This window comes from Type-A symbiont of Plautia stali (assembly GCF_059731155.1).
In genome coordinates this window covers 576,388-633,088 of the sequence record NZ_AP035891.1, presented here as the reverse complement: position 1 = coordinate 633,088, position 56,701 = coordinate 576,388, and the positions used below count along the sequence as shown (strand labels likewise).

Below are 56,701 nucleotides of genomic sequence, written 5' to 3'. Positions count from 1 at the left end.
GGATGTTCTGCACTGTCCAGCCATAGCAGCGGCTCGGGCCGGGCGGCCAGCGGGCGATCGCCGCCCGGCTGCTTGATCAGCATCAGATCCAGCTCTTCGCGCTGCCATGCGCGATGCAGATCGACGTACATGCCGCTCATCACGTCAAGACGCAGCTGCGGATGCTGTCGGCTGAATCCGGCCAGCAGGCTGGCGGTCGGGGCGGCAAAATCCTCCGGCATGCCAATGCGCACAATGCCGTCGCGCCACTTATCGCTCAGCACATCGTGCGCTTCACCGTTGAGGGCGATGATGCGCCGCGCGTAGCCGAGCAATTTTTCTCCCTCTTCGGTCAGCGCCACCTGATGCGAGGTGCGCTGTAACAGCGCTTTACCCACCATCTCTTCCAGTCGCCGCACCTGCTGACTGACCGTCGACTGCGACAGATGCACGCGCTCGGCGGCGCGGGTAAAGCTGGCGGTGTCGCACACCGCCACAAAGCTCAATAGCTGCTGCGGCGTAAACATTGGCTGACGATTCATTTATCCACTGCCCATAATGGTGTTATTTCATTTCCAAATAGTACTGTCTGCTGCGATGCTGACAACTTTTCACTGCAGGATGGGTTATGAACCGACATGCCAATACGTTAACGCTGGCTGCGCTGGTGCTGGCCGGGCTGAACATGCGCCCGCTGCTGACCTCGGTCAGTCCACTGCTGAGCCAGCTGCGCCACAGCCTGCATCTGTCAGGGCTGGCCGCCTCGCTGCTACCGGCGGTGCCGATGGTGATGATGGGCGCGGTGGCGCTGTTCAGCGCCACGCTGATGCAGCGCGTCGCCTTAAAGCCCTTACTGCTGGCTGGGCTGACGCTGTTGCTGCTGGCGGCGCGCGGCGTGATCGACAGCGGCAGCGGGCTGGTGCTCAGCGCGCTGTTTGCCGGAATCGGCGTCGGCGTGGTGCAGATGGCGATGCCGGGACTGATTCGTCAGCGTTTTAGCCGGCGCAGCGCTGCGGTTACCAGGCTGTGGGCGGGCGCGCAGCTTGGCGTACCGCTGGCGCTCAGCAGCTGGGCGCTGCCGGTGCTGCTGGCTATCCTGCTGTGGCTACTGGTGCGCGTGCCTGCCGCGCCGGATGCCGCGCAGGTAACGCTGCCGCCGCTGTGGCGTAAGCCGCGCGCCTGGTCGCTGGCGCTGAGCTTTGGCTTGGTCAACGGCGGCTATGCCACCTGCGTTGCCTGGCTGCCGGATGCGTATCACCGGCTGGGCTGGTCGGCGCAGGCCGGCGGCTCGCTGCTGGGCGTGATGATTCTGAGCCAGGTTGCCGGCGCGCTGCTGATGCCGCTGCTGGCGCGCCGTGCCGATCGCCGTCCGCAGCTGATTGTCAATCTGCTGTGTCAGCTGGCCGGGATGAGCGGGTTTCTTTTTGCGCCGCTGCTGGCTCCGTGGCTGTGGGCGGCTATCGCCGGTTTCGGTCTCGGTGCCGCGTTCCCGCTGGCGATGGTGCTGGCGCTCGATCATCTGCCGCAGCCGCAGGCAGGCGCGCGGCTGGTGGCCTTCATGCAGGGCGCAGGATTCATCATCGCTGGCTGCATGCCGTTTATTGCCGGTCAGTTGCAGGTGCTTACCCACAGCTTTGTCAGCGTATGGCTGATGCAGGGCATCGTGACGCTGGGGCTGATCGGGCTCAATCTGCGTTTTCATCCGCGCAGCTATGCGCGCGCCTTTAGTGCGGCAGCACGCTGATTGGTCCTACCAATGTTGCAGAAATGTAGCCACATGGTCACATAACACGAAAAATCACGCCTGCCGCGTTGCTTTGGGTTAACAATGCATTAACTATCTGGAGCCAGAAAGCCCGTCAGCCGCAATGTGGTCCTACTAATTGTGGTCCGGAACCGGGCAACAATCTGCGGCGCACTCCTGCTTTTGCCGATGCGCCGCATCCCTCTGGTGACCTCTGGAGAAACGGCATGCAGGTGTGGCAACAAAACTACGATCCGCTCAACAATTTGTGGCTATCCAGCCTGGTGGCGGTTCCCGATTGTTTTTTTCTTCTTCGCGCTGATTAAGCTCAAGCTGAAGGGCTATCAGGCCGGTACGATCACCGTGGTGCTGGCGCTGTTGGTAGCGCTGTTGCTGTACGGCATGCCGGTGCCCCAATCGCTGGCGTCGGTGGCGTATGGTTTTTTATACGGCCTGTGGCCGATTGCCTGAATCATCGTGGCGGCGGTATTTGTCTACAAGATCTCGGAGGAAACCGGCCAGTTCGATATCATTCGCGCCTCCATTCTCTCCATCACGCCAGACCAGCGTTTGCAGATGCTGATCGTTGGCTTCTCGTTTGGCGCGTTTTTAGAGGGTGCGGCAGGCTTTGGGGCACCGGTGGCGATCACCGCAGCGCTACTGGTCGGGCTGGGCTTTAATCCGCTCTATGCCGCAGGCCTGTGCCTGATCGTCAACACTGCGCCGGTGGCGTTCGGCGCGATGGGGATTCCGATCATCGTCGCCGGTCAGGTCACCGGGCTGGACAGCTTCCAGATTGGCCAGATGGCGGGACGCCAGCTGCCGTTTCTCACCCTCATCGTGCTGTTCTGGATCATGGCGATCATGGATGACTGGCGCGGCATCAAAGAGACCTGGCCAGCGGTGATGGTGGCCGGCGGTTCGTTTGCCATCGCCCAGTACCTCAGCTCTAACTTCCTTGGCCCGGAGCTGCCGGACATCATTTCGTCGCTGGCTTCGCTGATCTGCCTGACACTGTTTCTGCGCCGCTGGCAGCCGGTGCGCATCTTCCGCTTTGAACAGCCCGCGCCAGAGGCTGCGCCCTCAGGGACGCAACGCTACACGCTGGCGCAGATTGTGCGTGCCTGGATGCTGTTCCTTACCGCGACCGTTACGCTGTGGAGTATTCCGCCCTTTAAAGCGCTGTTCGCTAAAGGCGGCGCGCTGTATGACTGGGTGTTTAGCGTACCAGTGCCGCTGCTGCACGAGCTGGTGGCACGCATGCCGCCGGTGGTGAGCGCAGCAACGCCGTATGCGGCGCTGTTCAAATTTGACTTGGTCTCCGCCACCGGCACTGCGATTCTGCTGGCGGCGGTGATCTCGGTGCTCTTCCTGCGCATGAAGCCGGCGGCAGCGCTGCGCACCTTTGGCGAAACCCTGAAGGAGCTGGCGCTGCCGATCTATTCCATCGGCATGGTGCTGGCCTTTGCGTTTATCTCTAACTACTCCGTGCTGTCGGCCACGCTGGCCCTGGCGCTGGCGCACACCGGCCAGGCCTTCACCTTCTTCTCGCCGTTCCTCGGCTGGCTGGGCGTCTTTCTGACCGGCTCCGATACCTCTTCCAACGCGCTGTTCGCCGCACTGCAGGCGACCACCGCGCAGCAGATTGGTGTGTCGGATGTGCTGCTGGTGGCCGCCAATACCACCGGTGGCGTCACCGGTAAAATGATTTCGCCCAGTCGATCGCCATCGCCTGCGCCGCCGTGGGGCTGGTGGGGCGCGAGTCCGATCTGTTCCGGTTTACCGTTAAACACAGCCTGATTTTTACCTGTATGGTCGGCGTGATCACCACGCTGCAGGCGTATGTCTTTACTTGGATGATTCCATGACTGAACCCACACCGCGGCTGGCGGATACGCTGCGCGCGCGTCTTAGCGCCTAGATTGAAGAGCATCAGCTGAAACCCGGCATGCGTTTACCCTCGGAGCGTGCGCTGGCCGCCCGCTTCGGCGCTTCGCGCTCGTCGGTGCGTGAGGCCATCCAGCAGCTGATCAGCAGTGGCGTGCTGATCAGTAAACGCGGCGGCGGCACTTGGCTGTGCGAGCCATAGGAGCCGTGGTCAGAACAGCGCATCGTCGAGCCGATTCGCCAGCTGCTGGCCGCCGATTCTGACTACCGCTGGGATATTCTTGAAGCGCGCCACGCGATTGAGGCCAGCACCGCCTGGCACGCCGCGCAGCGCGCCACCGAGGCGTATAAAGAGCGGCTGCGCTATGCCTTTGACGCGCTGATACAAATGAACGACTGCGACGATCCCGAACTGGCCGCGCAGGCGGATCTGCGCTTCCACCTCGCCATTGCCGAAGCCTCGCATAATCTGGTGCTGCTGCAGACCATGCGCGGATTTTTCGATCTGCTGCAATCCTCCGTGCTGCACAGCCGCCAGCGTATGTACACCCAGCCGGTGATCTTTAACCAGCTCAACGCCCAGCATCAGGCGATGTTCGATGCGGTGATGGCGGGCGACGCCGACGCGGTGAAGGGCGACATCACCATTCTGGCCGACAGCGGCATTCGTAACGGGCTGGATGTGGTGCGCATGATCGCGCTGGGGGCTGACAGCGTGCTGCTGGGACGCGCGTTTATCTATGCGCTGGCGACGCACGGCCAGCGCGGCGTGGAGAATCTGCTGAGTCTGGTTGAGAAAGAGATGAGGGTGGCGATGACGCTGACCGGCGCGAAAACCATTGCGGACATCACCCAGGATTCGCTGGTGCAGGCGAATGCGCTGCTGAGCGAAGCCGGACGCAGCCCGGCGCGCCCGCACGCGGTGCGCTAAGCCAGGCAAAGCGCCAAGCCTTGTCTATACTGAATAGCTGTCTGACTAACAGGAGGAATGACATGACCATTCATAAAAAAGGATCGGCCCATTGGGAAGGCGACATCAAAGGCAAAGGCACGGTAAGCACTGAAAGCGGGGTGCTCAACAACCAGCCATACGGTTTTAACACCCGTTTTGAAGGCGAAAAGGGCATCAATCCGGAAGAGCTGATTGGCGCGGCACACGCCGCCTGCTTCTCAATGGCGCTGTCGCTGATGCTGGGCTAGGCCGGTCATCCACCGAAAAGCATCGACACCACCGCCGATGTTTCACTGGACAAAAAGGGCGACGGCTTCGCCATCACTAAAATTGCCCTCAACAGCACCATTGCGCTGCTGGGCATCGATGATGCCAAATTCGATGAAATCATTCAGAAAGCCAAAGCCGGCTGCCCGGTGTCTCAGGTGCTGAATGCCGAAATCACCCTCGACTCTATACGCTGAATAATTAATCGCCCTGACGGGTGACCAGCGGTAGACTATGCGATGCGCCTGCGGGCGCATCGTTGCTTTCTGCTGTCTGGAGGAAACGTGGCAAAAAACTGGCTGCGACAAAACACTGGAAGATGATTGTGGTGTTGCTGTGCATCTGCGGCGCGCTGATGCTGATTCGCTGGGCGGCGATGATATGGGGCTAAAGGATTGGGTATGCCGCCACAAGCTCGGGGTGCTGGTGATGATTATTCTGGTGCTGGAACTGGTGCACTACCTGCTGACGGCCTCGTGGCTGCCGTGGCAGTTCTGACGCCTCAGGCATATTCGCCGTCATGCTCATGCTGGCGCAGATTGCGCACGCTGCTGCGCGCAATGCGGTAGGCCTTGCGCGGATCGCCCGCGACAAATTCAAAGGTGGGCGAATAGTAAAACGGCAGCCAGCCGCCGAAGCCGCTCTCCCACTCCCAGCGCATCGGACAGGGCCAGAGAATGCCGTCATACAAAATGTAATAAACCCAGCGTCCGTTGGGACGACGGGGGCGAGTTTTTTTCATGGGATTCACAACTGTAATAGTGTAAAGCAGCTTATATTTTGAACGCTGCGGGTCCAGGTTGCAATGCCGTCTGGCTGTTTTTTATGCAATTGATGACGCACTGGCATCGAATTAACGGTGCACTTCCCCACAAAGCAGCACCACGTTCGGCCGGACTTTATGGATGCGATCGGCCATCTGTTCGCAGGCCACTTTCGTGGGATAAATCCGCTCCGACACCGGCAGGGCATCACAGGCATCGTGGCCGCAGGCGCTCACTAACAAGACAAAACCAATCAACATAGCCGACTCCTTCTGCACCATTCCCGTGGTACGGAATGCGTGGCTGTGTGTTCCTTTCTTTGATCCAGTATAGCTAAACGCCTCAGGCGTCAATGAACAGCCTGAGCGGCTTTTTTGTCCGAACAGCATGATGATAACCAGCGCCGCGCCCATTAGCAGCACAATCTGGGCTAAACTGTGCGGCACTGACAACAATAAGGAGTGATATCTGATGTCTCATGAAATTGCCCATCCGGCCAGCAGCCCAAAACAGGCCGCTCTGCAACTGGTCATCGAACTGGTGCGCGCCGGTAAACTGAGCCCGCTGCACGGCGATGCCTCCAATATGATCTCCATCTACGAGCAGTTCAAGGCACACTTCGAAGCCGACAAGCAAAAAGGTTCCGCCATCTCCTGACGTTCGCCCCGGTGGCGCGCTGTGTCTGGCCGCGCCACTGTTCCCCGACTTTCACATAATCTCTTCCGTTTATTATTGCATCCCAATTAAATTTGCAGCGCGCTTTTTTATATTTCTCACAGATCCGTAACGCAAATCTGAAACCGGTTGCAGAAAACCTTTAGCGCGGGTATTCGTTAATTAAACCCCACACTGAGGATTGAATGATGCCAAAGATTCTACTCTGCTGCGCCGCCGGGATGTCCACCAGCATGGTGGTGCAGAAAATGGAGAAGGCCGCCAAAGAGAAGGGCGTCGAGGTTGAGATAAAAGCCGTTGGCATTTGAAGAGTTTAACGATCAGATCGCGAACTTTGACTGTTGCCTGCTTGGGCCGCAGATTAAATACAAACTGGCGGACTTCCAGCCGCTGGCGCAGCAGATAAATAAGCCCATCTCTGTGATAAATAGCATGGATTACGGCATGATGAATGGCGCGAAAATATTAGATGATTCGCTAAAGCTGATTCACGCCTGACGATTGTTCCGAAAATAAAATAATTGTTTACGCCTGTGCGCCATTGCACAGGCTTATTCTGTTGTTGCCTGATGCAAGGAGCTCGCCGATGAGCAGCATAAGCGAATCGTTATTTGGTGTGATTGAAAACCGCATCAGCCCGCTGGCCGGACGCCTCTCCAGCCAGCGCCATGTGATTGCCATCCGCGATGGATTTATCGCCTCGATGCCGTTTCTGATTGTGGGCTCGTTTATGCTGCTGTTTGCCCATCCGCCGTTCTCAGCTGACAGCTCATGGGCGTTTGCCCAGTGGTGGCTCGGTATGGTGCGCGCGCATGAAGCGCAAATCATGATGCCGTATAACATGACCATGGGCATCATGGCGCTGTATATCGCCAGCGCCATCGCCTATAACCTGGCGAACAGCTACAAGATGAACGGCTTTATGGCGGCCAGCCTGGCGCTGATGGCGTTTCTGGTGGTGGCCGCGCCACAGAGCAACGGGCACCCTGCCGGTTGGCTCACTCGGCGGCGAGGGCATTTTCACCGCGATTCTGGTGGCGCTGTTCGCCATTGAGCTGATGCACTTCCTGCAAAAGCACAACATTGGCTTTAAGCTGCCGGAGCAGGTGCCGCCCAAAATTCGTCAGTCGTTCGATCTGCTGATCCCGATCATCGCCATTTTCATCACGCTGTTTCCGCTCAGCCTGTGGGTGCAGGCGCAGTTTGGCCTGCTGCTGCCGCAGGCGATCATGGCGCTGTTCGCACCGATTATCTCCGCCTCGGATTCGTTACCGGCGGTGCTGCTGTGCCACATGCTGTGGTTCGCCGGCATTCACGGAGCGGTGATTTTCGGCGGCATTCTGCAGGCGTTCTGGCTAACTAATCTCGGCCTCAACCAGCAGGCGCTCAACGCCGGTGAGCCGATCACGCATGTGTTTATCGAGCCGTTCTGGCAGTTTTTCATCGTTATTGGCGGCTCCGGTTCCACCATGGGGCTGGTGCTGCTCTATCTGCGCAGCCGCTCGGCGCATCTGCGCTCGATTGGCAAGCTGAGCATTGTGCCCAGCATGTTCAACATCAACGAGCCGGTCATCTTCGGTTCGCCGGTGGTGATGAACCCGATTCTGTTCATTCCGTTTATCTGCGCGCCATTAGTCAACGCCACGCTCGCCTGGACAGCCACCAAAACCCACCTGATTAACCACGTGGTGTCGCTGGCCCCCTGGACCACGCCGGCACCGATCGGGGCGGCCTGGTCGACCGGCTGTGACTGGCGCGTCATCGTGCTGATTGCCGTGCTGGTAACCATCGCCACGCTGATCTACTACCCGTTTTTCAAAATTTATGAGCGGCAACTGCTGCAGCAGGAGCTTGAGCAGGCCGCCGCAGCGCAACCGGCTAAGGAGGCATGATGGAAATTGATGAGAGCACGGTCATGGAACTGATTATTCAGGCGGGAGAAGCGCGCTCCTGCTCGATGGAAGCGCTGCGCGCGGCACGGCGCAAAGAGTGGCCACGCGCCGATGCGTTGCTGAGCGAAGCCAGCGAGGCGGCCAGAGCCGCGCACCGTATCCAGACCGAATTGATCGGTGCCGACGAAGGCTGCGGCAAAATTCCGGTCAATCTGATCATGGTGCATGCGCAGGATCACCTGATGAACGCCATGCTGTGTCGTGAACTGGCGGAAGAGATCATCCAGCTGCGGCGCGAGCTGGCTGCAGACTAACAAGGAGGCAGTATGCAACATCCTAACCCCGGTGCGTTTCCGCACGGCTTTCTGTGGGGCGCTTCAACCTCGGCGTATCAGGTTGAGGGCGCCTGGAACGAAGACGGCAAAGGGCCGTCGGTGATCGATAAAGGCCATTTTCCTGAGGGGATGACGGATTTCACCGTCACCAGCGATCACTATCACCGCTTCCTGGAAGATATCGCGCTGCTGGCGGAGCTTGGCCTGAAAACCTATCGATTCTCCATCGCCTGGAGCAGCATCTATCCGCAGGGAGACGGCGAGCTGAATCCGGCGGGCATTGCGTTTTATCAGCAGCTGATTGATGAAATTTGCCGCCACGGCATTAAGCCGCTGGTCACGCTCTATCACTTCGACCTGCCGTGGGCGCTGCAGCAGGATGGCGGCTGGTAACCGGCGCACCGTGGCCGCCTTTGAGCGCTTCGCCATCACCTGTTTCGAGCGCTATGGCGACCGGGTGAAATACTGGCTAACCATCAATAAACAGAACATGATGCTCCTCAAAGGCGAGGTGATTGGCACGCTGCCGGCCGGCACGGTGGATGCGCAGAAGACGCTGTATCAGCAGAACCACCATATGATGCTGGCGCAGGCCAAAGCGATGATTGCCTGTCACCAGCGCTTGCCGCAGGCCAAAATTGGCCCGGCACCGAACATCTCCTGTATCTATGCCGCCAGCGCCAGACCGGAAGATGTGCTGGCCGCCGATAACTTTTCAGCGATCCGCAACTGGCTCTACCTCGACCTCGCGGTGCATGGCCATTACAACAACGTGGTGTGGGCGTTTCTGCAGCAGCGCGGCTGGCTGCCGCACATTGAGGCGGAGGATATGGCGACGATCGCCGCCGGCCAGCCGGACTTTATTGCCTTCAACTACTGTGCATCGGCCACCGTCAGTGCTGACATGCCTGAGGTCGCGCGCGGTGAGCTGAACAGCAAGCAGCAGGCCGACCAGCAGATGGCCGGCATCGACAAATCGGTGTACGTCGGCTGCAACAATTCGCATCTGCAGCAGAATCAGTTTGGCTGGTATATCGATCCGGTCGGTTTCCGCATTACCGCGCGGGAGATCTACGCGCGCTATCGCCTGCCGCTGATTGTGACAGAAAACGGTCTCGGTGCGTTCGACACGCTGGAGGCGGGCAATAAGGTGTATGACGACTATCGCATCGCCTATCTGCGTGAGCATATCACTCAGCTACGACTGGCAATTGCCGATGGCGTGGAGCTGTTTGGCTACTGTCCGTGGTCGGCCATCGATCTGGTCAGCACCCACCAGGGCATCAGCAAGCGCTACGGCTTTATCTACGTTAACCGCGATGAACACGATCTGCGCGATCTGGCGCGCTATCGCAAGAAGAGCTTTTTCTGGTATCAGCAGTTGATCCGCAATAACGGCGCACAGCCTGATGCGGAGGTGGAATACTAACGCGCGGCGCGGCGGCATCCCGGCTGGGTCGCCGCCGCGCCAGCAGCGTGATTAGCGGTGTTGTCCCGCCATCAGCACATATTTTACCTACATACTCTTCAATACCGTAATGGCCGCCCTCGCGGCCGTAGCCGGAGTGCTTGATACAGCCAAACGGCACTGACGCCGTACCGACCGAGCCGGAATTTAGGATCACCATGCCGGCTTCCAGTTTTTTCGACAGGCGGAAAGCGCGGCCAACGTCACGCGTCCACGCATATGCCACCAAGCCGTATTCGGTGTCGTTAGCGCAGCGAATTACCTGCTCTTCATCACTGAAACGGTACAGGGCAAACACCGGTCCGAAAATCTCAGTGTTGTGCACGGCAAACGAGGCGTCCAGATCGCACAGGATGGTAGGCTCATAGAACAGTCCGCCCTTCGCGTGTGGCTTGCCGCCGAGGCGCAGCGTCGCCCCCTGCGCTACCGCATCATCCACCAGCGCGGTGACTTTATCGAGCGCCATGCGGTTAATCAGCGGGCCAACCACAAATTCCTGCTGCATACCCTGATCGATGCGGATCTCACTGACTGTTTTCACCAGTTGCTCCACAAAGGCATCGTAAATCGCGTCATGCACAAAGATGCGGTTAGGCGAAATACACACTTGGCCGGAGTTACGCAGTTTGGCGCTGACCAGCCCGGCCACGCTCTCTTCCAGTGGACTGTCGGCGAACACGATAAACGGCGCGTTGCCGCCCAGCTCCATGGTCATCTTTTTCAGCGTGGCCCCGCACTGCTGCGCCAGCAGTTTGCCGACGCGGGTAGATCCAGTGAAGGAGATTTTGTGGATGCGCGTATCGCTGGTAAAAGCTTCACCGATGGCTTTCGGATCGCCGGTCACCATCTCAAACACGCCAGCGGGAATACCGGCCTGACGTGCATACTCCAGCAGTTTATACGGGGTAAGCGGCGTCTCTTCTGCCGGTTTGATGATCATTGTGCAGCCCGCGGCCAGCGCGGTAGCGATTTTGCGGGTGATCATCATAAACGGGAAGTTCCACGGCGTGATGGCAGCGGTCGGGCCGACCGGCTCTTTTACCACAAGCACGGAGGCGTTGGCATCGTGCGACGGCAGGGTATCACCGTTGACGCGTTTGGCCTCTTCCGCATACCACTCAATGAAGCCGAGACCGTATTCAATTTCGCCCAGCGCTTCGCTCAGGCATTTGCCGTTCTCCCTGACCATCAGTTCAGCAAACAGGTACTTATCGGCGCGTACCAGATCGTACCAGCTGCGCAGCAGGTCGCTGCGCTGTTTCGCGCTTTTTGCCGCCCATGCCGGAAACGCGGCACAGGTGCGATCGATAGCGGCCGCGACCTCGTCGTGGCTCATGAACGGTGCTTCGCCGACGAGGCTGCCGTCGGCAGGATTGGTGACTTTAATCATTCCAGTGTGCTCCAGTGTCAGAATCAATGCGATAACCTGGCAGTCAGCGTTATCGGGCTGGCTGCCGCTGTGCAGAAATGATGCGCGTCTGGCCTTTTCGCCACAATCGATTAAAATTGCTCCATCATTGAGAAAAACTGAACGGTTAACTGATGCGTGATTTGCCATCCCTAAATGCCTTGCTGGCGTTTGAATATGTCGCCCGTAGCGGCAGCGTCCGGGCGGCGGCTGATGGCCTGTCGGTGACGCCAGGCGCGGTGAGTCGTCAGATTCGTCTGCTGGAAGATTACTTTGGCACAGCGCTGTTTCAGCGTCAGGGGCGCGGGCTGGTACTGACGCTGCCCGGCAATGCCTATTTTCTGCAAATCAGCCAGCACCTCGACGGTATTCGCCAAGCGAGCGCCACGCTGCAGCGCAATGCCGGCCGCACGGTCATCCGGCTCCACTCCTTCACCACGTTCGCCACCCGCTGGCTGATTCCGCGGTTGGCACAGTTTCAGCTGGCGCATCCGGCGATTGACGTGCGCCTGACTACTGCGTCGGAATGGGACGATACGGTGGATTGCGACGCGGCGATTCGGCTTGGTGACGGTACGTGGCCGCAGCAGCACGCCACGCCGCTGGTGAAAAACGTGCTTGTGCCGGTGTGCCGTCCGACGGCTGACCGGCGCGCCAGCATGCATCTGGCCGGGCTGGCGCAGCATACCCTGCTGCTGGTGCGCGGACGCCCTGATGACTGGCAGCGCTGGTGCGAAGCGTTTGGCGTGGAAATGGACGCGCTGCCGCACCGGCGGCAGATGGAAAGTTCGGCGCTGGCCTATCAGGCCGCCATTGAAAGGCATGGGATTGCGCTGGCGCAGCGGGTGCTGGTGGAAGCGGAGCTGAAGGCGGGCACGCTGATCGCCATGGAGGATTATCCGCTGGACTGTGGCCGGCACACCTATTACCTAGTGCGCCCGCAGGAGAGCGTTAAGGCTGCTACGCTACAGCGGCTGGAGCAGTGGCTGGTCAAACAGGATGCCGGCGATCAGGCGTTATGAGCGGCGAAATGGCCCATCGGCCACGGAGGCGCGCTCAATCAGCCGTCCGCTGAACGGCGGTAGGGGCGCAATGGCTTCGCCCTCCAGCATCGCCACCAGCTGCGCCAGCGTGTGCTGAATCATCTCCGCCACCGGCACGTGAACCGTCGTGAGCGGCGGCAGGAAAAATTCGGCCATGCGAATATCGTCAAAGCCCATCAGCGACACATCCTGCGGCAGCCGTTTGCCCGCAGCATTCAGCGCCAGCGCGGCACCAATCGCCATATCGTCATTGCTGGCCATCAGCGCACTGAACGGTACGCCCGCAGTCAGCAGCTGGCGTGCCGCTGCCTGACCACTCTCCGGCGTCCACGTGCCCGGCAATACGCGCGCCGCTTCATACGGCAGCTGATGGTCGGCCAGCGCCTGCTGATAGCCAGCCAGACGCGCGTCGGCGGTGGGCGATCCCGCCAGTCCGGTGATAAACGCGATGTCATGGTGACCGCGCGCAATCAGGTAGTTCAACGCATCACGGGTATTTTGCTGGTGCGAAGCCCAGACGCAGTTCGCCGCGTGCTGCGTCAGACGGCGGTTAACCACCATGATCGGGATATCGTGCTGGTCGATGATCGCTTCCAGTGCGGCGGTGTCGAGAAAACGCGGATAGATAATGATGGCATCGCAGCGCAGATCGAGCAGAAACTCAATCGCCGCGCGCTCATCGTCAGCGCTGGTTTTGCCATCGGCCAGGATCAGCTGGCGGCCATAGTTATTGGTCAGCGTGGCCGTCTGGTACAGCAGCTCGCTGAAATAGGGTCCGTTAAACAGCGAATGGGTGACGATCAGGCCGATATTCTGCGATTTTTGCGTTGCCAGACTGCGCGCCAGCAGATTTGGGCGGTAGCCGGTTTCCTCATCGCCTGAAACACTTTCTGCTGCGTGGATTTGCTGACATCGCGGTTGCCCGCCAGCACGCGCGACACGGTGGCTTTAGAAACGCCCGCTTTGCGGGCCACATCCAGCATAGTAATCATCAGCGCTTAGACCATCATTCCTGCAGGCTAAAAAGCGATAGTACCTGAAAATGCAGGGAAATTAATGGCATCGTTACCAAACAGTGAGGGGGATCAGGCGTAGAACCAAGCGGGCAGGATGGCGATCAGGTTATTCAGGGTATGCAGAAAAATTGGCAGCGCCAGGCTGTTGCTGCGCAGACGCGCGTAGCACAGCAGCAGCGAGAACAGCGTCAGCGCAACGATGGTTTCCCAGTGCACGTACTGCGTGTGTAACGCGGCGAACAGTAGCGATGTGAGCAACATGCAGGCAAAACGGCTTTTGGGCGCCCACAGCAAAAACGCCTGCAGCAGGAAGCCGCGGAACAGCACCTCTTCAAACACCGGCGCCAGCAGCACGGCGGTGAGCAGCAGAATCAGCATTGAGCTGCGTCCCTGCTGGCTCTGTTCAATCAGCCGGCCTTCCGGCTGCAGGAACTGCGTCTGCGCCACCATCAGCACAAACAGCGCGCCGATAAACAGCAGTGCCTGGCCGGGACGCAGAAAGCCCAGTGGAATGTCGCTGCGGCGCTGGCAGTAGAAACGGTACAGGGGATAGATCACGGCAAATTCAAACAGGCACAGCACCGGCACCAGCAAGCCGTTATTGCGCAGCGTCCCGTAATTGGGAAACAGCGTAATCAGCATGGTCACGAGGTAATAAACCACAAAGCTACCCACGTAAAACAGGGTCAACGTAACTTTGTCGGATTGGGTGTCCATAGGCGACTCAGCGGGCAGAGGAAGACGCATAGTAGCAACGGCGATCGGTGCTGTCGAGGTGCGTTTGCGGAGATTTCCGCCGGTTCAGATACGCCACAATCGCGGCGCTATCTGCTGGCTGCCGCGCCGGTAAACGAACACCTCACCGCAGGCGATGCGCGGCATGACGGCTTGCGCTTTAATCTCTGGCGACCAGGCGGAGAGGGAACAGAATGACTTGTCTGGCGCGGAGGATGTCGCTGGCACCGTTTGGTGCGCAACGGCAGAGAGAAAATTAACGAGGCTTAACGTACCCGGACGGCCACGAAAATCATCACGATGGCGAAGCCGATAAAAATAGCCAGTTCCATCATTATCTCCTCAGAAATGTCTTAGATAATTGTAGCGTCTGTCCGGGGGATTTTTAGACACAGCGTGCGATTAATCCGAAAATGTGAGGAGAAAATCGCGCCTTTTATCACGCAATGCGACCAGTCTGCTGGAAAAATTTTCGCATCGGCGGCACGCTTTGTTCCTCTCAGGAACCCGCTTGTTCATTATCCAAGAGGAGAAAATTGTGAACCATTATGGAAAAGCGCTGCTGCTGACGGCGATGCTCGCCTTAACGGCCTGTCAGTCAGCCAGTAAAACTGACAGCAGTTACGCCGTCAGTCACGATCCGGAAACCGACCAGTGCGGTGCCTCGCAGTATCAGAATTACATCGGTCAGCCGCTGAGCGCGCTCGATACCCAGCGCTTTGCCGTACCGGTGCGCGCGATTCCGTGGAACGGTGCCGCCACCATGGACTTCAATCTGCGCCGCCTGAATTTCCTAGGCGATCAGAACGGGAAAATTTCCCGGGTTTACTGCGGGTAACACCAAACGGGCACGGCATTGTCATCGGGCTGTCACGGCGGCGGGCGAGGATAGCTGCGCATTACGGAGATTTCCTCGTCACTCTCGAATATGCAATGCTCGTCTTGTTTCTTCCCGCTACGGCGGGAATTTTTTTCGCTATAACCTGCCTGCTGCGCAATATTGCCCCTGCCATACCGCGCGATTAATCGCGGTTCTGCGGCGCCAGGCGTACAGGCAGCAATAACAGACTGACCTTACAGGAGTGACGATGAAATACCTGACCCGAACGCTGTGTTTGACGCTGCTCCTCAGCCCGCTGGCGCAGGCCTCAAGCGAGGCGGCATGGCAGCAGCACGATAAAAACCTGCAGCAGGCGTGTCTGCAGGCCAGCGGTCTGAAAGCGGTGAAAGTGGTGGGCAAGCCGATCATGTACGACGACAGCGTTGACTACGATGCGCTGTTGCTGGAAGGCAGCTATCCGCAAAAGCACATGAAAAATCAGCTGGGGCGGGAACTGTGCCTGTATCAGCGTCAGAGCGGTAAAGCAGTGGTCAGCGAAGCCGACCAGCTGCGGGTGGTGAAATAATCTCAGGGGCCGCTATTTTTGCGACCCTGCTTCTAACAGCTGCGCCAGCAGGTTGCGGTAACTCTGCAGGCGTTGTTCATCGCCTTCCACTTCCAGCCGGGTAATCACGCGGGCAATCACCGCTTTATTGGTGGCGGGCTGGCCATCATCCATCAGCTCGCGCATGATGGCGGCCAGCAAATCGCTCTCGTGCGGCGCGTGCCAGGCGGGACTGTTGAAATAGTCGGTAATCGCCCGACTGGCGCTGTCATGGTGCGTTCTCATAGCCGACCTCCGCAGAGACAACGAAGCCTGCCACCCACGACGGGCAGCAACTGAAAACCTGAATTAAGCATGCGGACTGTCTAGGACGGGCAGTGCCTCGCCAGTGATAACTGGTGATTTTTTAAATCATAGATGCGGTGTGGAATATTGTCAGTAACAAATCGTCATATTTTTTCACGATTCCCGTTTCTCGCGATGTGCTTATCGGGGCTTATGCCAGGTAACCGCACATAAAGACACTACAAAAGTGAGGCATTGCCCTATTTGCTGTGAGCAGAATCACGCCCGGCAGCGAAAAACTGCGTTTTCATCCTCATGCCATGTTTTGCGGTCCGGCAATGTTACGAGGTTGTTAGACTGAACCCTCGTTTCATTTTTTCTGACATCTGCGCTCATGTTACGCTCCATCGAATCCTGGAAGATCAATCTGATATCCGTCTGGTTTGGTTGCTTTTTTACCGGCTTGGCCATCAGTCAGATAATTCCTTTCCTGCCGCTTTACGTGGAAGAGCTGGTTATCCGTGGCGGCAACGCGCTTAGTATCTGGTCAGGCCTGACCTTCAGTGTCACCTTTATTGTTTCTGCCGTCGTGGCGCCGCTGTGGGGCAGCCTTGCCGATCGCAAAGGGCGCAAGCTGATGCTGCTGCGCGCTTCGTTTGGCATGGGCGCGGTGATTCTGCTGCAGGCGTTTGTCACCCAGGCGTGGCAGCTGTTGCTGTTGCGCGCGCTGATGGGACTGACGTCCGGTTATATTCCCAACGCCATGGCGCTGGTGGCTGCGCAGGTGCCGCGTGAGCGCCGTGGCTGGGCGCTGAGCTGCGTGTCGACCGGACAAATTGGCGGCGTGATCCTCGGGCCGATGATTGGCGGTCTGCTGGCCGACAGGCTGGGCCTGCGCATGGTGTTTATCGTTACCGCGGTCCTGCTGATGGTCAGCTTTATGGTTACGCTGTTTCTGATTAAGGAGACCGGCTACACGCCGGTGAGCAAACAGGACAAACTGAGCGGGCGCGAGGTGATGCGCAGCCTCGATAATCCACGCCTGATGTTCTGCCTGTTCGTCACCACCATGGTGATTCAGATGTGTAACGGCTCGGTGAATCCTATTCTGACGCTGTTCGTGCGTGAGCTGGCGCCGGATGCGCAGAATATCGCGTTTCTCAGTGGCGTGATTGCCGCGCTGCCCGTCGTGTCGGCACTGATCGCCGCACCGCGTCTCGGCAAACTCGGCGATCGCATCGGTACCCAGCGTATTTTACTGGCGACCATGATCGCCTCGCTGCTGCTGCTGATTGCCATGTCGTTTGTCACCAGCGCCACGCAGTTGGGCGTACTGCGCTTTCTGCTCGGCTTTGCCGATGGCGCGATGATGCCGGCGGTGCAAACTCTGCTGGTGCGTCATTCACGCGATAACGTCACCGGCCGTATTTTTGGTTATAACCAGTCGATCATGTACCTCGGTAACGTCGCCGGACCGCTGCTGGGCGCAGCGGTCTCTGCCGCCACCGGTTACCGCAGGGTATTCTTCGCTACCGCGGTCGTCGTCCTGCTCAATGAGCTGTTGCTGCAGCGCTTCTATCGCCGGCCAAAAACCGAGCTGAAACCCCTTAGCCCGGCGGCCGCCACTAAGCCGGCTGACGCAGCGTCAGCGCATAGTGCCAGCGCCGCTGAGAAAGCAAAAACTCCGGGCTGACGCTCGGGCTCCACGAATCGTCGCCGCCGACGCCCATATGGAAGCCGTCGAGATGCTGCCAGCAGCCGGGTTCGTCCTGCAGCAAATGGCGGTGTGAGGTGGCGCGCAGTTGCTCAAGGCTGTGGCGGCTGAGCGAGAAGGCAAAGTCGCCGCTGACCTGCCAGCTGCCGCTATCCAGCTGGCGCGTGCCGCAGCGCAAGCCATTCTCACCCGGAAAGACGTAGCCGGTGCTGAGCGCCGCCAGCGGCAGCTGCCAGCGTGAAAACTGCGCCGCCAGCTGGCGATCCGGATAGTTTTCATGAGGCCCCAGTCCCAGCCAGCTCACCTGGTGCGGGACGTGAGCCAGCTGGCAGCGCATGCCGATGCGCGCGGGCGGCGGCAGACCGGCGGCCTGTTGTACATCGACGCTGACAGTCAGTTCGCCGTTGCCACTGATGCCATAACGCTTATGGCTGGTAAACAGATGCTGGCCATCACTCAGTACGCGATGCAAGGTTTCAATCTGCACGCCGTGCTGCAGGCTGTCGGCCTGCATCGCCAGCAGCTCCGTTTGCAGCCGATCATAGCCCACGCGTTTCCAGCGCTCGACCCAGGCGTTAGGGTCGATATTGGCGGCTTCGCTGGTGCCGATATCATTATCGATCGGTGCGCGAATAAAGCACTCCTCCAGCGGAGTCAGCATGGTTTCACGATCGTTCACCCACCACTGCAGCAGCGCGCCGCTGCGGCGACAGAAGTGCCAGCGCTGCGTGGGCAGCACCACCGCCACCAGATTGTGATTGGTTTCCAGCTGTGGCGCGCAGGCGCTGAGCGGCGGCAACGTAACCGGCAGCGCGGCCGGGAGCGCCCACTGATCCTAGGCCACGCGATGATCGGCCGCGGACCAGGGCGTGGCGGCGATCTGATGCACCGCGAGGTTAAGCCACGCCTCACCCTGCAGCGCTTCAGGCGCGGGCACCGTAAAAGTGTGGCTGCCTTCGGCATCGAGATCCAGCACCCACTCACCGCGCGAGAGGGTCACACCGTCCTGCTCAATCCACCAGCGCAGCCGTTCGTTGTCGCTGCGGCGGAATAAAATTCGCTGGTGACGGTCACGCGATACGCATCGCCGGGATCGCGCGTAAACTGGAAAAACTGCTGGGCGCGCTGTGCTTCAAACAGCGCCGGATGCGGCGTGCGATCGGCAAACACCAGCCCGTTCATGCAGAACTGGCGATCGTTGGGCGTGTCACCGAAATCGCCGCCATACGCCTGCCACGGCTGGCCGTGTTCGTCATAGCGCGTCAGGCTTTGATCGACCCAGTCCCAGACGAAGCCACCCTGCAGCCGCGGAAACTGGCGAAATGCCTGCCAGTATTTGGCAAAGCCACCGAAGCTGTTCCCCATCGCATGGGCGTATTCGCACAGGATCAGCGGACGCGCTTCATCCGGCAGGCTGATCCATTTTTTCAGTGACCACTTCGGCACCGCTGGGAAGGGCTGGTCCTGATCGACGCGCGCATACATCGGGCACACAATATCGGTGGCCGCCGTGTTGGCACCGCCGCCCTCATACTGTACCGGGCGCGTGCTATCGCTGCTTTTCACCCAGCGGTACAGCGCATCGTGCGTGCTGCCGTGGCCGGACTTATTGCCCAGCGACCAGATGATGATGCAGGCATGATTACGATCGCGCTGCACCATGCGCGTTACGCGTTCGCTATAGGCGGCAAACCAGCGCGGGTCGTCGGAGAGGCGGTTCATCGGCTGCATGCCGTGCGTTTCGATATTGGCTTCGTCAACCACGTACAGGCCGTACTCATCGCACAGCCGATACCACAGCGGATGGTTAGGATAGTGGGCGCAGCGCACCGCGTTAAAGTTGTGGCGCTTCATCAGTTCAATGTCCTGACGCATGCTGGCTTCATCCACCACCTGACCGCGCTCGGGATGGTGCTCATGGCGATTAACGCCGCGTATCAGCAGCGGCTTGCCGTTGAGGCACAGCTGGCCGTGCTCAATGCTGACGCGACGGAAACCCACATCATAAGCTTCGGCTTCAATCACCCCGCCGGCATCATCAAGCAGCGTGACTACCGCGCGGTAGAGATCAGGCGTTTCGGCGCTCCACAACAGCGGTTGCAGCACTGGCAACACCAGCAGGGTGCGTTCCGGATAGTGGCCACGTTCATCAATGATGGCGCTGCCCGGCGGCTGTTCGTACTGCGCGATACAGTCGCCGTTGCGCCACAGCGTGACGCGCACCCGACACTGACTGAGCGAGCGCGCGCCGGCATGGATTTTGACTCTCACCCGTAAATCGCCGCGCAGATATTCCGAGCTGAGCGCAGTTTCGATCTGCACATCGCTCAGGCGGGTGTCCGGTTTGTGCAGCAGCGTCACGTCGCGGAAAATGCCGCTCATGCGCCACATGTCCTGATCCTGCCATCGCCCCAGCGCAGCACCATGACCGCCAGACGGTTGTTTCCCGGCTGCAGCACGTGGCTGAGATCAAATTCGGCGGGTAAGCGGCTATCCTGCGAATAGCCAATCCACTGTCCGTTGCACCACAAATAAAAAGGCCAAGCTGACGCCATCGAAGATGATGCTTGTCTGCCCCTGGCTTAACCAGCCGTCATCAACTTTAAATATGAGCGAGTAACATCCGGTGGGGTTCTCGCGTGGCACCAAAGGGGGATTCACCGGAATGGGATACTGAACGTTGGTATAAATGGGCGCGTCGTAGCCGTGCAGCTACCAGTTGGTAGGCACCGGCAGCGTCGCGGCGTCCGGTAAATCCTGTAACAGCCAGCTATTTTACCGCTTCCGGCGCGGTAAAATAGCTGAAAGCCCACTGACCATTCAGCCGCTGCTGCGCAGGTGAGGGATGGCGATCGCGCGCGCTGACTTCATCGCGCCAGCTGGCAAACGGTGGGTGCGCGTCCAGGCGATGCAGGCTGGTGATAACCGGGTTTTCCCAGTCACGGCGTGTCAGCACTTCACTCAGAGAAACAGCCGCTAAGGTCATAGTGATATCTTATTAATTGTATTGCGCTCACATTGCGTGAAATGGCGTTAGCTGTAAAGACGCAGCGCGCAATTTTGTTACTGCGCGCACAGCGAGCAGCAGTGATGTTTGCGGCACAGCGTTCGCTGTAACTTAAGCTGGTGTATTGAGCGGTCTGTGAGGCTTTTTTAGCGGTTTCTTGCCACTAAAACGTTAAGCGTGGTGAGCAGGCATGAATAGCGCCGGGTTGCGGAGCATTCTGTATTGTCGTGTTAACCGCCGCTTCATACACTCAGCGCAATTTCAGCAACCTGAGGTCAATATGATCCGTATCGTTAAGCTCGCTGCCGTTATGGCGCTGGTGTCCGCGTTAAGCGGTTGTCTTTTTCCGCCGCCGGGCGGCGGAGGAGGAGGTTGGGGTGGTCCTGGCGGTGGCGGTCCCGGTCATGGGTATCAGGGACCCCGTTAATTTAGCGCCAGTGCATAATTAACGCAGCGATGCGAAACGTTTTATCTGTGGCGTATTTTGTCAGTGAAACGTTTCGCCGTTATATATTGAATTTCAGCCACTTTTTTTACGCTTCGGCTAACCATTATTTTTCCTCTGGCCGGCAAAAATTCTTGTTGTTTTAATCCTGCCAATGCTAATTTTTGTTTTCCCATTCTGACTGAGTCCATCGCATGAAAAACCTGATTGTGGAACTCCTGCTAAAGCTGGCAGAAAAAGAAGAAGAGTCTAAAGAATTAGTGGTCTAGGTTGAGGCGCTGGAAATCGTGCTTACCGCCATGCTGCGCAGACTGGATGCCGCCCAGGTTAGTGACATCGCGGCGGGTATTGATCGCGCGATGCCGCCCGCTGCGTCAGTGCAGGAAAATCCGGACGCGCTGATGCTGCGTAATTACGTCGAAAAGTTGCTCAACCACCCGCGCGAATAATCCCGCCGTACGCGCATAGATTTTTTTCCGCTTTGCTTATTCCGTGCTATGCTTAACAGGCAATAATCACACGGAGAAACCGGCAATGAAATCGTGTCTTGTGGCAATAATGGCAGCAGGCCTGCTGCTGGCTGGCGGTGCGGGCGCGGCGGAGAAAACCGCCCAGCAGGAAAAAATGACGCTGTGTAATCAGCATGCAGGCGCCCAAAATCTGAAAGGCGATGCGCGTAAAACCTTTATGAGCAGCTGTCTGAAGAAGAGTGCTTAAACCTCTGGCGGCCTGCGGGCCGCTTTTTTGTGTCCGCACTCGCAGGGTTAACGCGCGACGTATTTTTTCTTTCATAAACGGCACGCGTTGCCAAAACTTTACAAAATCCTTACATAAAATTCCAGTTCTCCCAATCCTGTCTCTCTGACGCTTAACCGTGGCCAGAGCGGCTTTACGTGCAACATAAGGAACCAGTTGTATGGTCGCTGCGATCATTATTGGTGTATTTATTATTAGTGTGTTTTACGCCCACTCACGCGGCGTGGAAAAGCAAAAATTTTCCCGTCAGTTATTTGATCACTCCACTTTTATGGCGCCGATCAATATGTTTATGACCGGGCTGTCGCGACTGCCGGCTAAACAGCCCTATTTTCCGGTTGAGGATTTTCCTGAGCTGCGTCAGCTGACCGATAACTGGCAGGTGATTCGCGATGAAGCCATTCGCCTGCAGGATCACATTAAAGCGGCGCAGACGCATAACGATGCCGGATTTAATACCTTCTTCAAGCGTGCCTGGAAGCGCTTCTATTTAAAATGGTATAGCGATGCACACCCGTCAGCGCGCGAACTCTGCCCGGTAACCACCGAACTGGTGAGCAACATTCCCGGCGTTAAAGCGGCCATGTTTGCTGAACTGCCGCCGGGCAGCCATCTGGGTAAACACCGCGATCCTTATGCCGGTTCGGTGCGCTATCACCTCGGGCTGCAAACGCCGAACGACGATCGCTGCTTTATTGAAGTGGATCGTCAGCGCCACAGCTGGCGCGACGGTCAGGCGGTGATCTTCGACGAAACTTACGTGCACTGGGCGCAGAATGAAAGCGAGCAGACGCGTATCATTCTGTTTTGCGATATCGAGCGGCCAATGAAATGGCGCTGGGCGCAGGCGGTCAACCACTGGGTGGGCTCGACCCTGATGTCAGCAGCTGCGTCGCCCAACGACGAGAACGATCGTACCGGCTTCCTCAACCGCATCTTCAAATACGTTTATGCGCTGCGCGATGCCGGTCAGAGTCTGAAGAAACGCAATCGCCGGCTGTATTACTGGGTCAAACATGGACTGATTGTGGCGATTTTCGCGCTGATCATCGTCCCCAGCGTCTTCTTCTGATCCTTTCGTGCCGCTTAAAACGGCGGTTTAACAGTCCGCCGTTCTACCGACTGAACTACAGAGGAATCATTGGAACGAGGCGAATATTAGCGATGCCGATCCCCGTTGTCAAAGCCCGATCGCACACTTCTGGTTTAAGTGCGCGTAAAAGCAGCGGATTGCTGCTTTTCTGCCTTGAATGGGCAGATTTCAAACTGCCAGCAAGATCTCACTTTAAACGCATTTCCTTTGAGATGTTAGATGCGTGTCAAAGTTTTGTTATTTGCCGATTTTAAAACAATCATTTCAGTGCTTTTGTGATGAAAATTTCAAAAGAAGAAAGGATGAAGCAAATGAACTGATTATCATAACGCCCGAAACGAGTTTTGTCCGCTCAACGCTTCTTTCGAAAGTAACGTATTGATAAGGAAGATGTTGAAAAAAGGAGCATCACGGTACCGATAGCGTCAGACCAGAAGTTTTACCTCTACGAACAGAAAAAAAACGCCAGCGACGTTGAGTGAATGTAAAAGATATTTTTCATTCGCGGACTCAGCCAACCTGAGCACGTTAACAAATAAGAAGGGTTACCTATGAAATTCAAAAAAGCGTTAGTGACTTCCCTGTTAGCTTGCATGTTACCTGCCGCTGTGATGGCAAAAGATATCCAGCTGGGCGTTTCTATGGCGCTGTTTGATGACAACTTCCTCACCATCCTGCGCACAGCCATGCAGAAAGAGATGCAAAAAGACAATATCAAAGGCCAGGTTGAAGACGCCAAAGGCGACGTGGCCCAGCAACTGCAGCAGGTGCAGAACTTCATTGGTCAGGGTGTTGACGCCATCATCGTGAACCCGGTCGATACCAACGCGGTAAAACCGCTGGTGGATGCCGCCGCTAAGGCCGGCGTGCCGCTGGTGTTCGTCAACCGCAAACCATCGGGTGAGTTGAAAGACAAAATGGCGTTTGTCGGTTCGGATTCTGAGCTGGCAGGCCGTCTGCAGATGGAAGTGCTGGCGAAAAAGATGAACGGCAAAGGCAACGTGGCTATTCTGCTGGGTGACCTGGCTAACGAATCAACCCGTGAACGCACCAAAGGCGTGGAAGCGGTGGTCGCCAAATATCCGGGCATTAAAGTGGTACAGAAACAGACCGCCAAATTCACCCGTAATGATGCGGTGGACGTGGTGAGTAACTGGCTGACAGCAGGCGATGACATTCAGGCCATTGCCTCTAACAACGATGAAATGGCGATCGGTGCGCTGCAGGCGCTGGGTAAAAACCCGAATCACATTCTGGTCGCGGGTGTGGACGGTACACCGGATGCACTGCAGATGATCAAGAACGACAAAATGGTCGCCACGGTCTTCCAGGATGCGAAAGGTCAGGGTAAAGGCGCGGTACAAACGGCGGTCAAGCTGATTAACGGCGAGAAAGTGCAGAAAGTGGTCGATATCCCGTTCCAGCTGATCACCAAAGATAACTACGAAAAATTCGCCAGTCAGAATCAGAAATAAACCGTAACCGACTTAGCCGTACGGAGGTGATGTATGACCGCTTTTGCGCTTGAAGCCGAAGGCATCAGCAAGTTCTTCTCCGGAGTGAAGGCACTCGACAATGTCTCACTGCGTATTAAGCCGGGGTCGGTACATGCCCTGATGGGTGAAAATGGCGCGGGCAAATCCACTTTAATGAAATGCCTTATCGGGATGTATCGTCCCGATAAGGGCACCATCCGCATTAAAGGGGAGCCAGTGCAGTTTCAGGACACCATGGACGCGCTGCGTTCCGGCATTTCCATGATTCACCAGGAGCTGAATCTGGTGCCTTACATGACCGTGGCGGAGAATATCTGGCTCGGTCGTGAACCGATGAAATACGGCTTTGTCGATCACCGCAAGCTCAATCAGCAGACGCAGGAACTGCTTAACAAGCTTAATATCCGGCTGAAAGCCGATCGGCTGGTCGGCGAGCTCAGCATTGCGTCCCAGCAGATGGTGGAAATTGCCAAAGCGGTGTCGTGGAACTCCGACATCGTGATTATGGATGAACCGACCTCGGCGCTGACGGAAACCGAAGTGGCGCATCTGTTCACCATCATCCGCGACCTGCGTGCCCAGGGCAAAGCCATCATCTATATCAGCCATAAAATGGATGAAATTTTCGCCATCACCGATGAGATCAGTATCTTCCGCGACGGCACCTGGGTCGGCAGCAACAGCACCACCGCCTTCACCCATCAGTCGCTGATCACCCAGATGGTGGGACGCGAACTGACGCAGCTGTTCCCTAAATTCAATAGCGCCATCGGCGAAGAAGTGCTGACGGTGCGCAATCTGACCTGCAAAGACCGCTTTACCGATGTCAGCTTCAGCGTGCGCAAAGGCGAAATCCTCGGCGTGGCCGGGCTGGTGGGTGCCGGACGCAGCGAGGTGATGGAAAGCCTGTTCGGCATGGAGAGCTTTGACAGCGGTGAAGTGCTGATTGATGGTGTGCCGGTGAAAATCGATTCGCCATCGACGGCGATTGAGAAGGGCATGGCGTTTCTCACCGAAGACCGCAAAAAGTCCGGGCTGTTTCTGGTGTTGTCGGTGCTGGAGAACATGAGCATCGTCAACATGCCCGACTACATCGGCAAAAGCGGTTTCGTTAGCCACATGAAGATGGCACAGGACTGCATGGAGCAGATCCGCAAACTCAATATTAAAACGCCGACCATGGATCAGATCATCAACAACCTCAGCGGCGGTAACCAGCAGAAGGTGCTGATTGCGCGCTGGCTGCTGGCGCAACCGAAGATTCTGATCCTCGATCAACCAACCCGCGGCATTGATGTTGGCGCCAAAGCCGAAATCTACCGCCTGATCAGTGAAGTGGCTAACCGTGGCGTGGCCATCATCATGGTGTCCTCTGAGCTGCCGGAGATTCTCGGCATGAGCGACCGGGTGATGGTGATGCACGGCGGACGTATAACCGGCATCCTCGATAAAGAAGAGGCCGACCAGGAAACCATTTTGTCGTTGGCATCCGAGTAAGGCACGAAACCCCTATGAGTAACGTAAAAGTAACGGCCCCGCAGGCCACCGAACAGAGTTCTTTCTTCGGCAATCTGCGCCATAAACTGCCGAAAGACACCGGCATCTTTGTCGTGATGTTAGGCATTGCGCTGATTTTTGAAATGGCCGGCTGGTACGTGCGTGACCAGTCATTTCTGCTCAACACCAACCGTTTAGTGCTCATTGTGCTGCAGGTGGCGATCATCGGTATCATCGCCGTCGGCGTCACCCAAGTCATTATTACTACCGGTATCGACCTGTCGTCCGGTTCGGTTATCGCCCTGACGGCCGTGGTCGCCGCCAGCCTGGCGCAGACGTCTGACAGCCTGTCGCCGATGTATCCGTCGCTGGTCAATCTGCCCGCAGCCATCCCGATCGTCGCGGGCATCGGCGTCGGCCTGCTGTGCGGCGTGGTCAACGGCGTGCTCATCACCAAAACCGGCATTCCGCCGTTTATCGCCACGCTCGGTATGATGGTGTCGGCTCGCGGTCTGGCACAATATTATACCCAGGGCAACCCCATCAGCTTCCTGTCGGACGGTTTCACCTCCATCGGTCAGGGCGCGATGCCGGTGATTATCTTTCTGGTGGTCGCCTTCCTGTTCCACATCGCACTCAAACACACCCGCTACGGCAAATTTGTCTATGCGATTGGCGGCAACATGACCTCCGCCAAAGTGTCGGGCATCAACGTTAATAAATACCTGATCATCGTGTATACCATCGCTGGGGCGCTCTCGGGTCTGGCGGGCGTGGTGCTGGCGGCGCGCGTCAGCAGCGGCCAGTCGAGCATGGGGATGGCGTATGAACTCGACGCCATCGCCGCCGCGGTTATCGGTGGCAGCAGCCTGATGGGCGGCGTCGGGCGGATTACCGGCACGCTGATCGGCGCGGTGATCCTCGGCTTGATTAAAAGTGGCTTCACCTTTGTTGGCGTCGATGCCTACGTGCAGGACATCATTAAAGGGATGATCATCGTCGCGGCGGTTTCAATCGATATGCACCGCAACCGCAAAAAACGCTAACCCGTTCTGCTCCTCTCTCCCGGGAGAGAAGCAGGGTAAAGGCGGTAATAGCACGCTGCCGGGCTGCCGGCATCGTCTGGCACAATAAGTTTTCCCATTGATAGCCACCGCGCAATTTCTCTTTATTCTCCTTTCTGCCCCCCGCAATCCGTGCATTTTCTGCCCGTTTTGCACCACGACAGCACGCGCAGTCATCACTTTTTTGCACATCTGCCTCGCAAATGCTGCACCATCAGGGTGCGTCATCGCCAGTGGATAAACATTATGAGTCATGTGCGGTGCTTATTAACCCATTCGGGGTAATCAGAAACGCTTATTTTCCCGTTCGTTAGGAAAATTCTGGTCAGTGCTCGGCGGGTAAAGATCAAACCTGGCCTGCATATTGCAATTTATTTGTCACAAGCCAGCAGGCTAAGAACTCATCATTTGGGCATTCGGGGATCCGTGACGGAGGCAATATGAACTTAAGACGACTGAAATACTTTGTAAAAATCGTCGATATCGGCAGCCTGACGCAGGCAGCAGAAGTCTTGCATATCGCACAACCTGCACTCAGCCAACAGGTGGCGACGCTGGAGAACGAACTCGACCAGCAGTTGCTGATCCGCACCAAGCGCGGCGTAACGCCAACCGAAGCCAGTAAAATTCTTTATGCCCATGCACGCACCATCCTGCGCCAGTGCGAACAGGCGCAAACGGCGGTGATCAACGCTGGCTAGGCGCTTAATGGTCAGGTATCGATTGGCCTCGCGCCGGGCACGGCGGCCTCTTCGCTCACCATGCCGCTGCTGCAAACGGTGCGCGAGCAATATCCTGATGTGCTGGTTTATCTGCACGAGAACAGCGGCACTTCACTCAATGAGAAAGTGATGAATGGCCAGCTGGATATGGCCGTGCTGTACGATCGCGCGCCGACTGCCGGTATTAACAGCATTCCGCTGATGAAAGAGGAGCTGTATCTGGTAGGGGCGACGGCTTGTCCGGGTGCTACGGTGGATCTGGCTGACGTGGCGCAGATGAACCTGTTTCTGCCGCGTGACTACAGCGCAGTGCGCAAACGCGTGGACGAAGCGTTCTCGCTGCGTCGTCTGAGCGCGAAAATCATCGGTGAAATTGAGTCGATCTCAACCTTAACCGCGGCGGTGTCGAGCGGCATGGGCGTCACCGTACTGCCGGAATCGGCGGCACGCGCGCTGGTAAGTTCAACGCATGCGTGGATGGCACGCATTAACAGTCCATCGCTTAATCTGCCGCTGTCGCTGAACGTCTCAGCGCGCCTGCCGCTGTCGCCATCGGCGCAGGCGGTAAAAAACATCCTGCTGTCGCTGCTGAATAAGCCGATGGTGGAAGAGCGCGAGTTGATGTTAGTGGGGTGATAGGTCGAGGGTTTTGCCCTCACCCTAACCCTCTCCCGCCCGCGGGAGAGGGAACCGTCTGGCGCGGCCATCAATCCCGGCACGCCATCTCAATATCGCTCGATCCACACCCTCTCCCCATGGGAGAGGGTGTACAGTCTTGGGACATCGTGAACACTTGTTCGGGGACATGGTAGACACCTAAAACTAAGGCATAAGAACCCGTTTATAGAGTCGCTTATGCCCTAGGATGCGAGAGATACCATGTCATTACGTACTGAGTTTGTTCTGTTCGCCTCGCAAGACGGGGCGAACATCCACGAGCTGTGCCGCCGCTACGGCATATCTCCCGCCACCGCCTACAAGTGGCTTCGCCGCTGGGAGGAGGAAGGACCGTCCGGCCTTAAGGACCGCTCCCGCGCGCCCCGTCACTCACCCAACCGCTCATCTGACAACATCACTGACCTGCTGCGTATGGCGCACGAGCTTCATCAGCACTGGGGGGCCCGCAAGATTAAGCGCTGGCTCGAAGACCGCGGGCACGGCATGCCGGCCTTCAGCACCGTCCACAACCTGATGGCCCGCCACGGCCTGCTGCCGGGCGCAGCGCCGGGCGTCCCGGCCACCGGCCGGTTTGAGCATGCGGCCCCGAACCGGCTCTGGCAGATGGATTTTAAGGGCCACTTTCCCTTTGGCGGCGGCCGCTGCCACCCGCTCACCCTGCTGGACGACCACTCCCGGTTCTCGCTGTGCTTGGTGCACTGCGCTGACGAACGGCGTGAGACGGTACAGGAGCAGCTGGTCAGCGTCTTTGAGCGCTACGGCCTGCCGGACCGGATGGCGATGGACAACGGCTCACCGTGGAGCGACACCACCGGCACCTGGACGGCGGTGGAGCTGTGGCTGATGCGCCACGGCATCCGGGTGGGGCACTCGCGGCCGTATCATCCGCAGACGCAGGGCAAGCTGGAGCGTTTTCACCGCAGCCTGAAGGCGGAAGTGCTGCAGGGGAAGTGGTTCGCGGACAGCGGTGAGCTGCAGCGCGCCTTCGACCACTGGCGGACGGTCTACAACCTCGAGCGCCCGCATGAGGCGCTGGAGATGGCGGTGCCGGCGTCGCGCTATCAGCCCTCATCGCGGCAGTACAGCGGGCGCGTAGCGCCACCGGAATACGACGAGGGCGTGATGGTCAGGGAGGTGGATATCAGCGGGAAGCTGAGCGTAAAAGGCCTCAGCCTGAAGGCGGGCAAGGCGTTCAGGGGAGAGCGTGTCGGGCTGAAGGAGACGGGGGAAGACGGTTATTACGAGGTGTGGTGGTACAGCACAAAAGTGGGGGTGATCGACCTGAAGAAAAAGTCGATCACCATGGGTAAAGGATGTTAAAAAGTGTTCACCATGTCCCCGAATACCTGTCTGTCATGTCCCCGGACCGTACAGGGAGAAGGCCGGGGTGAGAGCAGCAAAGCGCACTCATCCCCAACCCCACGCTTATTACTATTCCGCATAACACACCGTTTTTTATTATTTGTTGCAATCACACCAACTTCATAACATGGACGAAACAGGGGCAGGAAACAGGAGAAAAGGGTGTGAATTTCCAGCAACTTAAAATTATACGCGAAGCGGCCCGTTGCGAATTCAACCTGACAGAAGTCGCCAATACGTTGTTTACCTCGCAATCCGGGGTGAGCCGGCATATTCGCGATCTGGAAGATGAACTGGGCGTGGAAATCTTCATTCGTCGTGGCAAGCGGCTGTTAGGCATGACCGAACCGGGCAAAACACTGCTGACCATTGCTGAACGCATCCTCGATGAGGCCGGCAAAGTGCGCCGCCTAGCGGATGTATTTACCAATGAAACCAGCGGCGTGCTGACCATTGCCACCACACACACCTAGGCGCGCTATAGCCTGCCGCGCGTCATCAAAGCGTTTCGCCAGCTTTATCCCAACGTGCGGCTGGAACTCAATCAGGGTTCACCGCAGGAGATCGTCGCCATGCTGCTGGCCGGTGAGGCTGATGTCGGCATTGCCTCGGAGCAGCTGGTGAATAACACCAGCCTGGCTGCATTCCCGTGGTTCAGCTGGCACCACTCGCTGCTGGTGCTGCACGATCACGAGCTGCTGGCGAATCAGTCGGTCACGCTCGCCAGCCTCAGCCGCCATCCGCTGATCACCTATCGTCAGGGGATTACCGGTCGCTCGCGCGTGGACCGTGCTTTCCAGGCTGCTGGCCTCCGCCCGGATATCGTGCTCAGTGCGCAGGATTCTGACGTCGTGAAAACCTATGTCGAACTCGGGCTGGGCGTCGGTATCCTCGCCGATCAGGCGTGCGATATTTACGATGGCGAAGACATGGTGAAGATCGATGCTCACCATCTGTTTGATGCCAACACCGTGTGGCTCGGACTGAAGCGCTGCCAGCTCCAGCGCAACTACGTCTGGCAGTTCCTTGAACTGTGTAACGCCAACCTGTCACTGGAAGAGATCAAGCGGCAGGCGCTCTTTTACGAACCCGACGACGAACCCGCCATCGATTTCCAAATCTGAGTTTCCTCTCTGGCCCGGTGCGGGCCTTTTTTATTTGCTTCCCCAAACGGACGTGGCAAGCTGGCGGGCAGAACGCCTCTCAGGGAGAACAGAATGAATTCGATATTGCGCGCCATGACCCTCGCGGACGCCGAAGCGGGTTATCGCCTGACTCAGCAACTGGGCTGGGTGCACCGCCGTGAAGACTGGCAGCAGCTCATCGCCCTGGGTGAAGGCGTGGTGGTTGAGGAGCAGGGCGACTATCTTGGCGGGGCGATCGGCTGGCGCTGGGGGCCGGATGCCGCCACTATTGGTCTGGTGATTGTGAGCGAACAGGCGCGCGGACGCGGTATTGGCCGCCAGGTGATGCAGGCAATGCTGGAAAAATTCTCCGGCTGCAACGTACGGTTGCATGCCACCGATATGGGGCAGGTGCTGTACGAGAAGCTCGGCTTCCAGGCCTGCGATCGCGTGGCGCAGCACCAGACGCGCGCGCTGGCGCAGCAGCCTGCGGTAATCGTACCGGATGGCCTGACGCTGCGGCCGGCCGCTGAAGCGGATGTAGCCGCGGTCGATGCACTGGATTATCGGGCAACCGGGCTGCGGCGAACGCGTCTGCACCAGCAACTGCTGGCGCAAAGCGTGGTGCTGCAGGACGCACAGGGCACGCTGCAGGGGGTTGCCAGTCGCCGCCGCTTTGGACACGGCTGGACCATCGGTCCGGTGATTGCTGACGATGTTGTGGCGGCGCAGGCGCTGGTGTCGCAGCTGATGCAGGATCTGACGCAGCAGTTTGTCCGGCTGGACACGCCCGATGCACAGCTCGGCGCGTGGCTGCTGAACCTTGGGCTGGCGCAGGTCGATGCCTCTTTCGCGATGGTACACGGCACACCGTGGCGGGCGGCACCGAACGGGCCGCAGACCTTCGCGCTGGTCTCGCCTGCGCTGGGTTAACTAAGCGTAACGCGGCGATTTCTAAGCCAGACGCGGCGAACGTCGCCGAACAGACGTTATCTGTCACATTCCATTTCGTCGACTACCCTTAACGTTTATTGCAAACGTCTAAGGGAGAGCCCGTCATGAGCAAGAAAACCAGCGATTTCTTTGTTGAACGCCTGCAGGCATGGGGCGTCACGCGCATTTATGCCTATCCGGGCGATGGCATCAACGGTGTGCTGGGCGCTATCCAGCGTGCCAATGAAGCCGGTGCAGGCATCGAATTTATTCAGGTGCGACATGAAGAGATGGCGGCCTTTATGGCTGCCAGTCACGCCAAATTTACCGGTGAGCTCGGCGTCTGTCTGTCGACCGGCGGACCTGGCGCCACCCATCTGCTTACCGGCCTGTACGATGCCAAGATGAATCACGCGCCGGTGCTGGCGATTGCCGGCCAGGCGGAAACCACCGCACGCGGCGCCAGCTACCAGCAGGAGATGAATTTAGACCGCATCTTCGCCGATGTGGCGAACTTCGTGCAGGAAGCGGCAGTGCCGGCGCAGGTCCAGCATCTGGTCTATCGCGGCGTGCGCATTGCCAAAGCGCAGAACGGCGTCGCGGTGATCATCCTGCCGAAAGATCTGAAGGATGAGAACTGGCAGCCACCGCAGCATGCGCACGGATTTACCCATTCCGGGCCGGGCTATCAGCGGCCTAAGATTGTGCCCTACGACGAGGATTTGCGCCGTGCCGCTGAGGTACTTAACGCCGGCAAAAAAGTTGCGGTACTGATTGGCGCCGGTGCGCGGGGTGCTGTGGTCGAAGTGGTGCAAATCGCCAATGTGCTCGGCGCGGGCGTGGCCAAAGCGCTGCTGGGCAAGGACGTGCTGCAGGACGATGCGCCTTTTGTCACCGGTTCGATCGGCCTGCTCGGCACCAAACCGTCGTGGGAGCTGATGCAGAATTGCGACACTTTACTGATGATTGGCAGCGGTTTTCCGTGGACCGAATTTCTGCCGCCGGAAGGTAAAGTGCGCGCGGTACAAATCGATATCGATCCGGCGATGCTGGGGCTGCGCTATCCGTGCGAGGTCAACCTGCACGGCGACGCGGCAGAAACCCTGCGCGCGCTGCTGCCGTTACTGACCCATAAAGCGGATCGCCACTGGCAGGAGGAGATCGCTGTGCAGGTGCGCGACTGGTGGGCGTTGATGGAACAGCGCGCCATGGCGCCCGCCAACCCGGTCAATCCGCAGCGCGTGGTGTGGGAGATGTCCCCGCAGCTGCCGGAAGATGCGATTGTCACCTCGGACTCTGGCTCCTGCGCCAACTGGTTTGCGCGCGATTATCGGGTGAAGCAGGGCCAGCGCGGCACGCTGTCGGGTGGGCTGGCTTGCATGGGCGCCGCCGTCCCGTTTGCCATCGCCGCGAAATTTGCCTTTCCCACTCAGCCAGTGGTGGCGCTGGTGAGTGACGGGGCGATGCAGATGAACAACCTAGCCGAGCTGATCACCATTCAGAAATACTGGCAGCAGTGGGCCGATCCGTGCCTGATTGTCTGCGTGTTCAATAATCAGGATCTTAATCAGGTCACCTGGGAACAGCGGGTGATGGAAGGCAATCCGCGCTTTGAAGCTTCGCAGCAGCTACCGGACGTCCAGTATGCGCGCTTTGCCGACAGCCTCGGTTTGCAGGGCATCTATGTCGACCGGCCCGAAGATCTGGCGGCGGCGTGGCAGCAGGCGCTCAGCGCCACCCGACCGGTAGTGCTGGAGGTAAAAACCGATCAGGAAGTGGCTCCGCTGCCGCCGCATATCACGCTTAAGCAGGCCAAAGCCTTTATGTCATCAATGGCGAAGGGCGACCGCGGCATGGCGCAGGTGATTAGCGACACCGCCAGCCAGTTGCTGCACAGCAAGGGGTAGCGCGCCGCTACAATGTGTGCAGGATGGTGGTGCAGAAATAAAATGCCGCACGAATCGTAGCGGCGCAATTCATTGCGCATTCCGGCAACTGTGCAATGTTTAACTCAGCGCGATAAATCGCGCCGCTACAATATGTGCAGGATGGTGGTGCAGAAATAAAATGCCGCATGAATCGTAGCGGCGCAATTCATTGCGCATTCGGGCAGTTGTGGAGTGTTTAACTTAGCGCGATAAATCGCGCCGCTTCAATATGTGCAGGATGGTGGTGCGGAAATAAAATGCCGCACGAATCGTAGCGGCGCAATTTATTGCGCTTTATAAGCGGCATCACACTTGTTGATAATAATGATCCAGCTCCCACCTCAACGGGTTTTGCTCAATATATCGCCGTGCGAAAAACAGCTCTTTTTCATTGCGTATAATCCGCTCATAAAAATTGTGTTGCCACACTCTGTTTGCGATAACCCGACTGACGCCTGCCTTATAACCAGCTATGATTCTGCTTAAGAAATTATTGTTCTCGCCGCAAAGCCACAAAATGCCGTGTATGTGATTTGGCATCACAACAAACGCATCTGTCATCAATCCTGGAACACGTAACGACAGATTAAGCCATTCCTAGTATACAACATTCCCTGTTTTACTGGGAATCAGTTGCGCCTGCCTGATACGGCCAGGCAGACATAACTGTTGTCGCGTAACGATGGTAATGAAATAAGCTCCCGCTGCAGCGTAATCGTAATGCAACAGTCGTAATTGTTTTCTGAATTGCATAATAGCCTCCTTTCATATAGCATCTGCTATCCGAATCAATTTTTCAGATTGTTTTTTAATTTCTCCGATCCAGATTCAAAAAAGCGCGAAAAATAACGCCGCTACGATGCCCTTCATAGACCAGCACGTAAATACATTCCCGCAAAAATCGTAGTGACGCAGTTTATTGCGTCTCTTCTGCACCCTCACACCATCCGCTCAATCTCGCTCAACGGTACCGCCCGGCTGAACAAATATCCCTGCAGCTCATTGCAGCCGGCATCGGCCAGCGCGTTTTTCTGGCCCTCGGTTTTGACGCCTTCGGCGGTGACGGTCAGGCCCATGGCGTGGCCCAGGCGCACCACGGATTCAACAATCGCGGTGGAGTTCTCCGCCACGCCCAGCGACTGGGTCAACGACCGGTCGATTTTAATCTTGTCGACCGGAAACGTGCTGAGATAATTCAGGCTCGAATAGCCGGTGCCGAAATCATCCAGCGCGATACGGAACCCGGCGTCGCGCAGTGCGATGATGCTGTTGCGCGCTTCGTGTTCATCCTCAATCAACACGCCTTCGGTGATTTCCAGCTCCAGCCGCTGCGGATCGGCTCCTTCCGACTGTACAATCTCAATCATGCGTTTGACAAACCCGCTGGCGCGGAACTGCACCGGCGAAACGTTCACCGCCACAATCACCTGCGGTAACTTCAGGGGGTTTTGCAGGCCTCGCGCAGTACCCATTCGCCCAGCGGAATAATCATGCCGGTCTCTTCGGCGATGGCGATAAAGTCCGCAGGCGAAACATCGCCGCGCTGCGGATGATGCCAGCGCAGCAGCGCTTCCAGTCCGACAATCTGCTGGCCGCTGATCTCCATCAGCGGCTGATACCACACCGCCAGACCGTCGTAATTGACCAGCGCCTGACGCAGATCCGCCGCTATCTGCTGCCGCGTGCGCAGCGATTCGTCCATCACCTTTTTAAACTGGCGATACTGACCGCGTCCGCCATTTTTCGCCTCGTACAGCGCAATGTCGGCTTTGCGCATCAGCTCCAGCCGGTCAATGCCATCACGGGGTGCCAGCGCCAGGCCAATGCTGACGCTAACCCACAGCTCGTTGCCCACCAGCTGATACGGCTCGCCCAGCGCGGCGATGATGCGCTGCGCCTGCGCCTCATTGGCCTCGAGCTTCAGCAGCGACTGCGATAAATCGAGTGAGGAAGTCCAGATGCGCCGCACCATAAACAGACACAGCAGGGTGATCAGCAGCACCGAAATCAGCGTGGAGGGACCGAGGGTACGCAACATCTGCGCGCCCGGCTTGTCCGGATCCCAGCTGAGGTAGCCGATGATATCGCCCTGACGCGAGGTCAGCGGATAGCGCGCTTTGCGTTCGTTCTGCGGTACGCCATCGCTAAAGAAGAGCTGCCGCAGCTGGCTGCGTTCAGACAAATTGCGCAGATAGCCATCATCAAGAAACTTAATACTCACCAGCCGGTAGCGCCCGGCCTCGCGCGTGCTGCTGATATCGCCCACCGCCAGCGCTGCCGCACGCTGGCCGATGCGCACAAAATCCGCGCGGTCGGCCGGACCGGGTACCTCATCACTGCTTTGCACCAGTGGCGTCTGCAACAGATCGCGCAGGTACGGCCCGATGCGCAGATCCGCCACCGGCTGGCCGTTGCGCCACACGGCGGTCGGCTGATTGGTGCGGTCAAGCAGCACAATCAGCTGATGATCAAACATATCGTACAGCCAGCTACCGACGTTTTGATTCAGCCAGTCGCTGTCCGGCTGCGGCTGCGCCAGTTGAACGGCGAGCGGGGACCAGCGCGTCAGGCTGCGCAGCTGGCGCAGATGTTCACTCAGGCTCTGATTGAACGAGGCGGCGATCATCCGCTGCTGCTGCTCGCGCGCCTCATGGTTGGTGGCTGAGGTGCTCCAGAACAGGCCGAAACCGGCACCGAGAAAAGTCAGCAGCAAAATCGCCACCAGCGGCAGGATCACTTCCCGCAAAAAATTGCGGCGAAAACCGTGCGAAAGTTTGAAGGTGTTTATCATTTTAAGGTTTCGCGCTCCGGGCAGGGCTTACTGAATAAATTAGCAGAATTTACGCAGCCTGCATCAGGTAAGGGAAGCGTTAAGGGCGTGAAACTGCACGCGATTTTTTTGCGCATAGTCACAAAGATAACAGTTAAGTGGATTTTATTGAATCGGTCGCCGTCTGGCTGCCATCCTGCTGCCTTAAAGCAAATTCATCCGCACGTCACTGAGCCGTCACGGCACTGTCATCTGTCTCCCGCACTGTAGTCGCCATTCCGCAGCCTCTTCCGCTGCGCCCCTCAACCTGAAGCGAATGAGGTATTGAGCGTGATGGAAATATCCAGACATCCGACCACTGTCTATCAGGCGGTTGCCGCCCAGCTGGAGCAGGCACTGCAGGAGCGCTATCGCTGCGGCGATTATCTGCCGTCAGAACAGCAGCTGGCCGATCACTACGCCGTCAATCGCCACACGCTGCGCCGGGCTGTAGATGAGCTGGTGAACAAAGGCATGCTGCAGCGGCGCCATGGAGTCGGCATCCTGGTGCTGATGCGCCCGTACGACTACCCGCTGCATGCCCAGGCGCGCTTTAGCCAGAACCTGCTGGAGCAGGGCAGTCATCCCACCAGCGAACGGCTGCTGGCGGTACTGCGTCCGGCCAGCAGCGACGTGGCCGCCGCGCTGGGCAGTGACGAGGGCGCCAGCGTCATTCACTTACGCACCCTGCGCCGCGTCAACGGCGTGCCGGTGTGCGTGATCAACCACTATCTGGCCGACCTCCGCTGGTGGCCTGCGCTGCAAACGTTCCAGCACGGTTCCCTGCACGACTTCATGCAGCAGCAGCTCGGCCTGCAGCTGAGCCGCAGTCAGACCCGCATCCGTACCCGCCGCGCATAGGCCAAAGAGTGCAAACAGCTGGAGATTACGCTGCACGCGCCGCTGCTGTGCGTGCGCACCCTGAATACACAGCCGGACGGTCAGGTGGCGGAGTACTCTGTCAGCCTGACGCGTGGCGACATGATTGAACTCACCCTGGAGCACCAATGAAACAGCAAACCGCCCGTCAGCACTGGCTTTCGGTGCTGGCGCACAGTGAAACCAGCGCGCTGGCCAGCCACTGGCAGTCGCTACAGCTTACACCCGTCTTCGAGCGCCTGCGCCCGGCGGAAACCGGTTTAACCCGTTTGCAGGCGCGCATGGGCGGCAGCGGGAAACGCTTCGTCATGGGCGATGCCACCGTCACCCGCGCGGTGATCAGACTGAACGACGGCACGCTGGGTTTTAGCTATGTGCTGGGGCGCGATAAGGCGCATGCCGAACGCTGCGCGCTGATTGATGCGCTGCTGCAACAGCCGGAAACCTTGGCGCTGCTGCAGGAAAAAATTATTGCCCCGCTGGCGGCACTGCGCGAAGAGCAGCGCCAGCTGCGCGCGCGGGAAATCGCCAGCTCCAAAGTGGATTTCTTTACGCTGGTTCGCGGAGATAACGAATGACATTACTGGCAAGTTTTAACCATCCGGTTGCCGACGCCCAGCGCGCCTTCCGCCGCATTCTCAAAGCGATGAGCGAGCCGGGCGTGATGGTCTCGCTGCCGCTGGCGCAGGGCTGGGGCGATCTCTCCCCGGCAGCAACGGCGGTGCTGCTGACGCTGGTCGATCAGGTGAGCGCGCTGTGGCTGGATCGCCGCGTGGACAGTGATATCGTGCGCAGCAACCTGCGCTTTCACACCGGCGTACCGATTGTCGATGAGCGCGACGCCCCGTTTGCGCTGACCCACGCGGCGGCCAGTCCCGATCCCGCCTGCTTCGCCGCCGGTGACAATCTGTCCCCCGAGAAGAGCACCACGCTGATTGTCGAAGTGCCGTCGCTCAACGGTGGGCTGACGCTGCGCCTCTCCGGGCCCGGCCTGCGTGAGCCGCGCGCCATCGCGCCGCAGCTGCCGGCCGCCATTCTGACCTATCTGCGTGAGCGCCCGCATCCGTTCCCGCAGGGGGTGGATCTGATTTTCACCTGCGGTGAAGCGATGATGGCGCTGCCACGCACCACCGACGTGGAGGTGTGCTGATGTACGTAGCCGTGAAAGGAGGCGAAAAGGCGATTGCCAGCGCCCATCAGCTGCAGGCCGATCTGCGCCGTGGCGATCGCAGCGTCGCGGAGCTGGGCTGCGACTAGGTGGCGCAACAGCTGGGGCTGGCGGTGGACCGGGTGATGACCGAAAGCGGCATCTTTGACACACTGCTGGCGGCCTTAGCCATTAAACAGGCCAGTGGCGATTTGGTCGAGGCGATTTTCCTGCTGCGCGCCTACCGCAGAAATGCGCATCGAGCGCCGCATCTCGGCAGTTTACAAAGATCTGCCCGGTGGCCAAGTGCTGGGCCCGACCTATGACTACAGCCACCGCCTGCTGGATTTTACCCTGCTGGCCAACGGCGAAACGCCGGCCGCCGCGCGTGACGATCAGGCGCTGGCGCAGCGTTGCCCGCATGTGTTCAGCATGATGACGCGTGAAGGGCTGGCAGCGCGTGAAGAGGATGACGGCAGCGAGCCGTGTGACATCACGCGCCAGCCGCTGGGTTATCCGGCGTCACGCGCTGCCCGCTTACAGCAGCTGGTGCGCGGCGACGAGGGTTTTCTGCTGGCACTTGGCTATTCGACCCAGCGCGGCTATGGCCGCAACCATCCGTTTGCCGGTGAAATCCGCACCGGCTATCTCAGCGTGTCGATTTGCCCCGAAGAGCTGGGTTTTGAGATTGAAATTGGCGAGATCCTGCTGACCGAATGCGAAATGGTCAACGGCTTCACCACCCAGGGCTACAGCGCCCGCACTTTACCCGCGACTATGGCCTGGTGTTCGGACGCGCAGAGCGTAAGGCGATGGCGCTGGTGGACCGTGCGCTGCAGGCACCCGAGTATCAGGAGCGCATTGCCGGGCCGGCGCAGGACGAAGAGTTCGTGCTGTCGCACGCCGATAACGTCGAAGCCGCCGGCTTTGTCTCGCACCTGAAACTGCCGCATTACGTGGATTTCCAAGCGGAGCTGGAGCTGCTGCAGCGGCTGCGCCAACAGCATCAGGAGCAGAATAATGAGTGAGTTAACCGGCTACAACAACGGCTACCTAGATGAGCAGACCAAACGCACCATCCGCCGCGCCATTCTGAAAGCGGTAGCGATCCCCGGCTATCAGGTGCCGTTTGCCGGCCGCGAAATGCCGATGCCGTATGGCTGGGGCACCGGCGGCATTGAGATCACCGCCAGCATTATTGGCGACAGTGACGTGCTGAAAGTGATCGATCAGGGCGCGGATGACACCACCAACGCGGTCTCCATCCGGCGCTTCTTCCAGCGCGTCAGCGGGGCGGCAACCACCGAAGCCACCAAAGACGCCACGCTGATCCAGACGCGGCACCGCATTCCGGAGACGCCGCTTGAAGAGGATCAGGTGCTGATTTTCCAGGTGCCGATCCCGGAGCTGCAGCTGTTTGGTGCCGGACGTGAAAAACGCATTTATGCGCTGCCGCCCTACACCAAAGTGGAAAGTCTTGATTTCGACGATCACCCGTTCAGCGTGCAGAGCTGGGAACACCCCTGTGCGCTGTGCGGTTCGCGCCACAGCTATCTCGACGAAGTGGTGATGGATGATGCCGGTACGCGCATGTTTGTCTGCTCCGATACCGATTTTTGCCACCAGCAGCAGGAACAACAGCATGCACAGTGAACAGCCGCTGCTCGCGGTCAATAACCTGACGCACCTCTACGCGCCGGGCAAAGGTTTTGAAGACGTCAGTTTTGCGCTCTATCCCGGAGAGGTGCTGGGGATTGTCGGTGAATCCGGCTCGGGGAAAACCACGCTGCTGCGCAGCCTGTCGGCGCGTCTGGCGCCACAGCAGGGCAACATTCTTTACCGCGGCCGCGATCTGTATCAGCTCAGCGAGAGCGAGCGCCGCCGGCTGCTGCGCACCGAGTGGGGGCGTGGTGCATCAGCATCCGCTGGATGGCCTGCGTCCGCAGGTGACGGCGGGCGGCAATATTGGTGAGCGTCTGATGGCGATTGGACAGCGTCATTACGGCGACATCCGCAACGAGGCGCTGCGCTGGCTGCAGGACGTCGAAATCCCGGGCAATCGCATCGACGATCTGCTCACCACCTTTTCCGGCGGCATGCAGCAGCGTTTGCAGATTGCGCGCAACCTGGTGACGCAGCCGACGCTGGTGTTTATGGATGAGCCGACCGGCGGGCTGGATGTCTTGGTGCAGGCGCGCCTGCTGGATCTGCTGCGCGCGCTGGTGCGCGAGCTGAATCTGGCGGTGATTATTGTGACCCACGATCTGGGCGTCGCGCGTCTGCTGGCGCACTGCCTGCTGGTGATGAAGCAGGGCAAAGTGGTGGAGAGCGGGCTCACCGACCGGGTACTCGACGATCCGCACCATCCGTACACCCAGCTGCTGGTTTCATCGGTGCTGGCATAGAACACGCTGGCGGTGCGCATCAATGCGCACTACTCACTATGTGTGCACGAATCATTATCAGGACATCAACATGCAACCCATTTTGCGCGTAGAGAATCTCAGCAAAACCTTTGTGCTGCACAACCAGAACAGCGCCGAGCTGCCGGTGCTGCAGCACGCCAGCCTTGAGGTGGCCGCCGGCGAATGCGTGGTGTGCTGCACGGGCGCTCCGGCAGCGGTAAATCCACGCTACTGCATGCGCTGTACGGTAACTATCAGGCCAACAGCGGTCACATCTGGCTGCAGCACCACGGCCAGTGGGTCGATCTGGCACAGGCACCGGCGCGTCAGATGCTGGCGATCCGCCGTGACACCGTCGGCTGGGTCAGCCAGTTTCTGCGCGTGATTCCGCGCGTACCGACGCTGGAGATCGTCATGCAGCCGCTGCTGGAGCGCGGCGTCGAACGCGCCTGCTGTGAACAGCGCGCCCGCGAACTGCTGACGCGTCTTAACGTGCCGCAGCGCCTGTGGTCGCTGGCACCCTCGACCTTCTCCGGCGGGGAACAGCAGCGCGTCAACATCGCACGCGGCTTTATCGCTGACTATCCGGTGCTGCTGCTGGATGAACCCACGGCGTCACTCGACAGCGCTAACAGCGCGGCGGTGGTGGAGCTGATTGAACAGGCGCGCGCCCGCGGGGCCGCTATCGTAGGTATTTTCCATGACGAAGCGGTGCGCGCCCGGGTGGCCGACCGCCTGCACGTCATGCAGCCGATGCACACAGGAGTACAGGCATGATCGTGAATAATGTCCGGCTGGTGCTGGAAAATGAGGTCGTCAGCGGCATCACCACGGTACTGGATGCCATCGGCGTCGATGACGTGCGCGACGGCGGTCATCGCCTTGAAAACCTGAGCAAAATGATTACGGCGATTCAGGACAGCAACCTCAAGGGCATCAACCGCGCCGACCACCAGCTGCACCTGCGCTGTGAGCTACCGCATCACACCACGCTGCCGCTGTTTGAAGCGCTGATGAGCACCCCGGAGCTGTCGCTGGTGTCGCTGATGGATCATTCTCCGGGCCAGCGCCAGTATGCGTCGCTGGAGATGTACCGCACCTACTATCAGGGCAAATATCAGCTCAACGATGAGCAGATGGATCAGTTTGAGCGCGAACAGCTGGCGCTGGCTGCCGAATACTCCACGCCGAACTGTAACGCCATCGCTGGCCTGTGTCAGGCGCGCGGTATTCCGGTTGTCAGCCACGATGATGCTACGGCGGCGCACGTCGCGGAGTCACACGCAGTGGGCAGCGCAATTGCCGAGTTTCCCACCACGCTGGAAGCGGCACGTGCCTCGCGCGAATGCGGCATGCGGGTGCTGATGGGCGCGCCAAACATCGTGCGCGGCGGATCGCACTCCGGCAATGTCGCGGCGTGGCAGCTGGCCAGCCACGGCCTGCTGGACATCCTCTCGTCGGATTACTATCCGGCCAGCCTGCTGGATGCGGTATTCCGCCTGGTGGCCGACGAGCGTAATGCGCTGACGCTGCCGCAGGCGGCGGCGCTGGTCACGCGCAACCCGGCACAGGCGATTGGCCTGCACGATCGCGGCACGATTGCGGAAGGGCTGCGCGCCGATCTGGTGCTGGCACACACCGATCACGGTTATGTGCACATTCGCCACGTCTGGTCACAGGGCAGGCTGGTGTTCTGATGGCGCGCCTCATCTGGCTGACCGGGCCCTCGGGCTCGGGTAAAGACAGCCTGCTGAACGCGCTGCGCGAGGCGCCGCCGGACAAGCTGGTGATTGCCCATCGCTATATTACGCGTCCGGCCGATGCCGGCGGTGAAAACCACGTGGCGCTGAGCGAAGCCGAATTCCGCCGGCGTGAAGCGCTCGGCCTGTTCGCCATCAGCTGGCGCGCGCACGGCCTGAGCTACGCACTTGGCGAGGAGATCGATCACTGGCTGGCGCGCGGTCTCAACGTGCTGGTCAACGGTTCACGTCTGCATCTGCCAATCGTGCGCCAGCACTACGGCGAGCAGCTGCTGCCGCTGGTGCTGCAGGTTTCGCCGGCCGTGCTGGCGGCACGGCTGCGCCAGCGCGGGCGCGAAAGTTAAGCCGACATTCAGCGACGGCTGGCGCGCGCGGCAGAACCGCTGCCTGCCCACTGCGACGCGCTCAACAACAATGGCGCGCTGATCGACACGCTCCATCAGCTGAGCCAGTTACTGGAGCATCCGCCATGAATCTGACCTTTCTCGGTACGGGCGGCGTGCAGGCCGCGCCGCTGTTCGGCTGCGACTGCCGCGCCTGTGAACGCGCCCGGCAGCAGCCGCGCTATGCGCGTCACGGTGCGTAATCACAACGACGTCACCCGCGCACTGCACATCGTGGCCCGGCTGGCTCCGCGCCAGGCATGGCTGGTGCACCTGTCACATGAGATAGATAACTGGTTGCTGGACAATGCGTTACCGGAAAACGTCAGCGTACCGTTCGACGGCCAGCAGATTGCTGTCGGTTTGCGCGACGCTGTCACCGTTTAATCATGGTTCTGTCATCAGACCTTCATCGCCAGTGTCCGTAATAACGGGCAATCAACACCTCAGAAGAGATGGAGCGCAACATGGCACAGGCATTACTCAAAACCGTCGTCGACAATGCACATCCTGCCCAGCGCCATGGCGACAAGGTGCTGCCGGTGCAGGGGCTGTGCAAAGCCTTCGGTGATAACCGCGTGCTGGATGATGTCAGTTTCGATCTGCATGCGGGCGAGCTGGTGGCGGTAATCGGCCGCTCGGGCGCAGGCAAATCGATCCTGCTGCATGCGCTGTACGGCGACGAAATTAACCAGCTCCACTAACTCCCACGGCAAGAGAAAATCTCACAATGAAACTGACTGCTTTAGCTTTACTGACAGGCGCTCTGATGGCTTTTGGCGTTAACTCAGCGGATGCACCGAAACAGCTGAACCTGGGAATTCTGGGCGGGCAGAACGCCACCCAGCAGATTGGTGATAACCAGTGTGTGAAAACCTTCTTCGACAAAGAGCTGGGCGTGGATACGCAGCTGCGCAACTCGTCTGACTATGCCGGCGTGATTCAGGGGCTGCTGGGCAACAAGATCGATATGGTGCTGAGCATGTCGCCGGCGTCTTACGCCTCGGTCTACCTGCAAAACCCGAAGACCGTGGATATCGTCGGTATCGTGGTGGACGACAAAGATGGCTCGAAAGGTTACCACTCGGTGGTGATCGTCAAAGCCGACAGCCCGTATAAGAAGCTGGAAGAACTGAAAGGTAAATCGTTTGGCATGGCCGATCCGGATTCCACCTCCGGCTTTCTGATGCCCAATCAGGCCTTTAAGAAAGAGTTTGGCGGTACGGTGGACGATAAGTACAACAACACCTTCTCCAGCGTGACGTTTTCCGGTGGCCACGAGCAGGACATCCTCGGCGTGCTGAACGGCCAGTTCGACGGCGCGGTGACTTGGACGTCGCTGATTGGCGATTACAACAGTGGCTATACCTCGGGTGCCTTTGGTCGTCTGATTCGTATGGATCACCCGGATCTGATGAAGCAGATTCGCATCATCTGGCAGTCGCCGCTGATTCCTAACGGCCCAATTCTGGTGAGTAATAACCTGCCCGCTGACTTCAAAGCGAAAGTGGTGGCCGCGATCAAAAAGCTGGATAAGGAAGATCACAACTGCTTTGTTAAAGCGGTGGGCGGTGCCCAGCACATCGGCGCCGCCAGCGTCGCGGATTACCAGAATATCATCGATATGAAGCGCGACCTGATGAAGGGTGCACGCGGGTAACCGTTCAGGGCAACGCGTGGCAAGGTGCGCATCAATGCGCACCCTGTAAAAAAACCGCAGTACCCCGTAGATACCGTCTTGCCGGTTACCTGGCAAGACATATTTCGGCATCGAACGGACGACCCGACTTCAGCACACCATAAGCCAGCTGCAGCAGCTTCTTCAGCAAACTTACCGCCGGATTCCACTTCATCGCCACTATCGCTGGCATGTACAGGGCCTTGCGCATCGCGCTGTTGCCCATCTTCGATATCCTGCTTTTGCCCTTCCACTCACCGGACTCCTGCCGCATCGGATTCAGCCCCACCCACGCCACAAGAGCCTTGCTGCTGCTGAACCTCGACATGTCCCCCATATACGCCAGCATCGTGCTGCCCAGCACGCCCGGGATGGACTCCAGCAGTTCCCTGTTCTTTTTAAGGCCCGGGTCATTGTCAATATGGTCGTTTATTGCCCGCTTCGTTTCGTCTATCTGCGCATCCAGCGCCGCAATGACCACGCGGATTGAGGGCTGCACCACCGCATCCGATACCTCCAGCCGGTTCTCTTCCATCTGCCGCATTTCCTGAAGATTCGTCAGGCGCTTCACCAGCGCTTTCAGCCTGCGTTCATTCAGCGGCGCCGGCTGCCACAGCGATGGGCCGTGCAGTTTACAGTAGCGCGCTATCATGCGCGCATCGTCTTTATCCGTCTTATTCCGGCTCAGCTCGGCCTGCCCGAAGCGCCTGATGCGCGCAGGATTTTCCACGCTGACATCATAGCCTTCGTCGTGCAGGAAGGTGGCCAGCGGCTCACTGTACGCGCCGGTAGCCTCCATGCAGATATGGCAGCAGCCGAACGGCTCCAGCCATTTTTTCAGGGCGATAAAGCCCTTAGGGGTGTTGGGAAAGACTTTGGTTTTGTAAGACGTGTCGCCTTTCCAGACGGCCACATCAAACTTTCCGGAGGCAATATCAATGCCGACAGGCATACGGGTTTGTATAGATTCTCCTTAACAGCACAGGGAAACCGCCATGACCATCCTTATGGATGCGTGCTCGGGGCACAGGATACCGTCCGGTCTTGAAGGCGGGAGTTAAGTTGCCGGGGATGAATCCACAAAGCAGGCTTTATGCCCAGGGGTCGCCCCCATCTCACCAGCAACTTCCCGATGATCAGTCGGGGATCATCATACCCGGAGGAGAATGATCGGGATATAAGGGTCGCCATTTATGGCGACCGTGCTGCAATCCGCACAGGTCATGCGTCGCCGCCTGTTATTGCGCGCATAAAAAAGGGCGACCCGCTGGTCGCCCCATTTATCTGTCAGCCGTTAATCAGGCTTCAATCGCCATACGCAGTTTCTTCATGGCGTTCTTTTCCAGCTGACGCACGCGCTCGGCAGACACACCGTACTGGTCGGCCAGCTCCTGCAGCGTGGTTTTGTTGTCATCATCCAGCCAGCGGGCGCGGATAATGTGCTGGCTACGCTCATCGAGGCTCAGCATTGCGTCACTCAGCTTGTCAGCGGCGTGCGCATCCCAGTTATCCTCTTCGATGCCGTCGGCAAAGTCAGAGGTTTTATCCTGCAGATACAGCACCGGTGCCATCGGCTTGCCTTCGCCCGCATCGTCATCAGACGACATGTCGAAGGTCATATCCTGGGCCGCCATGCGCGACTCCATTTCCAGCACGTCTTTGCTGCTGACACCCAGCTCGCGCGCCACCATTTCGACTTCATCCTGATTGAACCAGCCGAGACGCTGCTTGGTTTTACGCAGGTTAAAGAACAGTTTGCGCTGTGCTTTGGTGGTGGCAGCTTTCACGATACGCCAGTTACGCAGCACGTACTCGTGAATCTCCGCTTTGATCCAGTGCACGGCAAACGACACCAGACGCACCCCGACTTCCGGGTTGAAGCGACGCACCGCCTTCATCAGGCCGATGTTACCTTCCTGGATCAGGTCCGCCTGCGGCAGGCCGTAACCGGAATAGTTACGAGCGATATGAACAACAAAGCGCAGGTGAGACAGGATCAGCGTCTTAGCTGCATCCAGATCGCCTTGGTAATGCAGCCGCTCAGCCAGTGCTTTTTCCTCTTCTGCCGTTAATACCGGCCAGTTGTTAGCAGCCCGGACGTAAGATTCCAGATTGCCCAGAGGAGCAATCGCTAAATTTTGCATTTCTTTGGTCATTCAAACCCTCACAAATTCAATGGACTTGCCGCTCGTTTCCCTGCGCAGACGTTACATTATGTCAACGACGCGTGAAAACCAAAAGCAATCTGTGCTACTTGGACGTCAAAGTTACCCACAAGTTCAATTGTGGCAGTGAATATTTTACACACAGATGACGGCGCGAGAAATCGGAGAAATCCTCTGCTCCCAGGTCGTCGGCAGCAGAGGAAAAGTATATCAAAAAATCGTTGCTATGGGTTACTGCGGCGTAAAACGACGTAAATGTTGCACCGTCGCCAGCCAGGCGGCAATCCAGCCGATGATGGCTGCGATTAACAGCAGCAGCAGCAGACCTTCATCCCACGAAAAGCCCTCCAGCGCGAAGCTGGTGCCGAAGACGGAGGCGACCTGCGCCACCACCGACTGCAGGCGCAGCACCAGCACTTCCGACAGGATCAGCGACAGCACCGCACCGCTGAAACCGAGCAGCGCGCCGCCGTAGAGGAAGGGCCGCAGAATAAAGCCATCGGTCGCGCCAATCAGCTTCTGCACGTTGATGGTGTCGCGCTGGGCAAAAATGCTCAGGCGCACGCTATTGCCAATCACCAGGAACACGGCCAACCACCATCAGCAGGCCGATCATTGACGCCACCTGCCCCACCAGCCCGGTGAGTGCGGCTAAACGCGCAAACCAGCTGTCATCCATGCGCACTTTATCCACGCTCTGCACTTTTGCCACGCGGTCGCGCAGATTGGCCATGGTATCGGAGTTCTGGAAGTTCAGCTTCGGCGTGATGATCGCCACCGCCGGCAGCGGGTTCTGCTCCAGCATATCCATCGCGCCACCAAAGCCGGACCAGTTGCGGAACTCGCTTTGCGCCTCTTCACGCGTCAGGTAGTTCACCTTGTCCACGCCATCGAGCTTTTTCAGCTCGGCGGTCACGTTCTCTGCCGCCGTGTCATCCAGCGCTTTGTCGAGGTAAACCGTCAGCTGCGGCGCCGGGTACCACTGCGCGGCGGCCTGGCTGACGTTTTTCCACACCATGTAGCACACGCTGGGCAGCGTCAGCGAAATCGCGATCACCATTCCATCAGCAGATGGTGATCCTGGAAAATCATGCCGATCTGGCGGCGCAGGAAAGGCACTTCGCTGTGACGCAGCCGGGAAATATCGTGACCGCTGAACCAGATTTGCCCGGCGCTCGAGCGCTCAATGCCATAAATCAGCTTCAGTAAGGTACTTTTCCCCGCGCCTGAGTAGCCGGTCAGAAACGCCATCTCACCGGGACGCAAATGGAAATCCACGCCCTGCAGCGCCTGGCGTCCTCCCAGATAAGCCTTACTGACCTCTTCAAAGCGAATCATGCCAATTATTCCTCTCGGGCAAACAGTGCCTCAATAAAGTCGGCGGCCTTAAACGGCCGTAAATCTTCGATGCCTTCCCCGACACCGATATAACGAATCGGAATGCCAAACTGATCGGCAACCGAGAAGATCACGCCACCTTTTGCGGTGCCGTCGAGCTTGGTCAGGGTGATGCCGGTCAGGCCGACCGCTTCGTGGAACAGCTTCGCCTGGCTGATGGCGTTCTGGCCGGTGCTGGCGTCAATCGTCAGCATCACCTCATGCGGTGCCTCTTCGTCCAGCTTCTTCATCACGCGGGTGATTTTTTTCAGCTCTTCCATCAGGTGCGCTTTGTTCTGCAGGCGGCCGGCGGTATCGGCGATCAGCACGTCAACGTGGCGCGATTTCGCCGCCTGAATGGCATCAAAAATTACCGACGCGGAATCCGCGCCCGTATGCTGCGCGACCACCGGAATATTGTTGCGCTGGCCCCATACCTGCAGCTGCTCTACCGCCGCCGCGCGGAAGGTGTCCCCCGCCGCCAGCATGACGGACTTGCCCTGCGCCTGATACTGACGCGCCAGCTTACCGATGGTAGTGGTTTTACCCACGCCGTTAACGCCGACCATCAGGATAACGAACGGCGTTTTGCCCGCCACGTCCAGCGGGGCATCAACCTTTTCCAGAATGCCGGCCATTTCAGCCTTCAGCAGACCATACAGCGCTTCGGCATCGCGCAGCTGCTTACGGCTGGCCTGTTGCGTCAGGCTGGTGATGATGCGGCGCGTGGTTTCCACGCCGACATCGGCAATCAGCAGCTGCTCTTCCAGCTCTTCAAACAGGTCGTCATCGATTTTTTTGCCGCGGAACAGGCTGATAAAGCCGGATCCAAGGTTTTCACGCGTTTTAACCAAGCTGCGTTTCAGGCGGGCAAAGAAGCCCTCTTTGGTGGGGCGCTCCTGCTCCTGGGCCACAATCGGCGCGGCCGCCAGCGGCAGATCGCTAACGGTGTCTGTCGCCACGCGCTCTTCTGCCGCGTCTTCGGCATAGGTTTCCGCTAACGCCAGCGCTTCCAGCTCTTCATCGCTCAGCGGTGCGTCTGTGTCCTCTGGCTGAGGCTCCTCAGATAAAACCGGTGCTTCAATAATCAGTTCTTCAGCCTGCAGCTCCTCTTCAACCGGCATCGCCTCCGGCTGCGGATGATCTTCCGGCAGTACCTCTTCTTCAATCGCGCTGACTGCAGCGATTTCTGCGTCATCAGCGTTAGCGTCGGATTCGGATGCGGTTTCTACTTCCGCGACGGGATGAGTTTCAGCGTCGGCGTGAACCGGCGATTCGGCCTGCGGTTCTGCCACCTGTTCAGTGACGATCACGGTCCCGGCGGCCTGCGCTTCGGCGCTTGCTAACGCGCTCTCTTCAGCGGCGGGTGCCGGTTGTTCTGTCGGCTGCTGCTGCGCCTGCTCTTCCGCTGGCTGCTGCTCTTCTTTGCCAAAGCCCAGCCAGGAAAAAAAGCCGCGTTTTTTCTCTTTTGCCATTGTGTGACCACACTCCTCGATGGCTTATTCCCGGTAGCACGCTGTTCCCAGAGGATAAAAAATTCACTTTTTCGCGCGTGAGCGGCGTAAAAATCAGGCAATTACGTCCGCTTTATCAACTTAGTAGTCTAACACTTTCCTGCCAGCGCACCACAGCACCCTTTTTTAACGTTTCTTCTGCCTGCTACGCCCGTTAAACTACGCAACAAATTATGACGAGTTCTGAGCGAAATGAGTAAATCCCCCCGCAACAGCGGCGCGGCAGGCCAGATTCGCCTGATTGGCGGACAGTGGCGCGGCCGCAAATTGCCGGTGCCGGACAGCGCCGGCCTACGCCCGACCACCGATCGCGTGCGTGAAACGCTATTCAACTGGCTGGCGCCGGATATCCAGCAGGCGCGCTGCCTCGACTGCTATGCCGGCAGCGGTGCGCTGGGCTTAGAAGCGCTGTCGCGCTATGCCGCCTCCGCGACCCTGCTGGAACTGGAACGTAACGTGGCGCAGCAGCTGACGCAAAACCTGCACACGCTGCGCGCCACGAACGCCAGCGTCGTCCAGACCAATACGCTGCAGTGGCTAAGCCAGCCCGGCGAGCCATTCGACGTGGTGTTTGTTGATCCGCCGTTCCGCAAAGGCCTGCTGCAGGAGACGCTAACGCTGCTGGAAAACAATGGCTGGCTCGCCGCCCACGCGCTGATTTATGTTGAGAGCGAAGTGGAACACGGCACCCCGCTGGCACCGGCTAACTGGGATCTGTATCGCGAGAAGATTGCCGGTCAGGTGGCCTATCGCTTCTATCAACGCCAACAGGAGACCGATGATGTGGCTTAATCTGAGACGTTTGCTGATGATTTGCGTCTGGGCATTTCTGCTGCTTAACCTGGTGCACCCCTTTCCGACGCCGCTGCGCTACTTTGTCCACGTCGCGCTGTTCTTTATGGTGGTGATGCACGGCCTGCAGCTGGTGCTGCTGCGTGCCACGCAACCGAAGGAAGCGCCAAAGCTGAGCCGCGCCACGCAGGCGAAAATCTTCTTCTTTGGCGTATTTGAACTGCTGGCGTGGCAGAAAAAGCACTATCCGTCGTAACGCAAGGCAGCGCGCGCGGCATCAGCCCCGTGCGCTTTAGCGCCTATTGCGCCGGGGTAAAGCTGACAAAGCGCGTGCCCTGCATTTTCAGCTTGCCCTTCACGCCTTTGTCCATTTGGTGATAATCGCTGGCGCTGACGTTGACCTTAAAATCACCGGCGCCGTTCAGCGGATGGAACCAGGCTTCATACGTCATCTCTTCCGCCACAATCTCTTCGCGCTGACGCGAACGGCGATTGGGGGCCGGAAACTCTCGCTTGGTTTTCACTTCCACACTCATTGAGCGCACCGGTAAAGCGTCGTTGACCGCGGCTTCGCGGCGCTGCTTGATAAACTGACGGGTTGCCAGGATGGCAATTACAGCCAGGACGATAAAAAAGATTAGCGGTGGTTTGCTCATGTTTTCTCTCGCACTTTACGTCGGGGGTTAACAGATAAAAGACGCCAAAGCATACAACCAGAGTTGCCCGATTGTCACATTTGCCGCCAGTAACTTAAACTGAGATCGTGATTTTGGGAAAATTCATCAATGTGGGCGACACGTTCACAAAAGGGAGAAAAAATGCTTTGGTCTTTCCTTGCAGTCCTTTTTTCCGGTTGGCTGTATGTCGATGCCTCCTACCGCGGCCCGCAGTGGCAGCGCTGGCTGTTCAAACCCGTTACGCTGCTGTTGCTGGTTGCCTGGGCGTGGCAGGCTCCCATGCTTAACACCACCGACTACCTGATTCTGGCTGGCCTGGTCGCCACACTAGTGGGCGATGCGTTAACCCTGCTGCCGCGTCAGCAGATGCTGTATACGCTCGGCGCCTTTTTCCTTTCGCATCTGCTGTACACCATCAGCTTTGCCGCGCACATGACCATGAGCTTCTTCTGGCCGATTCCGCTCACCTTCCTAGTGATTGGTATCATCGTGATCGCCATCATCTGGTCAAAACTGGATACGCTGCGCTGGCCAATCTCTACGCTGATTGGGATGACGCTGGTGATGAACTGGATGGCGGCGGAAAACTACTTCTTCCGTCCGACCGATTACAGTATCTCGCTGCTGGTGGGTGCCGTGCTGCTGTTGCTGGTTAACATCGTGTGGTTTATCTCGCACTATCGCCGCCGCTTCAGCGCTGACAGCACCATCGTGGCCGCCTGCTACTTCGCCGGTCACTTCATGATTGTACGTTCACTGTGGCTGTACTGAAAAAAGTGACCTCACCGCTATACTCTGGAGTCCACTCTAGAGTATAGCATGCAGACTGCGGGCAACGGCCCGCTTCCGCAACCGGAGGTCACATGCATCAACATGCCCACTCTTGCCGCTGTGGCAAATCACACCGTCAGCCAAAACCGCTGTGCGCGGTACGCAGCGTTCAGCCTGCATCCCTGAAGATTTCCGCCGCGCAGCCAGTGGCCGCGTCCAGCGATTGCGGCTGCGGCACCAGCGATGACGACAGTCCCGGCGGCGACGCCGACAGCGACAGGCGCGCGTCCGCATCGTACCAGTTCCGTTGGCAGATTGCCGGCATGGACTGCCCGAGCTGCGCCCGCAAAATCGAAACCGCCGTGCAAAAGCTGCCGCAGGTCGCCAGCGCGCGGGTGATATTCGCCAGTGAAAATCTGCTGGTGGAGGCGCACAGCGATATTCGTCCGGCTATTGAACAGGCCGTTAACCACGCCGGCTTTAGCCTGAAATCCACCGAGAGCCCCGCACCGGCCGCGCGCCGCTGGCACGATAATGCGGCGCTCATCCTGCTCACGCTGTTGATGATCGCCAGATGGCTGCTGAGCCAGCTCACGCCGCTGTGGGGCGATCGCCTGTTTGTGCTTACCACGCTGGTCGGTCTGGCGCCGGTAGCCCGCAGCGCGTGGCAGGCCATACGCAGCGGCTCGCCGTTCAGCATTGAAACCCTGATGACCCTCGCCGCCGCAGGCGCGCTGGTGATCTCCACGCCTGCCGCTATCACCTCCGACCTAGCGGCGGCTCGCCAAGGCGCGCTGATTAAAGGCGGCGCGGCGCTCGAACGCCTCAGCCGGGTGCAGGCACTGGCGTTTGATAAAACCGGCACCCTGACCGCCGGTAAACCGCAGGTTACCGACGTGCAGCCGTTTGGCGCGGATGCACAGCAACAGCTGCTTAGCCTCGCGGCCGCCATTGAGCAGGGCTCAGGCCATCCGCTGGCGCGGGCGATAGTCGCGGAAGCGCAGCGCCAGCAGCAGGTGATTCCGCCGGCGCAGCATCAGCAAACGCTGGCCGGCAGCGGCATTCGCGCACAGATCGACGGCGTGGTGCACCAACTGCTGGCACCGCGTGATGCGGCGGCGCTGAGTGACGCGCAGCAGCAGCAGATTGCGCAGCTGGAGGCACAGGGCAAAACCGTGGTGGTGGTGTTGCGCGAAGCACAGCCGCTTGGGCTGCTGGCGCTGGGCATTCGCAGCGTGATGCTGACCGGCGATAATCCGCGCGCCGCCGCCGAACTCGGCATCACCTATCGCGCCGGTCTGTTGCCTGCGGATAAGGTAGCCGCCGTGCGTGAACTGGGCGAACAGCAGCCGCTGGCGATGGTCGGCGATGGCATCAACGATGCGCCAGCCATGAAGGCCGTAACGCTGGGGATTGCCATGGGCAGCGGCACCGATGTGGCACTGGAAGCGGCCGATGCGGCTCTGACGCAGAATAACCTAGCGATTCTGCCGCGCACCGTGCAGCTGGCACGCCGCACGCGCGCCATTATCCGTCAGAATATTGCGCTGGCGCTGGGGCTGAAGGCTATTTTCCTCGTCACCACGCTGCTCGGCTTTACCGGCCTGTGGCTGGCGGTGCTGGCCGATTCGGGTGCCACCGCGCTGGTCACCGCCAACGCACTGCGCCTGCTGCGTCAGCGCTAAGGCGGGCGGATGCCGCGATCAGGCCTCCGCGCCTTTCTGGATCAGATACTGGTACGGCAGGCTCTCGGTCTGCTGTGCCAGCAGCTGATGCTCCATAAAGCGGCAGAAGCCGGGAATATCACGCGTGGTCGCCGGATCGTCGGCGATGATCAGCAACGTTTCGCCCGCCTGCATGGTACGCACGGTTTTGCGCACCATCATCACCGGCTCCGGGCAGCGCAGCCCAAGCGCATCAAGCTTATGGTCCGCAGCGGAAAAAAGATCGCTCATGATTCTCTGTCTTTATTCAGGGTGGGCGCTCATTCTAACGCGCTACAGCGCGCGCGCAAGGCGAGAACGATTGCGTTAAAATTAACCATTGTATTTGTTGCGCAACACGCTAAGATGCCGTCCGATTTTTTAATGTCACTGCTAATTCCTCAAAAGGCCTTTATGATTAACTTCTCTGCTCGTCAGCGCATGCATGCGCTATTCTGGCTGTCGCTGTTTCACCTGCTGGTGATTACCTCCAGTAACTATCTGGTGCAGCTGCCGGTCGCGATTTTCGGCTTCCACACCACCTAGGGTGCGTTTAGCTTCCCGTTTATTTTTCTCGCCACCGATCTCACCGTGCGTATTTTTGGCGCACCGCTGGCACGGCGCATTATCCTTGCGGTGATGATTCCGGCGCTGTTTATCTCCTACATCGTGTCGTGCGTGTTTTATCAGGGCGCGTGGCAGGGCTGGGCCTCGCTGCAGGAGGTCAATCTGTTCGTGGCGCGTATCGCCTGCGCCAGCTTTATGGCCTATGCGCTGGGGCAGATCCTTGATGTGCACGTGTTTAACCGCCTGCGTAAACTGCCGCAGTGGTGGATTGCGCCTGCTTGTGCCATGCTCCTCGGCAACATCAGCGATACGCTGGCCTTCTTCTTTTTTATCGCCTTTTATAAGAGTCCGGACCCGTTCATGGCCAGCCACTGGGTAGAGATCGCGCTGGTGGATTACAGCTTCAAAGTGCTGATCTGCATGGTTTTCTTCCTGCCTGCTTACGGTGTTCTGCTCAATGCGACACTTAAGCGTCTAGCGGAACGTTCCGCTCAGCGCCAGATGAATTTCGGCTAATTGAATGTAGACGAAACGTCACGGCACGCTAAGATTTCCTGACAAAGCGCTGATTGCTTTTAAGCACCGATTCCGTTTTGATAACGGCTGATGGAAACCTTACGAAGGGATAAGAATGCGTAACTTAGTGAAATATGCGGGCATCGGCCTGCTGGTGTTAGGCTTGGCGGCGTGTGATCAGAAGAAAGACGACACGGCGGCAAACAGCAACGGCGCCAGCGCCAGTCAGTCAGCACAGACAGTAAACCTGATGGACGGTAAGCTGTGTTTCAGCCTGCCAGCGGGCATGTCAGATAAGAGCGGCAAGCTCGGTTCGGAATCCACCAATATGCACGTGTATGCCGATGAAACCGGCCAGCGCGCGATTATCGTGATTGCGGGCGATCCGACCAGTGAAGGACTGGATGCGCTTACTCAGCGTCTGGAGCAGCAGCAGCGCAACCGCGATCCGCAGCTGCAGGTGGTGTCGAACAAAGCGGTGACGCTGAAAGATCAGCCGGCACAGCAGCTGGATACAGTGATTTCCGCCAACAATCAGACCTCCTGGTCCTCGGTTATTCTGGCGAAGGTGGACGGTAAACTGCTGATGCTGCAGATCACTCTGCCCGCCGATAATCAGCAGCAGGCGCAGAGCGATGCCGATGCGATTGTAAAGAGCATTACCCTGAAGTAAGCCGTTACCAGGTGCGCATCAATGCGCACCCAACATAAACCGTGCCATCAACCTGTAGATACCGTCTTGCCGGTTACCTGGCAAGACATATTTCGGCATCGAACGGACGACCCGACTTCAGCACACCATAAGCCAGCTGCAGCAGCTTCTTCAGCAAACTTACCGCCGGATTCCACTTCATCGCCACTATCGCTGGCATGTACAGGGCCTTGCGCATCGCGCTGTTGCCCATCTTCGATATCCTGCTTTTGCCCTTCCACTCACCGGACTCCTGCCGCATCGGATTCAGCCCCACCCACGCCACAAGAGCCTTGCTGCTGCTGAACCTCGACATGTCCCCCATATACGCCAGCATCGTGCTGCCCAGCACGCCCGGGATGGACTCCAGCAGTTCCCTGTTCTTTTTAAGGCCCGGGTCATTGTCAATATGGTCGTTTATTGCCCGCTTCGTTTCGTCTATCTGCGCATCCAGCGCCGCAATGACCACGCGGATTGAGGGCTGCACCACCGCATCCGATACCTCCAGCCGGTTCTCTTCCATCTGCCGCATTTCCTGAAGATTCGTCAGGCGCTTCACCAGCGCTTTCAGCCTGCGTTCATTCAGCGGCGCCGGCTGCCACAGCGATGGGCCGTGCAGTTTACAGTAGCGCGCTATCATGCGCGCATCGTCTTTATCCGTCTTATTCCGGCTCAGCTCGGCCTGCCCGAAGCGCCTGATGCGCGCAGGATTTTCCACGCTGACATCATAGCCTTTGTCGTGCAGGAAGGTGGCCAGCGGCTCACTGTACGCGCCGGTAGCCTCCATGCAGATATGGCAGCAGCCGAACGGCTCCAGCCATTTTTTCAGGGCGATAAAGCCCTTAGGGGTGTTGGGAAAGACTTTGGTTTTGTAAGACGTGTCGCCTTTCCAGACGGCCACATCAAACTTTCCGGAGGCAATATCAATGCCGACAGGCATACGGGTTTGTATAGATTCTCCTTAACAGCACAGGGAAACCGCCATGACCATCCTTATGGATGCGTGCTCGGGGCACAGGATACCGTCCGGTCTTGAAGGCGGGAGTTAAGTTGCCGGGGATGAATCCACAAAGCAGGCTTTATGCCCAGGGGTCGCCCCCATCTCACCAGCAACTTCCCGATGATCAGTCGGGGATCATCATACCCGGAGGAGAATGATCGGGATATAAGGGTCGCCATTTATGGCGACCTGGCCCATTACCGCACCGGCTGC

Annotated in this window: 42 protein-coding genes and 25 pseudogenes (2 of these 67 running past the window's edge); 46 read left to right on the top strand and 21 right to left on the bottom strand. The window is 58.6% G+C overall.

Annotated features, from left to right (window positions below; all coding sequences use genetic code 11):
- On the bottom strand, nt 1-521 hold the 5' portion of the coding sequence (locus AC6I8M_RS03345; RefSeq protein WP_498013668.1) for a LysR family transcriptional regulator. 142 nt of this gene lie to the left of the window's left edge; only the first 521 of its 663 coding nucleotides appear in the window; the start codon lies at nt 519-521; the stop codon falls past the left edge of the window.
- Between the two features lie 86 nt (nt 522-607).
- On the opposite strand from AC6I8M_RS03345, the gene AC6I8M_RS03340 reads away from it, so the two are divergent.
- From AC6I8M_RS03340 to yniD, 7 genes and pseudogenes are all read left to right on the top strand, one after another.
- On the top strand, nt 608-1,723 hold the full coding sequence (locus AC6I8M_RS03340; RefSeq protein WP_010618155.1) for a cyanate transporter: 1,116 nt from the start codon (nt 608-610) through the stop codon (nt 1,721-1,723).
- Nucleotides 1,724-1,950: 227 nt separating this feature from the next.
- Nucleotides 1,951-3,591: pseudogene (lldP, locus tag AC6I8M_RS03335) on the top strand (L-lactate permease).
- 53 nt (nt 3,592-3,644) lie between these two features.
- Complete coding sequence (locus tag AC6I8M_RS03330) at nt 3,645-3,812, top strand: GntR family transcriptional regulator (protein WP_318285141.1); 168 nt, start codon at nt 3,645-3,647, stop codon at nt 3,810-3,812.
- A 21-nt stretch (nt 3,813-3,833) separates the two neighbouring features.
- Nucleotides 3,834-4,181 (top strand): annotated as a pseudogene (locus AC6I8M_RS03325) (FCD domain-containing protein); the annotation flags it as partial.
- Nucleotides 4,182-4,229: 48 nt separating this feature from the next.
- Nucleotides 4,230-4,541, top strand: a pseudogene (locus AC6I8M_RS03320) (alpha-hydroxy-acid oxidizing protein); the annotation flags it as partial.
- A gap of 62 nt (nt 4,542-4,603) precedes the next feature.
- A pseudogene (locus tag AC6I8M_RS03315) lies at nt 4,604-5,034 on the top strand (OsmC family protein).
- 90 nt (nt 5,035-5,124) lie between these two features.
- Nucleotides 5,125-5,220 (top strand): small membrane protein YniD, encoded by a 96-nt coding sequence (yniD, locus tag AC6I8M_RS03310; protein WP_225608399.1) that lies wholly within the window; start codon nt 5,125-5,127, stop codon nt 5,218-5,220.
- A gap of 111 nt (nt 5,221-5,331) precedes the next feature.
- Here yniD and AC6I8M_RS03305 read toward each other — a convergent pair whose 3' ends face one another.
- Nucleotides 5,332-5,571: a hypothetical protein gene (locus AC6I8M_RS03305; protein ID WP_022549035.1), complete on the bottom strand. Its 240-nt coding sequence runs from the start codon at nt 5,569-5,571 to the stop codon at nt 5,332-5,334.
- Between the two features lie 111 nt (nt 5,572-5,682).
- Entirely contained in the window at nt 5,683-6,006 is a 324-nt protein-coding gene (locus tag AC6I8M_RS03300) for a hypothetical protein (RefSeq protein WP_153005937.1), read from the bottom strand.
- Nucleotides 6,007-6,064: 58 nt separating this feature from the next.
- On the opposite strand from AC6I8M_RS03300, the gene AC6I8M_RS03295 reads away from it, so the two are divergent.
- From AC6I8M_RS03295 to AC6I8M_RS03275, 5 genes and pseudogenes are all read left to right on the top strand, one after another.
- Nucleotides 6,065-6,250, top strand: a complete 186-nt coding sequence (locus AC6I8M_RS03295) for a hypothetical protein (RefSeq protein ID WP_010618143.1) — start codon at nt 6,065-6,067, stop codon at nt 6,248-6,250.
- A gap of 206 nt (nt 6,251-6,456) precedes the next feature.
- Nucleotides 6,457-6,766 (top strand): annotated as a pseudogene (locus tag AC6I8M_RS03290) (PTS sugar transporter subunit IIB).
- A gap of 88 nt (nt 6,767-6,854) precedes the next feature.
- A pseudogene (locus AC6I8M_RS03285) lies at nt 6,855-8,160 on the top strand (PTS sugar transporter subunit IIC).
- A complete protein-coding gene (locus AC6I8M_RS03280) occupies nt 8,160-8,474 on the top strand; it encodes a PTS lactose/cellobiose transporter subunit IIA (protein ID WP_010618140.1) in 315 nt (104 codons plus the stop codon). The pseudogene AC6I8M_RS03285 and the gene AC6I8M_RS03280 overlap by 1 nt, the downstream one beginning before the upstream one ends.
- 12 nt (nt 8,475-8,486) lie before the next feature.
- Nucleotides 8,487-9,924, top strand: a pseudogene (locus AC6I8M_RS03275) (glycoside hydrolase family 1 protein).
- Between the two features lie 51 nt (nt 9,925-9,975).
- Here AC6I8M_RS03275 and AC6I8M_RS03270 read toward each other — a convergent pair.
- A pseudogene (locus AC6I8M_RS03270) lies at nt 9,976-11,353 on the bottom strand (NAD-dependent succinate-semialdehyde dehydrogenase).
- A gap of 152 nt (nt 11,354-11,505) precedes the next feature.
- Between AC6I8M_RS03270 and AC6I8M_RS03265 the strand changes: the two are divergent.
- Nucleotides 11,506-12,393, top strand: a complete 888-nt coding sequence (locus AC6I8M_RS03265) for a LysR substrate-binding domain-containing protein (RefSeq protein ID WP_498013667.1) — start codon at nt 11,506-11,508, stop codon at nt 12,391-12,393.
- Here the strand turns inward: AC6I8M_RS03265 and AC6I8M_RS03260 are convergent.
- Both AC6I8M_RS03260 and AC6I8M_RS03255 read right to left on the bottom strand, forming a co-directional pair.
- Nucleotides 12,388-13,406, bottom strand: a pseudogene (locus AC6I8M_RS03260) (LacI family DNA-binding transcriptional regulator). The gene AC6I8M_RS03265 and the pseudogene AC6I8M_RS03260 sit on opposite strands and share 6 nt — an antisense overlap.
- A gap of 93 nt (nt 13,407-13,499) precedes the next feature.
- Complete coding sequence (locus AC6I8M_RS03255; RefSeq protein WP_010618136.1) at nt 13,500-14,147, bottom strand: CPBP family intramembrane glutamic endopeptidase; 648 nt, start codon at nt 14,145-14,147, stop codon at nt 13,500-13,502.
- 556 nt (nt 14,148-14,703) lie between these two features.
- Here AC6I8M_RS03255 and AC6I8M_RS03250 point away from each other — a divergent pair.
- Nucleotides 14,704-15,003 (top strand): I78 family peptidase inhibitor, encoded by a 300-nt coding sequence (locus tag AC6I8M_RS03250; RefSeq protein WP_022549044.1) that lies wholly within the window; start codon nt 14,704-14,706, stop codon nt 15,001-15,003.
- 250 nt (nt 15,004-15,253) lie between these two features.
- Nucleotides 15,254-15,571 (top strand): hypothetical protein, encoded by a 318-nt coding sequence (locus AC6I8M_RS03245; RefSeq protein ID WP_010618134.1) that lies wholly within the window; start codon nt 15,254-15,256, stop codon nt 15,569-15,571.
- 12 nt (nt 15,572-15,583) lie between these two features.
- Here AC6I8M_RS03245 and AC6I8M_RS03240 read toward each other — a convergent pair whose 3' ends face one another.
- A complete protein-coding gene (locus AC6I8M_RS03240) occupies nt 15,584-15,835 on the bottom strand; it encodes a biofilm development regulator YmgB/AriR family protein (RefSeq protein ID WP_058948823.1) in 252 nt (83 codons plus the stop codon).
- A 394-nt stretch (nt 15,836-16,229) separates the two neighbouring features.
- Here AC6I8M_RS03240 and AC6I8M_RS03235 point away from each other — a divergent pair, with 394 nt between their 5' ends.
- Nucleotides 16,230-17,528: a multidrug efflux MFS transporter gene (locus AC6I8M_RS03235; protein ID WP_022549046.1), complete on the top strand. Its 1,299-nt coding sequence runs from the start codon at nt 16,230-16,232 to the stop codon at nt 17,526-17,528.
- On the opposite strand, the pseudogene AC6I8M_RS03230 reads toward AC6I8M_RS03235, so the two are convergent.
- Both AC6I8M_RS03230 and AC6I8M_RS03225 read right to left on the bottom strand, forming a co-directional pair.
- Nucleotides 17,461-20,535: pseudogene (locus AC6I8M_RS03230) on the bottom strand (beta-galactosidase). The gene AC6I8M_RS03235 and the pseudogene AC6I8M_RS03230 sit on opposite strands and share 68 nt — an antisense overlap.
- A 489-nt stretch (nt 20,536-21,024) precedes the next feature.
- The gene (locus AC6I8M_RS03225) at nt 21,025-21,177 is read right to left on the bottom strand and encodes a hypothetical protein (protein ID WP_195910869.1); all 153 of its coding nucleotides are present in this window, start codon (nt 21,175-21,177) and stop codon (nt 21,025-21,027) included.
- Between the two features lie 18 nt (nt 21,178-21,195).
- Here AC6I8M_RS03225 and iraP point away from each other — a divergent pair.
- The 11 genes and pseudogenes from iraP (at nt 21,196) to AC6I8M_RS03170 (ending at nt 33,633) form a co-directional block, all read left to right on the top strand.
- A pseudogene (gene iraP, locus AC6I8M_RS03220) lies at nt 21,196-21,450 on the top strand (anti-adapter protein IraP).
- Nucleotides 21,451-21,535: 85 nt separating this feature from the next.
- A pseudogene (locus AC6I8M_RS03215) lies at nt 21,536-21,715 on the top strand (PsiF family protein); the annotation flags it as partial.
- Between the two features lie 202 nt (nt 21,716-21,917).
- Entirely contained in the window at nt 21,918-22,829 is a 912-nt protein-coding gene (gene lpxO, locus AC6I8M_RS03210) for a lipid A hydroxylase LpxO (protein ID WP_010618369.1), read from the top strand.
- 572 nt (nt 22,830-23,401) lie between these two features.
- Complete coding sequence (locus tag AC6I8M_RS03205) at nt 23,402-24,325, top strand: sugar ABC transporter substrate-binding protein (RefSeq protein ID WP_010618370.1); 924 nt, start codon at nt 23,402-23,404, stop codon at nt 24,323-24,325.
- A gap of 33 nt (nt 24,326-24,358) precedes the next feature.
- The gene (locus AC6I8M_RS03200) at nt 24,359-25,843 is read left to right on the top strand and encodes a sugar ABC transporter ATP-binding protein (RefSeq protein ID WP_010618371.1); all 1,485 of its coding nucleotides are present in this window, start codon (nt 24,359-24,361) and stop codon (nt 25,841-25,843) included.
- A gap of 14 nt (nt 25,844-25,857) precedes the next feature.
- Complete coding sequence (locus AC6I8M_RS03195; protein ID WP_010618372.1) at nt 25,858-26,889, top strand: ABC transporter permease; 1,032 nt, start codon at nt 25,858-25,860, stop codon at nt 26,887-26,889.
- Nucleotides 26,890-27,347: 458 nt separating this feature from the next.
- Nucleotides 27,348-28,265 (top strand): annotated as a pseudogene (gene nac / locus AC6I8M_RS03190) (nitrogen assimilation transcriptional regulator NAC).
- Nucleotides 28,266-28,508: 243 nt separating this feature from the next.
- Nucleotides 28,509-29,627, top strand: coding sequence for an IS481 family transposase (locus AC6I8M_RS03185; RefSeq protein WP_058948824.1), 1,119 nt, complete (start codon nt 28,509-28,511; stop codon nt 29,625-29,627).
- Between the two features lie 206 nt (nt 29,628-29,833).
- A pseudogene (gene cbl, locus AC6I8M_RS03180) lies at nt 29,834-30,793 on the top strand (HTH-type transcriptional regulator Cbl).
- Between the two features lie 93 nt (nt 30,794-30,886).
- Entirely contained in the window at nt 30,887-31,726 is an 840-nt protein-coding gene (locus AC6I8M_RS03175) for a GNAT family N-acetyltransferase (RefSeq protein WP_022549056.1), read from the top strand.
- 125 nt (nt 31,727-31,851) lie between these two features.
- Entirely contained in the window at nt 31,852-33,633 is a 1,782-nt protein-coding gene (locus AC6I8M_RS03170; protein ID WP_058948825.1) for a thiamine pyrophosphate-requiring protein, read from the top strand.
- Between the two features lie 327 nt (nt 33,634-33,960).
- Here the strand turns inward: AC6I8M_RS03170 and AC6I8M_RS03165 are convergent, their stop codons facing one another.
- The 3 genes from AC6I8M_RS03165 to AC6I8M_RS03155 form a co-directional block, all read right to left on the bottom strand.
- Nucleotides 33,961-34,215 (bottom strand): transposase, encoded by a 255-nt coding sequence (locus AC6I8M_RS03165; protein ID WP_498013666.1) that lies wholly within the window; start codon nt 34,213-34,215, stop codon nt 33,961-33,963.
- A gap of 377 nt (nt 34,216-34,592) precedes the next feature.
- The gene (locus AC6I8M_RS03160) at nt 34,593-35,126 is read right to left on the bottom strand and encodes an EAL domain-containing protein (protein WP_318285140.1); all 534 of its coding nucleotides are present in this window, start codon (nt 35,124-35,126) and stop codon (nt 34,593-34,595) included.
- Nucleotides 35,093-36,445: an EAL domain-containing protein gene (locus AC6I8M_RS03155; protein WP_022549061.1), complete on the bottom strand. Its 1,353-nt coding sequence runs from the start codon at nt 36,443-36,445 to the stop codon at nt 35,093-35,095. Before AC6I8M_RS03155 ends, AC6I8M_RS03160 begins: the two co-directional genes overlap by 34 nt.
- A gap of 312 nt (nt 36,446-36,757) precedes the next feature.
- Between AC6I8M_RS03155 and phnF the strand changes: the two are divergent.
- From phnF to phnD, 13 genes and pseudogenes are all read left to right on the top strand, one after another.
- Nucleotides 36,758-37,474: pseudogene (gene phnF, locus AC6I8M_RS03150) on the top strand (phosphonate metabolism transcriptional regulator PhnF).
- On the top strand, nt 37,471-37,920 hold the full coding sequence (gene phnG / locus AC6I8M_RS03145; RefSeq protein ID WP_010618377.1) for a phosphonate C-P lyase system protein PhnG: 450 nt from the start codon (nt 37,471-37,473) through the stop codon (nt 37,918-37,920). Before phnF ends, phnG begins: the two are co-directional and overlap by 4 nt.
- A complete protein-coding gene (gene phnH, locus AC6I8M_RS03140; RefSeq protein ID WP_010618378.1) occupies nt 37,917-38,492 on the top strand; it encodes a phosphonate C-P lyase system protein PhnH in 576 nt (191 codons plus the stop codon). The genes phnG and phnH overlap by 4 nt, the downstream gene beginning before the upstream one ends.
- Nucleotides 38,492-39,517: pseudogene (locus AC6I8M_RS03135) on the top strand (carbon-phosphorus lyase complex subunit). The gene phnH and the pseudogene AC6I8M_RS03135 overlap by 1 nt, the downstream one beginning before the upstream one ends.
- Entirely contained in the window at nt 39,510-40,142 is a 633-nt protein-coding gene (locus AC6I8M_RS03130; protein ID WP_010618381.1) for an alpha-D-ribose 1-methylphosphonate 5-phosphate C-P-lyase PhnJ, read from the top strand. Before AC6I8M_RS03135 ends, AC6I8M_RS03130 begins: the two are co-directional and overlap by 8 nt.
- A pseudogene (gene phnK, locus AC6I8M_RS03125) lies at nt 40,132-40,894 on the top strand (phosphonate C-P lyase system protein PhnK). Before AC6I8M_RS03130 ends, phnK begins: the two are co-directional and overlap by 11 nt.
- A gap of 70 nt (nt 40,895-40,964) precedes the next feature.
- Nucleotides 40,965-41,671: pseudogene (phnL, locus tag AC6I8M_RS03120) on the top strand (phosphonate C-P lyase system protein PhnL).
- 35 nt (nt 41,672-41,706) lie between these two features.
- Nucleotides 41,707-42,591, top strand: a pseudogene (gene phnM, locus AC6I8M_RS03115) (alpha-D-ribose 1-methylphosphonate 5-triphosphate diphosphatase); the annotation flags it as partial.
- A pseudogene (gene phnN, locus AC6I8M_RS03110) lies at nt 42,591-43,127 on the top strand (ribose 1,5-bisphosphokinase). The pseudogenes phnM and phnN, both read left to right, overlap by 1 nt.
- The gene (locus AC6I8M_RS03105; protein ID WP_010618386.1) at nt 43,124-43,240 is read left to right on the top strand and encodes a hypothetical protein; all 117 of its coding nucleotides are present in this window, start codon (nt 43,124-43,126) and stop codon (nt 43,238-43,240) included. Before phnN ends, AC6I8M_RS03105 begins: the two are co-directional and overlap by 4 nt.
- Entirely contained in the window at nt 43,221-43,424 is a 204-nt protein-coding gene (locus AC6I8M_RS03100; RefSeq protein WP_010618387.1) for a carbon-phosphorus lyase complex accessory protein, read from the top strand. The genes AC6I8M_RS03105 and AC6I8M_RS03100 overlap by 20 nt, the downstream gene beginning before the upstream one ends.
- Nucleotides 43,425-43,504: 80 nt before the next feature.
- Nucleotides 43,505-43,717 (top strand): annotated as a pseudogene (locus tag AC6I8M_RS03095) (ATP-binding cassette domain-containing protein); the annotation flags it as partial.
- A 50-nt stretch (nt 43,718-43,767) separates the two neighbouring features.
- A complete protein-coding gene (gene phnD / locus AC6I8M_RS03090; RefSeq protein ID WP_010618389.1) occupies nt 43,768-44,697 on the top strand; it encodes a phosphonate ABC transporter substrate-binding protein in 930 nt (309 codons plus the stop codon).
- An 85-nt stretch (nt 44,698-44,782) separates the two neighbouring features.
- On the opposite strand, the gene AC6I8M_RS03085 is transcribed toward phnD, so the two are convergent.
- From AC6I8M_RS03085 to ftsY, 5 genes and pseudogenes are all read right to left on the bottom strand, one after another.
- Nucleotides 44,783-45,667 (bottom strand): IS110 family RNA-guided transposase, encoded by an 885-nt coding sequence (locus AC6I8M_RS03085; RefSeq protein ID WP_498013404.1) that lies wholly within the window; start codon nt 45,665-45,667, stop codon nt 44,783-44,785.
- 346 nt (nt 45,668-46,013) lie between these two features.
- A complete protein-coding gene (gene rpoH / locus AC6I8M_RS03080; protein WP_010615902.1) occupies nt 46,014-46,871 on the bottom strand; it encodes an RNA polymerase sigma factor RpoH in 858 nt (285 codons plus the stop codon).
- A gap of 240 nt (nt 46,872-47,111) precedes the next feature.
- Nucleotides 47,112-47,940, bottom strand: a pseudogene (gene ftsX, locus AC6I8M_RS03075) (permease-like cell division protein FtsX); the annotation flags it as partial.
- Nucleotides 47,940-48,218 (bottom strand): annotated as a pseudogene (locus AC6I8M_RS03070) (ATP-binding cassette domain-containing protein); the annotation flags it as partial. The pseudogenes AC6I8M_RS03070 and ftsX, both read right to left, overlap by 1 nt.
- 5 nt (nt 48,219-48,223) lie before the next feature.
- Nucleotides 48,224-49,732, bottom strand: coding sequence for a signal recognition particle-docking protein FtsY (gene ftsY, locus AC6I8M_RS03065; protein WP_498013665.1), 1,509 nt, complete (start codon nt 49,730-49,732; stop codon nt 48,224-48,226).
- A 231-nt stretch (nt 49,733-49,963) separates the two neighbouring features.
- Between ftsY and rsmD the strand changes: the two genes are divergently transcribed.
- The gene (rsmD, locus tag AC6I8M_RS03060; protein ID WP_010615904.1) at nt 49,964-50,563 is read left to right on the top strand and encodes a 16S rRNA (guanine(966)-N(2))-methyltransferase; all 600 of its coding nucleotides are present in this window, start codon (nt 49,964-49,966) and stop codon (nt 50,561-50,563) included.
- Entirely contained in the window at nt 50,553-50,819 is a 267-nt protein-coding gene (locus AC6I8M_RS03055; protein ID WP_010615905.1) for a DUF1145 family protein, read from the top strand. Before rsmD ends, AC6I8M_RS03055 begins: the two co-directional genes overlap by 11 nt.
- A 43-nt stretch (nt 50,820-50,862) precedes the next feature.
- Here the strand turns inward: AC6I8M_RS03055 and AC6I8M_RS03050 are convergent, their stop codons facing one another.
- A complete protein-coding gene (locus AC6I8M_RS03050) occupies nt 50,863-51,219 on the bottom strand; it encodes a DUF2500 domain-containing protein (protein ID WP_010615906.1) in 357 nt (118 codons plus the stop codon).
- 162 nt (nt 51,220-51,381) lie between these two features.
- Between AC6I8M_RS03050 and AC6I8M_RS03045 the strand changes: the two genes are divergently transcribed.
- Nucleotides 51,382-52,011, top strand: coding sequence for a lysoplasmalogenase (locus AC6I8M_RS03045; protein WP_010615907.1), 630 nt, complete (start codon nt 51,382-51,384; stop codon nt 52,009-52,011).
- Nucleotides 52,012-52,103: 92 nt separating this feature from the next.
- Nucleotides 52,104-53,696, top strand: coding sequence for an HAD-IC family P-type ATPase (locus tag AC6I8M_RS03040; protein WP_058948989.1), 1,593 nt, complete (start codon nt 52,104-52,106; stop codon nt 53,694-53,696).
- A gap of 18 nt (nt 53,697-53,714) precedes the next feature.
- On the opposite strand, the gene tusA is transcribed toward AC6I8M_RS03040, so the two are convergent.
- A complete protein-coding gene (gene tusA, locus AC6I8M_RS03035) occupies nt 53,715-53,966 on the bottom strand; it encodes a sulfurtransferase TusA (RefSeq protein ID WP_010615909.1) in 252 nt (83 codons plus the stop codon).
- Between the two features lie 162 nt (nt 53,967-54,128).
- On the opposite strand from tusA, the pseudogene AC6I8M_RS03030 reads away from it, so the two are divergent.
- Together AC6I8M_RS03030 and AC6I8M_RS03025 are read left to right on the top strand one after the other, a co-directional pair.
- Nucleotides 54,129-54,797 (top strand): annotated as a pseudogene (locus AC6I8M_RS03030) (7-cyano-7-deazaguanine/7-aminomethyl-7-deazaguanine transporter).
- A 115-nt stretch (nt 54,798-54,912) separates the two neighbouring features.
- On the top strand, nt 54,913-55,470 hold the full coding sequence (locus tag AC6I8M_RS03025; RefSeq protein WP_010615910.1) for a DcrB family lipoprotein: 558 nt from the start codon (nt 54,913-54,915) through the stop codon (nt 55,468-55,470).
- 73 nt (nt 55,471-55,543) lie between these two features.
- On the opposite strand, the gene AC6I8M_RS03020 is transcribed toward AC6I8M_RS03025, so the two are convergent.
- A complete protein-coding gene (locus tag AC6I8M_RS03020) occupies nt 55,544-56,428 on the bottom strand; it encodes an IS110 family RNA-guided transposase (protein ID WP_498013664.1) in 885 nt (294 codons plus the stop codon).
- A gap of 257 nt (nt 56,429-56,685) precedes the next feature.
- A pseudogene (locus tag AC6I8M_RS03015) lies at nt 56,686-56,701 on the bottom strand (LysR family transcriptional regulator); it runs 915 nt beyond the window's last position.

Coding starts and splice junctions, on each gene's coding strand:
- AC6I8M_RS03340 (WP_010618155.1), top strand. CDS start 608: ATGAACCGACATGCCAATACGTTAACGCTGGCTGCGCTGGTGCTGGCC.
- AC6I8M_RS03305 (WP_022549035.1), bottom strand. CDS start 5,571: ATGAAAAAAACTCGCCCCCGTCGTCCCAACGGACGCTGGGTTTATTAC.
- AC6I8M_RS03300 (WP_153005937.1), bottom strand. CDS start 6,006: ATGGGCGCGGCGCTGGTTATCATCATGCTGTTCGGACAAAAAAGCCGC.
- AC6I8M_RS03295 (WP_010618143.1), top strand. CDS start 6,065: ATGTCTCATGAAATTGCCCATCCGGCCAGCAGCCCAAAACAGGCCGCT.
- AC6I8M_RS03280 (WP_010618140.1), top strand. CDS start 8,160: ATGGAAATTGATGAGAGCACGGTCATGGAACTGATTATTCAGGCGGGA.
- AC6I8M_RS03265 (WP_498013667.1), top strand. CDS start 11,506: ATGCGTGATTTGCCATCCCTAAATGCCTTGCTGGCGTTTGAATATGTC.
- AC6I8M_RS03255 (WP_010618136.1), bottom strand. CDS start 14,147: ATGGACACCCAATCCGACAAAGTTACGTTGACCCTGTTTTACGTGGGT.
- AC6I8M_RS03245 (WP_010618134.1), top strand. CDS start 15,254: ATGAAATACCTGACCCGAACGCTGTGTTTGACGCTGCTCCTCAGCCCG.
- AC6I8M_RS03240 (WP_058948823.1), bottom strand. CDS start 15,835: ATGAGAACGCACCATGACAGCGCCAGTCGGGCGATTACCGACTATTTC.
- AC6I8M_RS03235 (WP_022549046.1), top strand. CDS start 16,230: ATGTTACGCTCCATCGAATCCTGGAAGATCAATCTGATATCCGTCTGG.
- AC6I8M_RS03225 (WP_195910869.1), bottom strand. CDS start 21,177: ATGGGAAAACAAAAATTAGCATTGGCAGGATTAAAACAACAAGAATTT.
- lpxO (WP_010618369.1), top strand. CDS start 21,918: ATGGTCGCTGCGATCATTATTGGTGTATTTATTATTAGTGTGTTTTAC.
- AC6I8M_RS03205 (WP_010618370.1), top strand. CDS start 23,402: ATGAAATTCAAAAAAGCGTTAGTGACTTCCCTGTTAGCTTGCATGTTA.
- AC6I8M_RS03200 (WP_010618371.1), top strand. CDS start 24,359: ATGACCGCTTTTGCGCTTGAAGCCGAAGGCATCAGCAAGTTCTTCTCC.
- AC6I8M_RS03195 (WP_010618372.1), top strand. CDS start 25,858: ATGAGTAACGTAAAAGTAACGGCCCCGCAGGCCACCGAACAGAGTTCT.
- AC6I8M_RS03185 (WP_058948824.1), top strand. CDS start 28,509: ATGTCATTACGTACTGAGTTTGTTCTGTTCGCCTCGCAAGACGGGGCG.
- AC6I8M_RS03175 (WP_022549056.1), top strand. CDS start 30,887: ATGAATTCGATATTGCGCGCCATGACCCTCGCGGACGCCGAAGCGGGT.
- AC6I8M_RS03170 (WP_058948825.1), top strand. CDS start 31,852: ATGAGCAAGAAAACCAGCGATTTCTTTGTTGAACGCCTGCAGGCATGG.
- AC6I8M_RS03165 (WP_498013666.1), bottom strand. CDS start 34,215: ATGACAGATGCGTTTGTTGTGATGCCAAATCACATACACGGCATTTTG.
- AC6I8M_RS03160 (WP_318285140.1), bottom strand. CDS start 35,126: ATGGGTACTGCGCGAGGCCTGCAAAACCCCCTGAAGTTACCGCAGGTG.
- AC6I8M_RS03155 (WP_022549061.1), bottom strand. CDS start 36,445: ATGATAAACACCTTCAAACTTTCGCACGGTTTTCGCCGCAATTTTTTG.
- phnG (WP_010618377.1), top strand. CDS start 37,471: ATGAAACAGCAAACCGCCCGTCAGCACTGGCTTTCGGTGCTGGCGCAC.
- phnH (WP_010618378.1), top strand. CDS start 37,917: ATGACATTACTGGCAAGTTTTAACCATCCGGTTGCCGACGCCCAGCGC.
- AC6I8M_RS03130 (WP_010618381.1), top strand. CDS start 39,510: ATGAGTGAGTTAACCGGCTACAACAACGGCTACCTAGATGAGCAGACC.
- AC6I8M_RS03105 (WP_010618386.1), top strand. CDS start 43,124: ATGAATCTGACCTTTCTCGGTACGGGCGGCGTGCAGGCCGCGCCGCTG.
- AC6I8M_RS03100 (WP_010618387.1), top strand. CDS start 43,221: ATGCGCGTCACGGTGCGTAATCACAACGACGTCACCCGCGCACTGCAC.
- phnD (WP_010618389.1), top strand. CDS start 43,768: ATGAAACTGACTGCTTTAGCTTTACTGACAGGCGCTCTGATGGCTTTT.
- AC6I8M_RS03085 (WP_498013404.1), bottom strand. CDS start 45,667: ATGCCTGTCGGCATTGATATTGCCTCCGGAAAGTTTGATGTGGCCGTC.
- rpoH (WP_010615902.1), bottom strand. CDS start 46,871: ATGACCAAAGAAATGCAAAATTTAGCGATTGCTCCTCTGGGCAATCTG.
- ftsY (WP_498013665.1), bottom strand. CDS start 49,732: ATGGCAAAAGAGAAAAAACGCGGCTTTTTTTCCTGGCTGGGCTTTGGC.
- rsmD (WP_010615904.1), top strand. CDS start 49,964: ATGAGTAAATCCCCCCGCAACAGCGGCGCGGCAGGCCAGATTCGCCTG.
- AC6I8M_RS03055 (WP_010615905.1), top strand. CDS start 50,553: ATGTGGCTTAATCTGAGACGTTTGCTGATGATTTGCGTCTGGGCATTT.
- AC6I8M_RS03050 (WP_010615906.1), bottom strand. CDS start 51,219: ATGAGCAAACCACCGCTAATCTTTTTTATCGTCCTGGCTGTAATTGCC.
- AC6I8M_RS03045 (WP_010615907.1), top strand. CDS start 51,382: ATGCTTTGGTCTTTCCTTGCAGTCCTTTTTTCCGGTTGGCTGTATGTC.
- AC6I8M_RS03040 (WP_058948989.1), top strand. CDS start 52,104: ATGCATCAACATGCCCACTCTTGCCGCTGTGGCAAATCACACCGTCAG.
- tusA (WP_010615909.1), bottom strand. CDS start 53,966: ATGAGCGATCTTTTTTCCGCTGCGGACCATAAGCTTGATGCGCTTGGG.
- AC6I8M_RS03025 (WP_010615910.1), top strand. CDS start 54,913: ATGCGTAACTTAGTGAAATATGCGGGCATCGGCCTGCTGGTGTTAGGC.
- AC6I8M_RS03020 (WP_498013664.1), bottom strand. CDS start 56,428: ATGCCTGTCGGCATTGATATTGCCTCCGGAAAGTTTGATGTGGCCGTC.